Genomic DNA, 56820 nt, shown 5'->3' with positions numbered 1-56820 from the left:
TTCGGCGGCATCTCGTCCATGCGCTTCCTGACCCCCGGCCGCGATTTCGTCGCCGTCTCGGATGTCGGCGTCTGGCTGTTCGGGCGGATCGCGCGCGACGATGCTGGCCGGCCTGCGGGCATCGAGCGGATGCGCCTGCAGCAGATGGTCGATGCGACGGGCAACGCTGTCGTCGACAAGTGGGAAGTCGATGCCGAAGGGCTTTCGGTGAAGAATGGCGAGGTTTTTGTCGGCTTCGAGCGGCGGCACCGCATCAGCCGTTTTCGCCTCGATCCGGAGGGCATGAAGGCGGCCATCGGCAATGTCGATTTTCTCGTACCGGCCCATGAGCTGCGTCAGAACCGCGGCTTCGAGACCGTTGCCCATGCGCCGGAGGACGGGCCGCTCGCAGGGGCGCTGGTGGCGGTCACCGAAAAGAGCATCGACCGTCAGGGCAACGTCTTTGCCGCGGTGACCGAAGGGCCACGCAAAGGCATTTTCACCGTGCGCCGTTATGACGGTTTCGACATCACCGATGGCGCTTTCCTGCCCGGCGGCGATCTGCTGTTGCTGGAGCGCAGCTACACGCTCATGGGCGGAGTGCGCATGCGGCTGCGCCGCATTGCCGGCGACAGCATCGGCAAGGGCGCGCTGGTCGACGGGCCGGTGCTGCTGCAGGCCGACATGACCTTTCAGATCGACAATATGGAAGCGCTCGATGTGTGGCGGCGCGAAGACGGCGCCACCATGATCTCGATGATGTCGGACGACAATTACTCAATCCTGCAGCGCAATCTCTATCTCGAATTCGTGCTGCACGATGACTGACGTACAGATCCGTCAGATCACGTTGAGCTCGCGGAACACGCGGCCTTCCACGATCCGCTCATAGGAAAACGCCCGGCAGTCGATGGTGCGGTATGCGCCATGCACGATCAGTTCCGCCAGCGCCTTGCCGGCGGCAGGCGCCTGCTGCAACCCATGCCCGGAAAAACCGTTGGCGAAGATGAAGTTCGCCACCTGCGGGTGCGGGCCGATCACCGCGTTCTGGTCGAGCACGTTGTAGTCGTAGTGGCCGACCCAGGCGCGCGTCATCCTGATCGCCTCGAAGGCGGGAATGCGGGTGGCCAGCACCGGCCAGATCTCGTTCTCGAACAGGCTCCAGTCCGGCTCGAAATCGGTCGGGTCGGCCGCCTGTTCGCCCGCCTCGTCCTCGGCCCCGCCGGTGATGTAGACCGAGCCTTCCGGGCGCACATAGATGCCGGAGGGGTCGACCAGAAGCGGCATGTCCTCATAGCGCTCGCGCGCCTCGAACACGAAAACGTTGCGCTTGCGCGGCTCTACCGGCAGTTCGATGCCGGCGAGAGCGGCGACCTTCCCGGCGTTCGGACCTGCCGCGTTGACCACCAGTCCAGCCTCCAGCGTCTCGCCAGTGTCGAGCGTGACCGAGGCGACCCTGTCGCCCTGCCGGGCGATGGCCGTGACCGAGGCGGTGACGAGATCGACCTTCATGCTGCGCAGCGCCTTGCGGAAGAGGTGCAGATAGGCATGCGCGTCGAACCAGCCCTCGCCGCTCACGCCATAGGCGCCGGCGGCCACCCCCTCGCCCGACAGCCAGGGAAAGCGCTTCACCAGCGTGGCGGCGTCCTCCAGAACGATGTCGGCCCCTTCGGCGAGCTGCACGCCGTGATTGGCTTGCAAGACCGGCAGCCCCTCTTCCGTGGCCAGAATGAGATAGCCGCCTTCGCGAAAGCCGATGTCGGCCTCGTCGCCGAACTCCTGCTTCAGCCGGCGGAACAGGTCGAGGGTAAAGCGCGACAAGCGGATGTTTTCAGGTTGCGAAAACTGCTGGCGAATGGAGGCTGCCGAAAGCGTCGTGGCCGAATGGGTGAAATTCGGATCACGCTCGATCACGGCGAGCGATCCCGAAAAGCCTTCCTTGCGCAGATAGTAGGCGAGCGACGCACCCATGATTGCGCCGCCGATGATGACGATGTCGTATTTCGTCATGATGCGATTCCCGATTTTCCTGTTCCGGTCATGATGGCTGTCGCCATCCTGCGCGCATTGCCCGAACAATGCGTTTCTGAATCTGATAACCGGGCGATGCCGGATGCGTTTTGTCTGGCCGAAAAAAGGTCTTGCCGCAAGCTCTTGCAAGGGCCAGCCTGCCGGGTCACAAAGGCCAGATGACCGATATGCAGAACCGCCCCCGTCGCTCCGTGCTTTATGTCCCTGCCGTCAACGACAAGGCGCTGGCCAAAATCGGGCAGTTGCCCTGCGATGCGATCGTGGTGGATCTGGAAGATTCGGTTTCGCCGGACCAGAAGGCGGCGGCGCGGCGGAAGCTGGCCGGCATTTTCGCCGCCCGTCCGCAGCGCGCGCAGATGGTGGTGCGCATCAATGCGCTGTCCAGCGAATGGGGCGAGGATGATCTCGCGGCGGTCGTTGCCTGTAAACCGGATGCCATCCTGCTGCCCAAGGTCGATACGGCGCGCGACGTGCTGGAAGCCAATGACCGTCTGGACGAGCTCGATGAGGATTCTTCCATCGCCCTGTGGGCGATGATCGAGACGCCCCGGGGGCTGATGAACAGCGGCGCCATCGCCGAGCTTGGGCGCGATCCCGCCTCGCGGCTTTCCTGCTTCGTGATCGGAACCAACGACATCGCCAAGGAAACCGGCGTCTCGCTTAAGCCCGACCGGCGTTATGTGATTCCGTGGCTAATGCAGATATTGCTCGCCGCGCGCGCAGGCGGGCTCGATATGCTCGATGGCGTCTACAATGATTTCCGCGATGCCGAAGGATTTCTCCGGGAATGCGCGGAAGGGGCCAGTATGGGCTTCGACGGCAAGACGCTGATCCATCCATCGCAGATCGAGGCCGCCAACTCTGCCTTTTCGCCGGAGCCTGCCGCGCTTGCCGCGGCACAGGCCATCGTCGATGCCTTTGCGCATCCCGAAAACCGGGACAAGGGCGTGATCGCTCTCGACGGGCGCATGGTCGAGCGCCTGCATCTGGCGCAGGCCGAAAAACTGCTGGCGAAAGCGGCCGCCATCGCTGCATGATGGCGCCTCCGTTTCTCACAGGAAGATCCGATGCGACTCTACCGTTTTCTGACCGCCGTCGATGACGCCACCTTCTGCCACAAGGTGACGGCTGCCCTGAACAAGGGCTGGCATCTCTACGGCTCGCCCACCTATGCCTATGACAAAAAGGAAAAGGTCATGCGCTGCGGGCAGGCGGTGGTGAAGGATGTCGAGGGGCAGGAGTACGAGCCCGGCGAAACGAAGCTCAGCGACTGGTAGGCGCCGGGCTCCTGCCCCGCGTTTCTGGATCGAGCATCGGAATCCCCGAAAACCGGATTCCACTTTTCGGCCCGATGCTCTATTCCGCCGACGTCTCGATGCGCTCCATGTCGTCGTCGGAAAGGCCGAAATGGTGGCCGATCTCGTGGATAAGCACATGGGTGACGATGTCGCTCAGCGTTTCCTCGTTCTCGGCCCAGTAATCGAGGATGGCGCGCCGGTAGAGGGTGACGCGGTTCGGCCCCTCGCCCGTGGCCGGGTTCCAGCGTTCGGCGATGCCGCGCCCCTCGAACAGGCCGAGCAGATCGAAAGGCGTTTCCAGCGCCAGATCGTCCATGATCTCGTCGGTCGGGAATTCCGCCACCTGGATGATGATCTCGCCGGTCAGCGTGCGGAATTCCTCGGGCAGATGCGCATAGGCCTCCAGCGCCAGCATCTCCATTTCCTCCAGCGAGGGGGAGAGTTCTCCGTGCCAGGTGCGTGTCTTGTAGATGCGGGCCATGCTTCGTCCTTCTTTCCCGCGGCATATAGGCTTTTGCGGGCTGCTGGGCAAACGCTGATGCACAGGCAGGGTTTTCCGAAGGAATAAATTCTTATCCTGTCTGCTTGACTCCTGAGTTCGGCTCTGGAATCCTATAAGAACATAACAGGAACAAACAAGAGAGATCGACCGCCATGGCGAATCGCGCCGTGGCGCGGGACGCCGTTTTTGCCCTGCGCCGGGAAATTGCGAGAATTGAAGGCGCGCTGCCGCAGCGCCTTGAAGTGCCTGCGGGAGCGGAAGGCGAAGGGGAGGCCCCGCGCCTGCCCATCGGCGTCGGCAGTCTCGACAGGCTGCTCGGCGGCGGGCTCATGCGGGCGGCGCTGACCGAGATCCATGGTCGTGAAACGCGCGATGCCGGCGCGGTCGCCGGTTTTGCGCTGGCTCTGGCCGGTCTTCTGCTGCGGCAGGCGAAGGAACCGGGTCTCGTGCTGTGGGTCGGCATGTCCGGGGTGCTGCAGGAGGCCGGCTTTCCCCATGCCGTTGGCGCGCAGGCGCTGTCAGGTCTTGCGCCGGAGCGGCTTCTGCTGGCGCAGGCACCGAAGCTTGCCGATGCGCTGTGGGTGGCGGAGGAGGCCATTCCGCTGCAGAAGCTGGCCGCCGTGGTGGTGGAAGTGCACGGCAACCCCGAAAAGCTCGACCTGACCGCCACGCGCCGCCTGCATCGCCGTGCGCAGGCAGCCGGCCGGCCGGTGCTGCTCCTGCGCCAGGCGGCACGGCCTGAAGCCACCGCAGCTCCTGTGCGCCTTGTCGTCGCGCCGGCATCGTCCGGCACACGCAGCACCCTTGCCGGCCTGCTCGCAGGCTCCATTGGCCTGCCTGCCTTCACCGTCTCGCTCGACAAATCCCCTGCCGCCCTGCCCGGCCTGTTCACACTGGAGTGGAATTCCGATGATTGCCTGTTCACCGAAAGAGCAAATCCGCAAATCGGGACAGCGGATCCTGTCGCTGTGGTTTCCCTATCTGGCCGCGGAACGGGTGCTGCGCCGGCGTCTGGGCAGGTCGTGGCGTTCCGCAGGAAAGGTGCATCCGCCGCTGGTGCTGAGCCTGCAGCGCCACAACACGGTGCAGGTCGCGGCCCTCGACGCACGGGCTGAGGCGCTGGGCCTGAAGCGCGGCATGGGCCTTGCCGATGCGCGGGCCATGCATCCGGCCCTCGATGTGGTCGAAGCCGACCCGGCCGGCGAGCGCCGCCTGCTGGAAGCGCTTGCCGACTGGTGCGACCGCTACACGCCGCTGGTGGCGCTGGACGGCGAGAACGGGCTCTTTCTCGACGTTACCGGCTGCACTTCGCTGTTCGGCGGCGAGAAGCCGATGCTGGAGATGGTGCTGGCGCAATTCTTCGATCAGGGTTTTGACGTGCGCGCCGGCCTTGCCTCGACATCCGGGGCCGCATGGGCGGCGGCGCGGTTTCAGGGAAGGCTGGTGGTCGCACCCGGCGGTGAGGCAGACCTGCTGGCACGGCTGCCGCCGCAGGCGCTGCGCCTTGACGCGCAGCTCTGCACGGGGCTCGACAGTGTCGGCCTGCGCAGCATTGGCGAGATCATGGCCGCACCGCGCGCGCCGCTTGCCCGTCGCTTCGGCCGGCACCTGATGCTGCGTCTCGACCAGGCGCTTGGCCGTATCGACGAGGCGGTGTCGCCGCGCCTGCCGGTGCCGGCGCTGGTCGTGGAGCGGCAGCTGGCCGAGCCGGTCGTGCTCACCGAGGACATCGAACGGCTGGTGCAGATGCTGGCCCTGTCGCTGAAAGGCGATCTGGAGCGGCGCGGCGAGGGCGCAAGGCAGCTTGGCCTGTCGCTGTTCAGGGTCGATGGCGCGGTCAGCCGCATCGCCGTCTCCGCCTCGCTGCCGCTGCGCGATCCGGGCAGGATCCACAAGCTGTTTCGCGAAAGGCTTGCCGCTGCCGCCGGCGATTTCGATGCCGGCTACGGATTCGATCTCGTGCGCCTTGCCGCCTTTTCGACCGCGCCCTTCGACATGCGCCAGACGGACCTTTCCGGCGTAGCCGACAGGGGGGATGAGGATCTCGCCCTGTTCGCGGACCGCGTGCGGGCAAGGCTGGGACGCGGGGCCGTGATGCAGCCGGTGGCGGTCGAGAGCCATGTTCCCGAACGGGCCGTCGCCCTGCAACCCTTTGCCGGGAAGCTTCCCGAGGCCGGCTCCGCAGGCGTGCCTCAGCCCGCGCTGCCGGAGCGGCCGGTGCGCCTGTTCGGCCGGCCCGAGCCGGTCGAGGTGCCGGCCACCGAATTGCCGGAAGGCCCGCCGATGCGGTTTCGCTGGCGGCGTGCCCTGCACAGCGTGGTGCGCGCCGAAGGGCCGGAACGCATCGCCCCCGAATGGTGGCGCAATGGCGAAGATGTGCCGGAGCGCGACTATTACCGGGTCGAGGACAGTGAAGGCCGCCGCTACTGGCTCTATCGGCTCGGTCATCATGAAACCGGCCAACCGCCGCCGCGCTGGTTCATGCACGGGCTGTTCGCATGAACGCTTCTGCTGCCGGAAGCGGCGCCCCCGCCTATATCGAGTTCGGCGTGCAGTCGAATTTTTCGCTGCTGCGCGGGGCCTCGCGGCCGGAAGAGCTCGTGGTGACGGCCTGCGCGCTGGGCCATGCCGGCATCGGGCTGGCGGATCGCAACACGGTGTCGGGCGTGGTGCGGGCGTGGAGCCAGTCGAAGGCGATCCGGTTCTCGGAAAAAGGCGAAGCGCATGTGCTGCCCTATCATCCCGGCTGCCGGCTGGCCTTCGCCGATGACACGCCCGACGTGCTCGCCTATCCGCAAAATCGCAGGGGCTGGGGGCATCTGTGCCGGCTGCTGACGACGGGGAATCTGCGCGAGGGGAGCGAAAAGGGAGTTTCGCTGCTTTATCTCGACGATCTGCTGGACTGGGGCGACCACATTTCGTTGGCCATCCTGCCCGATCCGCTGGGGCCGGCCGCCGAAACCCTTGCCCTGCTTGTCCGGCTGAAAGACCGTTTCGGCAGCAACCTTTGGCTGGCCGCCGCGCCCCATTACTGCGGCAATGACCGCTTGCGTATGGCGCAGGCCGAGGCCCTTGCAGATCAGGCCGGCCTGTCGCTGATGGCGACCAATGACGTGCTCTATCATGCTGCCGAACGGCGGCCCCTGCAGGACGTGCTCACCGCCATCCGGCTCAGGACAACTGTGGCTGAGGCCGGCTTCGCGCTTGGCGCCAATGCCGAGCGCCACCTCAAGGAGCCGGCCGAGATGGCGCGGCTGTTCAGGTCTCATCCGCAGGCGCTGGGCGAGACACAGCGCTTCGCCGCGACGCTGTCCTTTTCCCTGTCCGAATTGCAGCACAACTATCCCGACGAGCCGACGCGCGACGGCGCCACCCCGCAGCAGGAGCTGGAGCGGCTGACATGGGAAGGTGCTGCCCGTTTCTACCCCGAGGGCGTGCCGGCGCATCTGGCAGCGCGGATCGGCAAGGAACTGGCGCTGATCGAAAGGATGAATTACGCGCGCTATTTCCTCACCGTGCAGGACATCGTCCAGTTCGCACGCAGCAGGGACATATTGTGCCAGGGGCGCGGTTCGGCCGCCAATTCGGTGGTCTGCTATCTGCTGGGCATCACCGCCGTCGCGCCGGACCAGATCGATTCTTTGTTCGAGCGCTTCATTTCTGAAAAACGCAACGAGCCGCCCGACATCGACGTCGACTTCGAGCACCAGCGGCGCGAGGAGGTCATGGCCTATATCTATGAGAAATATCAGGAAAAGCACACGGCTCTGGCCTGTGCGGTGATCAGCTACCGGGGCCGCTCGGCGCTGCGCGAGGTGGCGAAGGCCATGGGCCTGTCGCAGGATGTGCAGGGCGCCTTGTCCGGCTCGATCTGGGGCTGGTGGACCTCCTCCATAGGCTCCGAGCAGGCGAAGGCCGGCGGGCTCGACACGTCCGATCCGGTGACGCGCCATGTGCTGGCCCGCGCCGGCGAGCTGGTGGCGGCCGAATGTCCGCGCCATCTGTCGCAGCATGTCGGCGGCTTCGTCATCACCCGCGACCGGCTGGACGAGATCGTGCCCATCGTCAGAACGGGCATGGAAAGCCGCAAAATGGTGGAGTGGAACAAGGACGATCTCGACGCCGTCGGCATCCTGAAGGTCGATGTGCTGGCGCTCGGCATGCTGAGCTGCATGAAGCGCGCCTTCACCTTGCTGGAGGACCACTACCGGGTGCGCGATGCGCATGGCAGGCCGATCACGCTGGCCACCATGCCGAAGGAAGACCGGATCGTCTACGACATGATCTGCCGGGCCGACACGCTGGGCGTCTTTCAGGTCGAATCGCGCGCCCAGATGTCGATGCTGCCGCGCCTGAAGCCGCGCTCATTCTACGATCTCGTTATCGAAGTGGCGATCGTGCGCCCCGGCCCGATACAGGGCGACATGGTTCACCCCTATCTGCGTCGGCGCGAGGGCAAGGAAAAGGTCGAGTATTACAAACCCGAGCTGGAGGAAATTCTCGGCAAGACGCTGGGCGTTCCCCTGTTTCAGGAACAGGCGATGAAGATCGCCATCAGGGCGGGTGGTTTCTCGCCGGACGAGGCGGACCTGCTGCGCCGCGCCATGGCGACTTTCCGGCGCACCGGTAAGGTCAGCCTCTATCAGGATCGCATGGTCAGCGGCATGGTCGTCAAAGGTTATCCGAAGGAATTCGCCGAGCGCTGCTTCAGGCAGATCGAGGGCTTCGGCGAATATGGCTTTCCCGAAAGTCACGCCGCCTCCTTCGCCCTGCTGGTCTATGCCTCCTGCTGGTTCAAGGCCTTCTACCCGGACGTTTTCTGCGCGGCGATCCTCAATTCGCAACCCATGGGTTTCTACAAGCCCGCCCAGCTCATACGCGATGCGGCCGAGCATGGCGTCGAGATCCGGCCCGTCGACATCAACGCTTCCCGCTGGGAGTGCACACTGGAAAAGGCGGCTTTCGATCCGGCCCGCGTCTCGGAGCGCCATGTCGATATGCGTCGCACCATCCGCACCATGCATGCGATGCGGATGGGCTTCAACCAGATCAGGGGGCTTGCAGAAAAACGCATGCAGACTTTCGTCGCCCGCCGTGGTGACGGCTATGTCTCGGTGCGCGACGTGTGGCTGCGTTCCGGGCTGGATACGGGCGAAATCGGCAGGCTTGCCGATGCCGACGCCTTCCGTTCGATCGGGCTCGACCGGCGCGAGGCGCTCTGGGCCGTGCGCGCGCTCGATGCGAAAAGTGCGGTCGAATCGCTGCCGCTGTGCGACAGGCCGGAACTGGACCTGCCGGATCCGGAGCCCGTCACCCATCTTCCCGTCATGCAGCCGGGCGAGCATGTCGTTCACGACTATCGCAGCCTTGGCCTGTCGCTGAAGGCGCATCCGGTCGGCTTCCTGCGCGCCCGGCTCGATCGGGCGGGGGTGACGCCCAATGTGCGGCTTGGCGCGCTGGCCGATGGCGCGCGCGTCACCGTGGCCGGGCTGGTTCTGGTGCGGCAGCGGCCGGGCAAGGGCAAGGCCGTTTTCCTGACGCTGGAGGATGAGGGGGCGATCGCCAACATCATCTTCTGGCTGGGCACGTTCAACCGCTACCGGCCTGCAATCATGGGCGGGCGCTTCGTGCGCGTTACCGGCAGGCTGCAATCCCAGTCGGGCGTCCTTCATATCGTCGCCGAACAGATAGAGGATCTTTCCTCATGGCTGGGCGATTTGCTCGATGCGCCTCGGAAGCCGGCGCCGGAAGACGGCGCGCCGGGAACCCTTGCGGAAAACAGCCAGCACATGCTTGCCCGGAGCGCGCGTTCGGTCATGCCGAAGGGCCGGAATTTTCATTAGGGTCGAGACTCAATTTGGCGTCCACCAAGTGATTGCGGCAGCGAGGCAGATGGCCGACAGGAATGTATCGGCGCGTTTATCGTAGCGTGTTGCGATGCGTCGGAAGTCTTTAAGGCGACAGAACATGCGCTCGATGAGGTTTCGGCCGCGATAGGCGTCGCGGTCGTAGGCGTGTGGGTTCTTGCGCGTTGGATTGGGCGGGATGACGGGTTCTGTTCCTCGCTCGGCAAGCCATTCGCGCAGACTTGCTGCATCATAGGCGCGGTCGACCAGCAACTTGCGGCTGGGACACCGGACGGCCAGCAGCGCCTTGGCACCGGCGAGGTCATGGGCATTTCCGGGCGTCAGGGCGAAAGCGACGGGCCGGCCGCAATCATCGCTCAACGCATGGATTTTCGTCGTTCGCCCGCCACGCGAGGTGCCAATGGCGTGATGACAAGCCCCCCTTTTGCGCCCGACGCCGAGCGGTGGACCTTGATGTGGGTGGAATCCACCGAACCGGTGAACACGCCGCTCGACCCGGTCAGGGCGTAGAAAATCCGTTCCCACACACCCTGCCGGCTCCACCGGTTCCAGCGATTGTAGATCGTGGTGTAAGGCCCATAGACCGCCGGGCAGTCTTTCCAGCGTCCACCCGAACGCAGCATGTGCATGATGCCCGAGATCACCCGCCGGTCATCCACCCGCCGCGGTCCACGCCGACCAATGGGAAGGTGAGGCTGGATCGCCTCCCACTCCGCGTCCGACAGCCAATAAACGTCCCGCTTCCTCGCCATCCGAAAACCTCCGGATCACAGGGAATCAGACACTCACAAAATCAGCAACCCAAATTGAGTTTCGAGCCTAGAGCAGTCTGCAGCCGAATGGAGACATTCGGCATCGCATGAATGATGTAAAAACAATCAGGCAGAGCATTTTCAGCGGATCGCAGAAACGTGCCATCCGTATGTTTTTGCGCAGCTGCACCCGCAAAACCGCGTCGCAATTTGCCGGAATCGCTGCAGCGCTTCTGACCGGAAAGCGGGCCCAGATTCCGCTCATCCGATGATGACTTAAAGTTCGGTATTCGTCGTGATGCGCCTGAAAAGATGCGATGCAGAGAAAACCGCAGACCGGAGGCCATCGAGCCGGGCGGCTTCAGCCTTCTTCGGCGCCCAGCGCACGCGCTTCCGAAGGCAGCATGATGGGAATGCCGCCGCGCACCGGGTAGGCGAGCTTCGCCAGCCGCGAGACCAGTTCGCCGCGCTCCGGGTCCCAGCTCAGCGGCGCCTTCGTCAGCGGGCAGGCGAGAAGCTCCAGAAGCTTCGGATCGACCTGAGGTTCGTTCTTGCCGCGCTCGTTCGCCATCTGGCCGCTTTCCCCCGTCATCGGAGTGCCCTGTTTCCCGATCTACTGGAGACTGGTGCCGAAATCGTCATTATCGCGCGCCAGCGCCATTTCGGTAATGGCGATCAGCGTCTCGGCGCGGGTGCGCAGGTCCGGCGCTTCCAGCAAAGCCTGTTTTTCCGCCGGGCCGTAAGGCGCCATCATCGACAGGGCGTTGACGAGCATGGCGTCGTCGGCGCGGCTGACACCTTCCCAGTCGGCCTGCAACTCATTGGCCTGCAGATAGGCGCGGAACACTTTCAGCAGGGCCGGCCGGTCGATGGCGCCGGCATCGTTGCCGCTGTCGTCGAGATCGGCGAGAAAGGGCATGATCCTTGCCTGCCGGAACGGCGTCTTCACGGTCAGCTCCTCGCCAAGGCGGAAGCGGCAAACGCCTTGCAGCGCGATCAGATAGCGTCCGTCCCCGGTCTCGGTCATCGATGTAATGCGGCCGAAGCAGCCGACCTCGCACAGTCCGGGCTCCCCGTCGGCGCGCGTGGCGCCGTCGAGGCTCGGCTGGATGAGCCCGATCAGCCTGTTTGATGCGATGGCGTGGTCCACCATCTGCAGGTAGCGCGGCTCGAAAATGTTGAGCGGAAGACGGCTGCCCGGCAAAAGCAGGGCCCCCTCCAGAGGAAACAGGGCAACAGTGTGCGGTAGATCCGACTCCTGCCGATAATGAGCGTTTCCTGCCTGCATTTCCTTATTCCGTGCCCTTGTTCCCTGCGCCCGTTGCCGGGGGCCTATGCCGCCTCCTCATGAAAACAGCAGCGAGGAAAGCTTGCGCCGGGCCATGAGCGTGGCCTCGTCGGTCATGCCCCATGCCTCGAAGAACTGCAGCAATTGCGTGCGCGCCGCCTCGTCGTTCCAGCCCCGCTCGGCTTTGATGATGGCGAGCAGATTGTCGGCGGCCTCCGTCCGTTCGCCGCGGGCATTCTGGATCATGGCGAGGTCGAAGCGCGCCTGATGGTCGGCCGGATTCTGCACCAGCCGCTTTTCCAGCTCGCCCGCATCGCCGAGTTCTGCGGCCTGCGCGGCCAGCGACAATCTGGTGCGCACGGCGGCGATCGCCGCATGGTCGCGCTTGTCCTCGGGAACACCGTCAAGGATCGCACCGGCGCCCTCATGGTCGCCCGCCTCGAACAAAAGGTCGGCCAGTCCCGCCGCGGCTTCGGCCGAATCGGGCGCCTGCTGGAGAATGGCGCCGTAAATGTCGGCCGCCGTCTGCGCATCGCCGTGCGTGCGTGCATCGGCAGCCGCGGCGAGGGCCTCTTCAATGGCTGCCTTGCCGTCGTCCTTGCCGCCCAGCCTGGCGATGAATTCGCTGATCTGGCTCTCGGGCACGGCGCCCATGAAGCCGTCCACCGGCTGGCCGTCGCGGAAGGCAATGACGGCCGGAATGGACTGAATTCCGAGTTGGCCGGCGATGGCCGGATGCTCGTCGATGTTCATCTTGACCATCTTCACCCGTCCGCCGGCGGCCATGACCGCCTTTTCCAGCATCGGGCCGAGCTGCCGGCAGGGACCGCACCACGGCGCCCAGAAATCCACCAGAACCGGCTGGTTGCGCGATTCCTGTATCACGTCGGCGGTGAAGCTGGCCGTCGTCGTGTCCTTGATGACATCGGCCGGCGCGGGTGCCGTCGCATCGGCGCCATTGCCGAACTGGACGGTGGTTGCATACTGGCTGCCCGAGCCGAACGGATTGCTGTCACTCATTGTCTTGGTCCCAGATGTTGGAGTGCGGGGGCGAGCTGCGTGGATTTCCCGCAAGGTCTTCCCGCGTGGTCTTCAATGTGGCGATCAGGCCGTGACTTTCAAGATAACAGGATCATGGCCCGTTGCCTTGATGAATCTGACGAGATCGGATGAACGGATCGAGGTTGTGGCCTCATTGGTCAGCGGATGCGCGTTGATGATGTCGTTATCCATCAGGCGCTCATCGAGAACGACCTTCACCCTGGCACCAGTGTCGTTGATCAGGCCAAACACGGTGACCGCGCCCGGAATGACGCCGAGCAGCTCCATCAGCATCTCCGGCCTGCCGAACGACACCCGGCTGGCGGCGCCGATGAGATGGTGAACCTGCTTCAGGTCCACCTCCGCGTCTTCATCCACGGTGACCAGAAAGAAATTGTCCTTCTTGTCTTTCAGGAAGAGGTTCTTGGTATGCGCACCGGCAATGTTGCCGCGCAGGGCCTGCGAATCGGCAACGGTGAACAGGGGCGGGTGGCGTGCGGTCGTGGCATCGATGCCCGTGTCGGCGAGAAATGCCTGCAGATCGGTCTCGGTTTTCGGCATGTCCCCACCCGGTTCTTTCCGTTGTGGTATGGTTTAGGACCATTGGCGCGGCCAGCACAAGGGCCGCACGGCCGCGGGCAAGCCATTTCGGCTTCGCATCGGCCACGCCATCGAAGCGCCGGCGATGCTGCACATGCCTGCCTGTCGCGGGCGGCGAAAGGCTCCGGAAGCAGGTATTTCCGGCAGATATGCAAAGCGCAAAAAAAGACGCGATTTCCCTGTTGCATTCGCCTCGGTCTTCGGCCATATAGGCGCGGCTGCGGCGAGAGCCGCGCAGAGCGGGTGTAGCTCAGGGGTAGAGCACAACCTTGCCAAGGTTGGGGTCGGGCGTTCGAATCGCCTCACCCGCTCCAAGATATCCCCACCGAAAAGCCGCGGGAAACCGCGGCTTTCGTGTTTTCCGGGTGGGTGGAACCGCAAAGTGCGAACGCGACCAAAAGGCCCTCGGTTACACGCGGGGTACCAGTTTGCGGAATCAAGACGCCGCTGAAGGGTTCAAGGCTCTGTCCGATTTCGATCTGTCGCTAAGCCCATTCGCGATTGGTGCGGGGAATCCTTTTTGACAACTGCATCTCTTCCAAACATCCGCGCATCCGCCGCGATTGCCGCATATTGTTCGGAATTGACGAAGTGTTCAAAGTTATCATCTACGTGTTTTTCTATTTTGGCCCGTTGAATCGGACTCATGGCATCTATTGCATCTGCAGAAATTGCAGCCTTCTCTCGAAATAGAGTAATAAGTTCAGCCGGAACCGTAAATGTTCCCGGTTGCAATATTCCATTCTTCACGCGAATCTTGGTCCCTTCCCACCGGTGAGAGCCCTTCTGGATCATCCCAAAGATCATGAAGCGGCCAAGCTTGGCAAAAGTCATCAATGAGCTTTCTGATCCGACGATATCTAAGGTTATAGCTCCCATCAGAAATCGATTTATGTTGTTGGGCAGATCACCAATGTTCGTATTTTCGATAAGGTCGAATATAAGAAGGTGTTGTTCAAATTCTCCGGGGTGTGGAGCTTCGTCGTTAATGAAGGCTCGCCAACTCTGGTCGGCACGATCCATCAGATGGTTCTGTTGTTGTGTATAGACTGCGTGCTTGTTTCGCCCTCTGGCGAAACGCAGCACACGCCAAGACACCGATACGCAGAATTTAAGGAGCCAGTCGCCATAGGCGATTCGAGTGTTGCCTTCCTGCCAAGGGTAAAAGACCTTGGTGGCGAAGGCTGTTTCGAAACGACTGAATAGCCCTTCGCATGCATCGCATAACCAAGGGAGCTTCAAGCCATCCTGAACTCTGCGATTGGGATTTTCAGTCTGGCGAATATGTCCCGTCCCGGAGCGTCCGCGAAGCCAGCGAAAAACGAATGCAGGCAACACATGACTTTCCCGCAGTAGTGTTTTGTGGCCGCAGAATGCGCAGGTTCCTATTGGATTGGTATTAGGCGGACGCATATCCCGCTCTCAGGTTTGGTGGCTGATTCATGAAACGTTCCTACAATAACCTGATTCTGTTTACGGCAGCCGGCATTCATGATGACGATACAACAATAATCTGTCAGTTATCTTTGCTATAGGGAAAGGCAGGTGTCAGTGCCTGTTCATTCTCCCAGCGAGCCCTCGAGGGTTCCTCATCCGGAAAACCGCGACGCATGCCCGCCGTTCACTTTCCCTCAATCTTCTACTTGCAATTCATTCTCAAATGCAGAATAAGGGAAAAAGTGCGTTCGGCTGACTTTTTGCAACTCATTTGCAATTGCAATGTTGCGGAAGGCATTCACGGGCGGCAATCGGGACAGAATCGCAAAAAGGGAATTCGCATGTTCGACAAACTCAGGCGCTCGGTTCTTGCCGGAATGGCAGGCGGTGCGCTCGCCGCACTGATGATGGCCATGCCGGCTCAGGCGGCGGAAAAATTCAAGGCGGTGACCACCTTCACCGTGATCGCCGACATGGCCAAAAATGTCGCCGGCGATGCGGCGATCGTGGAATCCATCACCAAGCCGGGCGCCGAGATTCATGAATATCAGCCGACGCCGGGCGACATTCAGCGCGCACAGGGCGCAGACCTGATCCTGTGGAACGGCCTCAACCTCGAACTGTGGTTCGAGAAATTCTTCCAGAACCTGAAGGATGTGCCGGGCGTCGTGGTCTCCGACGGCGTCGAGCCGATGGGCATCACCGAGGGGCCCTACAGCGGCAAGCCGAACCCGCACGCCTGGATGTCGCCGACATCGGCGCTGATCTATGTCGATAATATCCGCGATGCCTTCGTGAAGCACGATCCCGACAATGCAGACATCTACAAGGCCAATGCTGAGGCTTACAAGGACAAGATCAAGGCCGTCATCGATCCGATCAAGGCCGAGCTCGACGCGGTTCCCGAAGACAAGCGCTGGCTGGTGACCAGCGAGGGCGCCTTCTCCTATCTGGCCCGCGATTTCGGCCTGAAGGAGCTTTATCTGTGGCCGATCAATGCCGACCAGCAGGGCACGCCCCAGCAGGTGCGCAAGGTCATCGACGCCGTGCGTGAGAACGGCATCACCGTGGTCTTCTCCGAAAGCACCATCTCCGACAAGCCTGCCAGGCAGGTGGCGCGCGAGACTGGCGCCCGTTATGGCGGCGTGCTCTATGTGGATTCTCTCACGGAAGCCGACGGTGAGGTTCCGACCTATATCGATCTGCTGCGGGTAACGTCCGACACCATCGCCAAGGGGCTCACTCAGGGCGACTGACCTCGAAGGAAATGAAGACGTGACCACCCACATGAAAGACCTGGCCCGCCGCCCCGCATCTTCGGATGCGGGGTCCGGTATTGTGGTCAGGGAAGCAACCGTCACCTATCGAAACGGACATACCGCGCTGCGAAACGCCAGTTTCGATATACCGACAGGCACCATCGCGGCGCTGGTCGGCGTGAACGGCTCCGGCAAGTCCACCTTGTTCAAGGCCATCATGGGCTTCGTGCGTCTGGCCAAAGGTGAGATCTCGGTGCTGGGCATGCCGGTGAAACAGGCGCTGCGCCGCAACCTCGTCGCCTATGTGCCGCAGGCCGAGGAGGTGGACTGGAACTTTCCGGTTCTGGTCGAGGACGTGGTGATGATGGGCCGTTACGGCCATATGGGCATGATGCGCATTCCGCGCCGCGCCGATCACGAGGCGGTGGCGGCCGCCCTTGCCCGCGTCAACATGGGCGACTTTCGCAAGCGCCAGATCGGCGAATTGTCCGGCGGTCAGAAGAAGCGCGTGTTCCTCGCCCGCGCGCTGGCGCAGGACAGCCGCGTTATCCTGCTCGACGAGCCCTTCACTGGTGTCGACGTGAAGACAGAGGACCAGATCATCGCGCTTTTGCGCGAGCTGCGCGACGAAGGGCGGGTGATGCTGGTTTCCACCCATAATCTCGGCTCGGTGCCGGAGTTCTGCGACCGCACCGTTCTCATCAAGGGCACGGTGCTGGACTACGGCCTGACCAGCGAGGTGTTCACGCAGGCCAATCTGGAGCGCGCCTTTGGTGGCGTTCTGCGCCACTTCGTGCTCGGTGGCGATCATCTGCACGAGGATGACGATTGCCGCCGGCTTTCCGTCTTCACCGACGACGAGCGGCCACTGGTGTTTTACGGCGAAAAGGACAGCATGGAGCACAAGCTCAGCGGGAGCCGCAAATGAGCCTGCTGCTCGAGCCTTTCTCCTATCACTACATGGTCAACGCCATGTGGGTGTCGGCGCTGGTCGGCGGCGTGTGCGCCTTCCTGTCGTGCTACCTGATGCTCAAGGGCTGGTCGCTGATCGGCGACGCGCTCTCGCATTCCATCGTGCCGGGCGTGGCGGGCGCCTACATGCTTGGCCTGCCCTTCTCCATCGGCGCCTTCTTCTCCGGCGGGCTCGCGGCGGCGGCCATGCTGTTCCTCAACCAGCGCACGAAGCTGAAGGAGGACGCCATCATCGGCCTCACCTTCTCGGCCTTTTTCGGGCTGGGGCTGTTCATGGTGTCGATCTCGCCGACCTCGGTGTCCATCCAGACCATCGTGCTCGGCAACATCCTCGCCATCACGCCGGAAGATACGCTGCAGCTCGCCATCATCGGCTTCGTGTCGCTGGCCGTGCTCATGGTGATCTGGAAGGACCTGATGGTCACCTTCTTCGACGAGAGCCATGCCCGCACCATCGGGCTCAACCCGACTTTGCTCAAGATCATTTTCTTCACGCTTCTGTCGGCCTCGACGGTCGCGGCCATGCAGACGGTCGGCGCTTTCCTCGTCATCTGCATGGTGGTGACACCGGGCGCCACGGCCTATCTGCTGACCGACCGCTTTCCGAGGCTTCTGGCGCTGGCCGTCGCCATCGGTGCGCTGACCAGCTTCATCGGCGCCTATGTGAGCTATTTCCTCGATGGCGCCACCGGCGGCATCATCGTGGTGTTGCAGACGGCGGTGTTCCTCGTCGTGTTCCTGTTTGCGCCCAAGCACGGCATGCTGGCGGCCCGCCGCAAGGCTGCGGCCGCCCTGCGGGAGGCCGCGCCATGACCATCATGGAAACGCTCGCCTCGCCCTTCCAGTTCGACTTCATGGTCAATGCCATGGTCATTTCGGTGCTGGTGGCGATCCCGATGGCGCTGCTGTCGTGCTTCCTCGTGCTGAAGGGGTGGTCGCTGATGGGCGATGCCATCAGCCATGCCGTGTTTCCGGGCGTGGTGATCGCCTACATCGTGGGCTTTCCCTATGCCATCGGCGCCTTTGCGGCCGGCATGTTTGCCGCCGTCGCCACCGGCTTCCTCAAGGACAACAGCCGCATCAAGCAGGATACGGTGATGGGCATAGTCTTTTCCGGCATGTTCGGGCTGGGGCTGGTGCTCTACGTCAAGATCCAGTCGGACGTGCATCTCGACCACATATTGTTCGGCGACATGCTGGGCGTCTCCTGGAACGACATCGCCATGTCGGCCATCATCGCCGCGGTCACGGCAGGCATCATTCTGGTGAAGTGGCGCGACTTCCTGCTGCATGCCTTCGATCCGGCGCAGGCGCAGGCGGTGGGGCTGCATGTCAGGCTGTTGCATTACGGGCTGCTGGCGCTGATTTCGCTGACCATCGTCGGCGCGCTGCAGGCGGTCGGCATCATCCTCGCCATCGCCATGCTGATCGCGCCCGGCGCCATCGCCTTCCTGCTGGCGCGCACTTTCTCAGGCATGCTGGCGGTGTCGGTGCTGGTGGCCGTGGCGTCGTCTTTCCTCGGCGTCTACGCGTCCTTTTTCATCGACAGCGCGCCGGCGCCGACCATCGTGCTTCTGATGTCAGCCACATTTCTTGCCGCCTTTGTTCTTGCCACACGCCGGGCCGCTCGTACGGAAGCCAGCGAGCAGGCCTGAGCGCGCACCGCCATGCGTCCCGCGTCGCATGGCGGTGCTTTCTTTCAGGGTATCGGCCTGAAACAAAAATCAGCGGCGGCGCGGAACCAGAAGCCACGCCAGCCCGCCGAGAATGACCGCAATTCCAAGCAGTGCCGTAACTGGGATGCCGAGCAGGGTAGGACCGAAATCCAGCAGGCGCGGTGCAAGCCCCAGCGCGAAGGCGGCGGTGACGATGGCGACCGCGATGCGGGTGGCGGCCCAGCGAATGTCGGCACCGATGCGGTCGAGCCCCTTCAGCTCAACCTCTGCGGCGATGCGGCCCTGCCGCAGGCGCAGCGCCAGCAGCCGCAGCAGCGAGGGCGCTTCCGCGGCCAGTCCGGCGAAATCAAGCGCCAGCGACTTCCCCTTGCCCATGAGGGCGCCCGGCCTGTAGCGACGGATCATCTCTTCCTGAACGATCGGGCCGGCAGCGGCCAGGGCGTCGAAATCGGGGTCGAGGCTACGCATGACGCCGTCGGCGGTGATCAGCGCCTTGAAAAGCAGGGCAAGGTCGGCGGGCAGGGCAAGGTCGTGCTCGCGCGCCAGCGCCATGAAGTCGGTGATGGCCTCGCCAAGCCGCAGCGGCGGCACGCCGTGGCGCGCGACGAAGGTGTCACAGGCGGCCTCCAGCCGCGGCAGGTCGATGTCGGCTGCCCCCGACCATTCCATGAGAAGGGCGGCCACGCGCTCGCCACTGGTTTCCACGATGGCAGCCACCAGCATCAGCAACTGTTCGCGACGGCGCGCGCCCAGCCGGCCGACCATGCCGAAATCTATGAAGGCGACGCGGTTGCCGGGCAGGGCGCGCAGATTGCCGGGGTGCGGATCAGCGTGGAACAGGCCGTCGACAAGCGCCATGCGCAGGAAGGCGGCGGTGCCGGTCCGGGCAAGCTCACGCCCGTCCAGCCCGGTGGCGTTCAGCGCGGCGTGGTCGTTGGGAACGATGCCGTCGATATACTCCTGAACCAGAAGCCGCTCGGAACTCCATTCGGAGAAGATGCGCGGAATCTTTATCCGCTCCATGGCCGCGAGATTTTGCGCCACGGCCTCGCAATTGCGGCCCTCGGCGGCAAGGTCGAGTTCCTCGCCCATCGCCGCGCCCAGGTGATTGAGGATTTCGCGCGGACGGTAGCGGGCGAATTCCGGCCATTGCGCCTCGACCAGCCCAGCCGCATGCGACAGCAATCTGAGATCGGCCTCGACCAGCGGCCTGAGGCCTGCCCGGCGCACCTTGACGACGACATCGGTGCCGTCGTGCAGCGTGGCGCGATGGACCTGCGCGATGGAGCCGGCGGCGAGCGCCGTGTGTGCGAAGCTGAGGAACACCGTATCGGGCGATGCGCCGAGGTCTTCCTCCACCTGCGCCCGGATCGCCTCCCACGGCTCGGGCGCGACATCGCTTTGCAACTTCTCCAGCTCGGTAATCCACTCCGGCGACAGGAGATCGGCGCGCGTCGACAGGATCTGGCCAAGCTTGATGAAGGTCGGCCCAAGCGATTCGATGGCAAGTCGCAGCCGTTCCGGCTGTGACAGGCTTTCGGCGTCCGCATGGAGCGCGCGCCCGCGTCGTTTCGGCAGGAGGCCGCCGAGGCCAAGCCGGATGGCGATGTCGTCGACGCCGAAGCGCACCAGCACAGCGGCGATCTCGGCGATGCGCTTGTGGTCGCGGGCTGCGGCGAAGGTGGTTTCGAGAACGGTCATCGCACTATCCCGCAAGCCAGCGATAGATGAGGTAGAGCAGAACCGCCCAGATGACGACTAGAATGCCCAGAATGACCGCCGCCGCCAGCAGCGGGCGCTTGAACCAGCGCGCGATCCAGCGGTCGGCCTTTTCGCCGGCCTCGAGATGGACCCCGGCCGGCAGCCGTTTCGCTATGAAGCCGACGGCCGCCGGCACGATGATCAGATCGTCGACGACGCCAAGCAGGGGAATGGTGAAGGGGATCAGGTCGATCGGGCTGAGCAGGTACAATCCCGTGGCAAGGCTGGCGAGCCGCAGCCAGCGCGGTGTACGCGGATCGCGAAACGCATACCACAGCACCACGGCCTCGCGCCGGAATGCAAGGAAACGCCGCTTGAGAATGCCGAAAACAGCCAATCAGAAATCCTCCAAGCCGAGACGGATAAGATAGGCGTCTTCACGCGATGCTCAAGGTTTTGCAGCGCGGTCTTGCCGGCGCAACGGGCAGCCCTATCTGGAAACGGAATCCCCGACATCGGCCCGGCCTGTTTTACGCAGCCAGCCTTGACGGGATCGATATGGAACATATAGTGAACAAAATCATGAAGAGAACGCTGCAGCAACGTCTCGCCATTCTTTCCGACGCCGCCAAATATGACGCCTCCTGCGCATCGTCCGGCGGTCAGCGCCGGGATTCGCGGGCCGGTGGACTGGGGTCTGCCGGCGGCTCGGGCATATGCCACGCCTATGCGCCGGACGGGCGCTGCATCTCGCTGCTCAAGATCCTGCTGACCAACTTCTGCATTTATGATTGTGCCTATTGCATCAACCGCTCGTCGAGCAATGTCGAGCGGGCCCGCTTCACGCCGCAGGAGGTGGTGTGGCTGACGCTGGAGTTCTACCGCCGCAACTATATCGAAGGCCTGTTCCTGTCTTCCGGCATTATTCGCTCTTCCGATTACACGATGGAGCAGATGGTGCGCGTGGCGCGCGACCTGCGCACGGTTCACAATTTCAACGGCTACATTCACCTCAAGACGATCCCCGAGGCGTCGCCGGCGCTTATCGAGGAGGCGGGGCTCTATGCCGACCGGCTTTCCATCAATATCGAGCTGCCGACGGAAACCGGCATGGCTGATCTCGCGCCCGAAAAGCAGACTCCCGTCATTCGTCGTGCCATGGCGGATGTGCGCCTTGGCATCGAAGATGCCGCAGACCGGACGCTGGGCGGCCGCCCGCGCCGGAAATTCGCGCCGGCGGGACAGTCGACGCAGATGATCGTCGGGGCCGATGGCGCCGACGATTCCACCATTCTCGCCAGCAGCGCCGGGCTCTACGGCAGCTACGGGCTGAAGCGGGTATATTATTCGGCGTTCAGCCCGATCCCGGACGCCTCGTCGCGCCTGCCGCCGCAGAAGCCGCCGTTGATGCGTGAGCACCGTCTCTATCAGGCCGACTGGCTCTATCGCTTCTACGGTTTCGAGGTGGCCGAGATCACGGCGGCCGGGACCGACGGCATGCTCGATCTCGACATCGATCCGAAGCTCGCCTGGGCGCTGGCGCACCGCGACCGCTTCCCGGTCGACGTCAACCGGGCGGGGCGGGAAATGCTGCTGAGGGTGCCGGGTTTCGGGGTGCGCACGGTGGATGCGCTGATCGCCGCGCGCCGTCATCGCCGCGTACGGATCGAGGATCTCGGCCGGCTGAAGGTGTCGCTGCGCAAGGTCAGGCCGTTCATCATTGCCGAAGGGTGGACGCCGCTACGGCTCATCGACCGGCAGGATCTGCGCGCGCTGTTCGAGCCGCCGCCCATGCAGATGTCGCTGCTGTGATGCCGGGCCTGTGATGCCGGGGTTGTGATGTACAGGATCTGTCTTTCCCGCAGGGGCGATTTCGGCGAATGGCGCGACAAGGCGCGCATGCTGCTGCAGACGGGCATCGCGCCTCACGAGGTGGACTGGTGCCTCGAAAGCGAGGGCGGGCTGTTCGCCGAGCCGGATCGGGCTTTGCCCGAGGCAAGGTCGGCCATGCCGCGGCCCGTGGTGCCCGCGTCCTTTCCGGAACTGGCCGAAGCCATCGTCTGCCACAGCGATCCCGGTCGTTTCGCGCTGCTTTATCGGCTGCTTTACAGGTTGCAAGGCGAGCGAAAGCTTTTGTCCGTGGCTTCCGATGCAGATGTGGCGCAGGCCGGAAGGCTGGCGAAATCCGTGCGGCGCGACTGCCACAAGATGACGGCCTTCGTGCGCTTCCGTGAACTCGCGCATCCGGGCGAGGGCTGCCGGCGGCGCTTTGCGGCCTGGTTCGAGCCGGATCATTTCATCGTCGCGCGCACCGCGCCCTTCTTCGCGGCGCGCTTTGCCGACATGGACTGGACGATCCTCACGCCGAAAGGGTCCGCGACCTTCGAGTCCGGAAAGTTGCGGGTCTCGCACGAGCCGGCGGCAAAGCCCGACCTTGCCGATCCGGCCGACGCGCTGTGGCTGACCTACTATGCCTCGATCTTCAATCCGGCGCGGGTGAAGGTGAAGGCGATGCAGGCCGAGATGCCGAAGAAATACTGGAAGAATCTGCCCGAAGCCGCCCTGATTCCGGAACTGGTTGCCAGCGCGCAGGCGCGCGTGGCGGACATGGCCCGGCAGGAGGCGCTTGCGCCGCCGGCCTTTCATGCCCGGGTTCAGTCCCTGCATGAAGCGCGGCAGGCCGCGCCGCCTGCCACGCCGCTGGCGGCCCTGCGCCAGCAGGCCAGCGCCTGCACCCGCTGTCCCCTGCATTGCCATGCCACGCAGACCGTGTTCGGCGAAGGGCCGGAAGCGGCCGACCTCATGTTCGTGGGCGAGCAGCCGGGCGACCGGGAGGACCTTGCCGGCCGGCCTTTCGTCGGTCCCGCAGGGCAACTGTTCGACAGGACGCTGGGGGAAGTGGGCATCGACCGGGGCAGGGCCTATGTCACCAACGCGGTGAAGCATTTCAAGTTCGAGCCGCGCGGCAAGCGTCGTATTCACCGCACGCCCAACGCGGGCGAAGTCGAGCGTTGTCGCTGGTGGCTGGAGCAGGAAATCGAGGCCGTGAAGCCTCGCCTCGTGGTTGCGATGGGGGCAACCGCGCTTGGCGCGCTGACCGGCCGCAAGCAGCGGCTGGGCGATGTGCGTGGCAGGTTGCTGCCGTTTGGTGGCGGGCGTTCCCTGTTCGTGACGGTCCACCCCTCCTATCTGCTGCGCATTCCGGATCCGGTTCGCGCCGCCGGGGAGATGACGCAATTTCGCAACGATCTGGCAACCATTGCTTCCAAAACCACTGGTTGAACCGTTACAAACTCCATTCCTGCTTGCACGCAGGTGGAGAAACTGTTTTCCTCGCGGATAAAGGCCCGGCTGAAACAAATAGTGACCAACGGGGTCTGAGCAGGCAATCGCAGGAGGCTCCCGATGCCGGCTTCGTTGACCACCTCTTTCGGCAAGCAATTGCCCGCGGGAATCGTTGCAAACCGGATGCTGGGCGAAGCCCTTGCTTTCGACTGGTCGAAGACAGCCGCCGGTGCCATGGATGACTGGCCCATGGCGTTGCGTGTCATGGCCCGCACGGTTCTGGGTGCATCGGCGCCGATGTCTATCCTGATCGGACGCGACGGGCTGGTTCTCTACAATGATACGGTCAGCGAGATTTTCGGCGATACTTATCTTGGGTCGATCGGCAGGCCGATTACGGAAGTGCTCAGTGAAGCCGCCGATTTCTACAGACGCACAATCGAAGATTGCTATTGCGGCAAGTCGCACAGTTACAAGGATCAGCCGCTGAAACTGCGGCGCAATGGCAATCTCGAAACCGCATGGTTCAATCTGGATTTCTCGCCGATCCGTGACGAATTCGGCATGCCTTGCGGTGTGTTGCTGCACTCCTTCGAAACCACGGAGCGGGTTACGGCCCTGCGGGCCAGACGCCGTGCCGACGAACGCCTGAGCATTGCGATATCGGCGTCCGGGCTGGTCGGCATCTGGGATCTCGATGTCGCGACCCTGTCGTGTACCGGAGATCAGGGATTTGCGCTCATCTACGGTGTGGAACCGGAAGTTGCCGCGGCGGGGGTCGGAAAGGAAAGGATGACATCGGCCATCCATGCCGAGGACAGGCGCACCGTTCTGGAGACGCTGTATGAGGCGATCGACCTGAAGCAGGAGTTCCGGTGCCAGTATCGCGTGGTGTCGCCTTGCGGCAAGGTGCGATGGGTGATGGCCTCGGGACGGCTGACGAAAGGAACATGCGGGCTCGAAACGCACATGATCGGCGTCGTGCTCGACGTCACGGAGCAGATGGAGACGGCTGCGGCCCTCGCCGACAGCGAGTTTCGTTTCGACACGCTGACCGACACGCTGCCGCAGATCATATGGAGCGGAACGGCGGACGGTGTGCTCGACTATGTCAGCCGACGCTGGTTCGAATTCATCGGGATCGCCGAAGACGAGGTTGAGGGCAGGCCGACCTGGGTGGAGCTTCTTCATCCCGAGGACAGGGAGCGGGTGGCCGCCTGCTGGAAGGAATCGCTGGCCACAGGCAAGACTTACGACGTCGATTACCGCATGCTGCACAGGTCTGGCGAATATCGCTGGCTGCGGGTGATGGCGCTGCCCCAGCGCGACAGCAATGGCCGGCTCAAACGCTGGTTCGGGACCGCCACGGATATTCATGAGTCGCGGCTTGCGGTGGAAGAGCGCGAGCTGGTCGCCCGCGAACTCAACCATCGCATCAAGAACATCTTTTCCATTGTCGGCGGCATGATCGGCCTGTCGATGCGCGAGCGGCCGGACATGAAGGAGTTCGCGGAGGAACTGCGCGGGCGGCTGCTGGCGCTCAACGATGCGCATGACTTCATCCGACCGGACGACCGCGCGCGCACGGCGCAGCGTGTTTCCCATTCCTTCCAGAAATTGCTGCAGCGGCTTTTGCAGCCCTACGATGACGAAAACGGCCAGCGCATCTCCATAGAAGGCCCGGATGCGCGCATCGATGCCGGGGCTGCGACGCCGCTCGCGTTGGTCTTTCACGAACTGGCGACCAATTCCGCCAAATATGGCGCGCTCTCAACCCCGGTGGGCAACATCCGCGTCCGGTTCAGCCGTACGCCGGAGAGTGTTTCCATCGAATGGGCGGAGCGCGGCGGCGTGGTGCGCGCGCAAGCGCCGGACCATGCCGGTTTTGGCACAAGGCTGCTGACATTGTCGGTCGAGGCACAGTTGCGCGGCAGCTTCCGCCGCCACTGGGAGCCGGACGGTGTTCGCGTCGAGATCGAGTTCCCGCTCCACATGCTGGACCGGACGGCGTAAGGAAAAGTGGCTTCTAGAGCGGTGCCTGTTTTGATGGAAACGTCAAAAACGCTCTAATCATTTGCTTTGTCGCATTCCCGGACGCAAAACCGCTTCGCACTTTTGCTGGAAATGCACTACTCCGCCGCCTCGACCTTCGGGCCGGGCATGTAGTTGAGAATGGGGCCGAGCCAGCGCTCGGTCTCGTCGACGCTCATGTCCTTGCGCTGTGCATAATCCTCGACCTGATCGCGCTCGACCTTGGCCACGCCGAAATAGAAGCTTTCCGGGTGCGAGAAATAGAGGCCGGAAACGGAAGAGCCCGGCCACATGGCCATGCCTTCGGTCAGGCTGACGCCGGCCTGCTTTTCCGCGTCGAGCAGCCGGAAAAGCGTTACCTTTTCCGTATGGTCGGGCTGGGCGGGATAGCCGGGTGCGGGACGGATGCCCTGATAGGGCTCGCCGATGAGGTCTTCGGGCGACAGGTTCTCGTCGGGAGCGTAGCCCCAGAACTCCTGACGCACCTTCTCATGCATGCGCTCGGCAAAGGCTTCGGCAAAGCGGTCGGCGAGCGCCTTGACGAGGATCGAGGAGTAGTCGTCATTGGCGCGCTCAAAGCGCTCGGCAATCGCCACCTCCTCGATGCCGGCTGTCACCACGAAGCCGCCCAGCCAGTCCGCCTTGCCGCTCTCCACAGGCGCTACGAAATCGGACAGGGCGAGGTTTGGCTTGCCGTCGCGTCTCGGCAATTGCTGGCGCAGCGTGAAGAAGGTGGCCAGTTCCTGGCTGCGGCTTTCGTCGGTGAAAAGACGAATGTCGTCGCCGACGGCATTGGCGGGCCAGAAACCGATGACGGCTTTCGGCGCAAACCATTTTTCGTCGATGATCTTCTTCAGCATGGCCTGCGCATCCTCGAACAGCTGGCGCGCGACGGCGCCCTGCTTTTCGTCTTCGAGGATTTTCGGGTAGCGGCCCTTCAGTTCCCATGTCTGGAAGAAAGGCGTCCAGTCGATGTAGCGCGCCAGTTCGGCCAGATCCCATGTCTCGAACACGCGGATGCCGGTGAAGGAAGGCTTCGGCGGATCATAGGCCGCCCAGTCGATGCGGTGGAGATTGGCGCGCGCCTTTGCCAGCGGCAGGCGCTGCTTCTCGCGCTCGGAGCGTTCATGGGCATCGGTGACCTTGCGGTATTCGGCGCGCAGGGCATCGACATAGCCGGGCTTGAGGTCCTGCGACAACAGGCTGGAGACGACACCGACCGCACGGCTGGCATCCGTGACATAGACGGCCTGTCCGCGTTCGTAGCGGGGGTGGATCTTCACCGCCGTGTGCACGCGGCTGGTGGTAGCCCCGCCGATCAGCAGCGGGATGTCGAACCCCTCGCGCTCCATCTCGGAGGCGACATGCACCATCTCGTCGAGCGAGGGGGTGATGAGGCCCGACAGGCCGATGATGTCGACCTTCTGCTCGCGCGCGGTTTCGAGGATCTTCGCCGCCGGCACCATGACGCCGAGGTCGATGATCTCGTAATTGTTGCAGGCAAGGACCACGCCGACAATGTTCTTGCCGATGTCGTGAACGTCGCCCTTGACGGTCGCCATCAGGATCTTGCCGGCACTTTCGCGTTCGCCGCCGTCAATCCCGTTCTCGGCATTGGCGAGCTTCTCGGCTTCCATGTAAGGCAGCAGGACAGCCACCGCCTGCTTCATGACGCGCGCAGACTTGACCACCTGCGGCAGGAACATCTTGCCCGCGCCGAACAGGTCGCCGACCACGTTCATGCCGGCCATCAGCGGGCCTTCGATGACATGCAGCGGACGTTCCGCGGCGAGCCGCGCCTCTTCCGTGTCGGCCTCGACGAATTCGGTGATGCCGTTCACCAGCGCATGTTCAAGCCGCTTTTCGACCGACCATTCGCGCCATTTCAGGTCGCGTTCCTTGGCCTCCCTGCCGCCGGTGCCCTTGAAGCGCTCGGCAAGCTCCAGCAGGCGCTCCGTGGCCGAACCGCCCGCCTGCGGCTGGCGGTTGAGCACCACGTCCTCGCAGGCTTCGCGCAGTTCCGGGTCGATCGTGTCATAGACGGCAAGCTGCCCGGCATTGACGATGCCCATGTCCATGCCCGCCTGAATGGCGTGGTAGAGGAACACCGCATGCATCGCCTCGCGCACCGGCTCGTTGCCGCGGAAGGAGAAGGACAGGTTGGAGACGCCGCCGGATATATGAACATGCGGCAGGGTGGATGTGATCTGGCGTGTCGCCTCGATGAAGTCGACGCCATAATTGTCGTGCTCCTCGATGCCGGTGGCTACGGCGAACACGTTGGGATCGAAGATGATATCCTCGGGCGCGAGCCCGGCCTTTTCGGTCAGCAGCTTGTAGGCGCGGGTGCAGATCTCGACCTTGCGCGCCTGCGTGTCGGCCTGACCCACCTCGTCGAAAGCCATGACGACGACGGCCGCGCCATACATGCGGCACAGATTCGCGTGATGCAGGAACGCCTCTTCGCCTTCCTTCATGGAAATCGAGTTGACGATCGGCTTGCCCTGCACGCATTTCAGCCCGGCCTCGATCACCTCCCATTTGGAAGAATCGATCATCACCGGCACGCGGGCGATGTCAGGCTCGGCGGCGATCAGGTTGAGATACTCGACCATCGCCTTCTTCGAATCGATCAGGCCTTCGTCCATGTTGATGTCGATGACCTGCGCGCCATTGGCGACCTGATCGCGAGCGACGTCGAGGGCAGCGGCATAGTCGCCGGAGGTGATCAGCTTGCGGAAGCGGGCCGAGCCGGTGATGTTGGTGCGCTCGCCGACATTGACGAAGGGAATGTCCTTGGTGAGCGTAAAGGGTTCGAGGCCCGACAGCCGCATCAGCGGCTTCACCTTCGCAACGGTGCGCGGCTTGTGCCGTGAAACCGCCTCGGCGATCGCGGCAATGTGCTCGGGCGTCGAGCCGCAGCAGCCGCCCACCACATTGACCAGCCCCTCGCGTGCGAAGTCCTCGACCTGCTTCGCCATGAATTCCGGCGATTCGTCATACTGGCCGAAAGCGTTGGGCAGGCCCGCATTCGGGTAGGCGCAGGTGAAGGTGTCGGCGACGCCGGACAGTTCGGCCAGATGCGGACGCATGGCGGCAGCGCCCAGCGCGCAGTTGAGGCCCACGGTGAACGGTTTGGCGTGGCGTATGGAGTGCCAGAAGGCTGTCGGCGTCTGGCCGGAAAGGGTGCGGCCCGACAGGTCGGTGATGGTGCCGGAAATCATCACCGGCAGGTGAATGCCCTTCTCGGCGAAGATTTCCTCGGCAGCGAAGATCGCCGCCTTGGCGTTCAGCGTGTCGAAGATCGTCTCGATCAGGACAATGTCAATGCCGCCGTCGATCAGGCCACGCAACTGCTCGCCATAGGCGATGCGCAGATCGTCGAAGGTGACGGCGCGGTAGCCGGGATTGTTGACATCGGGCGAGAGCGACGCGGTGCGGTTGGTCGGGCCAAGCGCGCCGGCGACGAAGCGGCGGCGGCCATCTTCCTGTTCGGCGCGGATCATGGCGCGCCGGGCAAGGCGGGCGCCGTCGCGGTTCAGCTCATAGACCATCTCCTCCATGCCGTAGTCGGCCTGCGCGATCGAGGTGGAGGAGAAGGTGTTGGTCTCGACGATGTCGGCGCCTGCTCTGGCGTAGGCGTAATGGATATCTTCGATGGCCATCGGCTGGGAAAGGATCAGCAGGTCGTTGTTGCCCTGCTGGTGACAGGCACAGCCGGTGAAGCGGTCGCCGCGGAAATGATCCTCATCGAAGCCGAGGCCCTGAATCTGGGTGCCCATGGCGCCGTCGAGAACGAGAATGCGCTCACGCGCCGCGGCCTTCAGCGCGGCAAGGATTTCCGATCCGTCAGCCTTGCGGCCGACAGGCCCGAACAGGCCGTCCAGCGTTTGCGAATTCTGCGACATATCCCGGTCCCGATGTGAAACATGCGAAATCGCATAAAGATATCTTTATGTCAACATATACAATTGCGAGCACCCTGCTGTTCGGGAAATGAAAAACCCATCCCGCCACGCCTGGTGACGGGATGGGTGGCACGGTGCCCGAGGGGCAGGAGGAGGCAGGGGAGCGACACCTGCCCGGGCCGAAGCGCTGGCCGCCCCGGGTGCAATGACGGGGAAAGGGCGCAGGCTTTGGCGCGAGGCTCCGTGCTTCAGGGTCAGGAGCGACCCTGAATATGTGCGGCCACGAGCACGCCGATCGCGGGCGCCAGTGCGAACAGGGCGCAGACCCAGAAGGCTGCGGCCGCTGCTCCCTCGACGCCGCCCGGCGTGCCGATGCCGGCGGTGTTGGAGATCATGCCGGCGAGCGCCGTGCCCATGGCGATGGCGAATAGCTGCACCGTGGTCATGCCGCCGGTCGCCAGATCCTGCTCGTCGGCCGGTGCGCTGCGATAGACCTCGGTGACGAGGTTCGGCCAGGCGATGCCGATGCCGAGGCCCACCAGAACCAGCGCAAGACAGATGGGCCCAAGCCACATCCAGGAGCCGTTGCCCTGCACCGGCAGGCAGATGGCAAGAATAACCAGTCCGATGAAGGTGAGGGCGGGGCCGATCGTCAGCATGCCCTTGCCGCCGGACTGGCGGCGGGAGGAGAGCAGAGAGCCCAGCGTCCAGCCCATCGACATCATGGCGGCCAGATAGCCGGCCCACAGCGGCGTCTGCCCGTGGAGCTGCTGGAGCATGTAGGGCACGTAGATTTCCGGCTGCATGGACAGCATCAGCAGCGCCACGCTGAGATAGAGCGGCGCGAGTGCGGAGGAGAAGCGGAACGAGCGGCGCGGCAGAAGGCGGGCGCTGGCGATCGCGTCGGTGCGCGCGATCAGCACGATCAGCACCAGCGCGCCGATCAGGCCCGCCGCGGCCCATTGCGTTTCGCTCGAGAGGCCGCCTGCCGAAACCGCCAGAACCGCCAGCGTCAGCAGGATGAGCTGGAGCACCGGCACGGGCGCGCGCTCGTTCCTGTCGCTGCTCCGGCGCGGGAAGGCGAACAGCGCCAGCAGCGCGAAGCCGATGGCGAAGGGCATCAGCGACCAAAAGGCGGTGCGCCACGATCCGCCATCGGCAAAGATGCCGCCGATGGCCGGACCGATCAGCGTGGCGATGCCGAACACGGCCGAGATGAGCCCGATCGCCCGGCCCCAGACCCGCTCCGGCAGCACGATGCGGGTGAGCGCATAGGCCAGCGCATAGAGGAAGCCGCCGCCGAGGCCCTGAAGCGTCCGGCCGATGAGCATGACAGACATGGTCGGCGCCATGGCGCAGGTAAGAGTGCCGGCTGCGAACAGCACGGCGGCGATGAAATAAGCGCCGCGCGGTCCCCACTGGCGCATCAGATTGGCCGCGAGTGCTGCCCCCAGAATGGAGCCGACCACGAACAGCGTCATGGTCCAGGCGTAGAAGTCGAGCCCGCCGATCTCCCTTACCACTGAAGGCATAACGGTGATGGCGATGTACATATTGACGGAATAGAGCGTCACGCCGCCCGCCAGAACCAGCATCGGCATGGCGTTGCCGCCGGAAAACAGATCACCCCAGCCGGCCGGCGCCGGGGGCGAAAGGGCGGTGTCTATTGAATCCTGCATTGTCGACTCCTGTTTTGGTCGACAAGCCTTGTAGGACCTCAACCTTGGTTGAGGTCAAGCGCCTTTATCGCAGCTTCAGCCGCCGGGGTCCGGCCCCTTCTTCGCCCATCACGTCATCAGGGTTGCGCAGCGGGCACTCCTCCAGAGACAGGCAGCCGCAGCCGATGCAACTGGCGATCTGATCGCGAAGCTGGAGCAGGCGCGTGATGCGGTCGTCGAGCATGCCGCGCCACTCGTCGGTGAACTTCTGCCAGTCGCGGGCATTCGGCACATGGTCATGCGGCAGATCGGTCAGCGCCTCACGGATGCGCGCCAGCGGAATGCCGGCGCGCTGCGCGATGCGGATGATGGCGATGCGGCGCAGCACCGCGCGGTGATAGCGGCGCTGGTTGCCCTGCGTGCGCCAGCCCTCGATCAGACCCTTAGCTTCGTAAAAATGCACGGTCGAGACGGCTATGCCGGAGCGCCGCGCCACCTCGCCCACCGTGAGAACGGCGGCCGGCTTTTTGGGCATGGTCAAACCTCAACTATTGATGAGGTAATCATGGTGTGCCGTAACGCTCAATGCAAGCCGCACTCCATGCGGCGACATGCGCGGGCGAAAGCCCTTTCCATGGGCGGGGTGCATCGTCTAGAGCAGCCGGGTGCGTGCGTCAGCTCTCTCCCGAGCCGATGCGTCGCCTTCGATTTCGCAATTCCTCGACACCGGCTATGGAACGGGATGGCATGATGTATCCGCAGACAGAACTCTTCATCGATGGCGCGTGGAGCGCGGCTTCGGACGGCAGGACGATGGACGTACTCAACCCGGCGACGGGTGAGGTGATCGGCACGGTGGCCTGTGCCACGCCGGCGGATCTCGACCGGGCACTTGCGGCTGCCGAGCGTGGTTTCCGCACATGGCGCAAGGTTTCGCCTTTCGAGCGCAGTAAGGTGCTACGCGAGGCCGCCCGCCTGATGCGCGAGCGCGCGCCGCGCATTGCCGGGCTTCTGACGATGGAGCAGGGCAAGCCGCTGGCAGAGGCGCTCATCGAGATTCACGGCTCCGCCGACATCATCGACTGGTGCGCCGAGGAAGGCCGCCGCACCTATGGCCGGGTGGTGCCGGCCCGCGCCGAAGGCATCTATCAGCTCGTGGTGAAGGAGCCGGTCGGCCCGGTTGCCGCCTTCACGCCGTGGAACTTCCCGGTCTCGCAGGCGGTGCGCAAGATTGCCGCAGCACTGGCCACCGGCTGCTCCATCATCGTCAAGCCGCCGGAGGAAACGCCGGCCTCGCCGGCCGCCCTGGCCGATATCTTCAGGGATGCCGGCCTGCCGGACGGCGTGCTCAACCTCGTCTACGGCAACCCGCCCGACATATCGGGCTATCTGGTTCCGCATCCGGTCATCCGCAAGGTCTCGTTCACCGGCTCGGTGCCTGTGGGCAAGCATCTGGCCGCACTCGCCGGCCAGCACATGAAGCGGGCGACGATGGAGCTCGGCGGCCACGCGCCGGCGATCGTGTTCGACGACGCCGATCTCGACAAGGCGGCCGAGCTGCTGGCGGCATCGAAGTTCCGCAATGCCGGGCAGGTGTGCGTGTCGCCCACGCGCTTCCTCATTCAGGAGCAGGCCTACCAGCCATTTCTGGAAAAGTTCGTTGGCCGCGTGAAATCCATCAAGGTCGGCGATGGTCTGGCCGAGGGCACGAAAATGGGCCCGCTGGTCAATGAGCGCCGGGTGCAGGCGGTCGACACGCTGATCTCCGAAGCGGTCAGCCAGGGCGCGAAGCTGGAAACCGGCGGCAAGCGCATCGGCAACAAGGGCAGCTTCTACGAGCCGACCGTGCTGTCGGGCGTGACCGGCGACATGCGCATCATGAACGAGGAGCCGTTCGGGCCGGTGGCGCTGGTCGCGCCGTTCAGCGGTTTCGATGACGTCATCGCCGAGGCCAACCGCCTGCCTTACGGGCTTGCCGCCTATGCCTTCACCTCCTCGGCAAAGACGGCAACCGCGCTCGGGCAGGAACTGGAAACCGGCATGCTGACCCTCAATCATCTGGGTCTGGCGCTGCCGGAAGTGCCCTTCGGCGGCATCAAGGACAGCGGCTATGGTTCGGAAGGCGGCACCGAAGCGCTCGAAGCCTATCTGGTGACCAAATTCGTCAGCCAGTCCGGCGTTTAGGACTTTTTATCATGCATCGAAGGCCGGGTTCGTCCCGGCCTTTTCTGTTATGAAGCCGGGGATGTCGGTCCCCCGCGTGGACCAATGCACTGACATTGACAATGCATCTGCCCGAAAACATGATGCATCAAATACCATAATGGCAGCGCGCTTTTCCCTGCCTGCCTGAACCCGAATGCAAGGAGCCGTCATGACAGCCCAGCCGAACTCAGTCGAAGCCCGCGATATAAGCTACCACATGCATTCCTACACCAATGCCCGCAGGCATGAGGAAATCGGGCCGCTGGTCATCGAAAAGGGCGACGGCATCTATGTCGAGGATGCATCGGGCAAGCGTTACATCGAAGCGATGGCGGGGCTGTGGAGCGTGGCGGTCGGCTTCTCAGAGCAGCGTCTCGTCGATGCCGCCACGCGGCAGATGAAACAGCTGCCTTTCTATCATAATTTCACGCACAAAAGTCATGCGCCGGTGATCGATCTGGCCGAGAAGTTGGTGTCGATCGCGCCCGTGCCAATGAGCAAGGTGTTCTTCACCAATTCCGGCTCGGAAGCCAATGACACGGCCATGAAGATGATCTGGTATCGCTCCAATGCGCTGGGCCAGCCGCAGAAGAAGAAGATCATCTCCCGCAAGCGCGGCTATCACGGCGTCACCATTGCCTCGGCCAGCCTGACCGGCCTGCCCAACAACCACATTTCCTTCGACCTGCCGATCGCCAATGTGATCCACACCGGCACGCCGCATCACTATCGCGATGCGCAGCCCGGCGAGAGCGAGGAGGCTTTCGCCACGCGCCTCGCCGATGAACTCGAGCAGCTCATCCTCGCGGAAGGTCCGGATACGATTGCCGCTTTCATCGGCGAGCCGGTGATGGGCGCCGGCGGCGTCGTCGTTCCGCCGGCCACCTACTGGGAGAAGATCCAGGCGGTTCTGGCGAAATACGACATTCTGCTGGTCGCCGACGAGGTCATCTGCGGTTTCGGCCGCACCGGCAGCATGTTCGGCTGCGAGACCTTCGGCATCAGGCCCGACATCCTCGTGATGTCGAAGCAGCTGTCCTCGTCCTATCTGCCGATCTCTGCGCTGCTCATCAACGATCGCGTCTACCAGCCGCTGGCCGACGAGAGCAACCGCATCGGGACGTTCGGCCATGGCTATACCGCCGGTGGCCATCCGGTTCCGGCGGCTGTCGCGCTCGAAAACCTCAGAATCATCGAGGAGAACGATCTGGTCGGCAATGCAAAGCGGGTCGGCGCCCACATGCAGAAGCGCCTGCGCGAGCTGGCGGATCATGAACTGGTTGGCGAAGTGCGCGGCGTCGGCCTGATCGCCGGCGTCGAGCTGGTGGCCGACAAGGCCACCAGGGCACCGTGGAAGAATGCCGGCGCGCTCGGCCTGCTGGTCAATGGCCATCTGCAGGAAAACGGCGTCATCTCGCGCAACATGGGCGATACGCTGGGCTTCTGCCCGCCGCTGATCATCACCGAGAGCCAGGTCGACGACATGGTCGCGGCGGTGAAAAAAGCTCTCGACGCCTCGCTGCCTGAAGTAAAGGGCTGATCCCCTTCATTACGGGCCTTGCCCGCCGTGCGACTTATGGAAGCCGGCCGCCTCGAAAAGAGGGCGGCCGGTTTGCCTTTTCAGGATCGTGCAGCGACCGGCAGGTTGCCTGCTTTTTCCATGCGCACGCCGATGCCCGCGCCATCTGTGTCGAACAGCAGCTCGACGCCGCAGCGCGTGAATGCCCTGATGACCAGCTCTTCGGAGCCGCGCTGAAGCGCGTGGCGGTGGCATTCAAAATCCTTGATCGTGCTGCGCGAAACGCCGGCAGCGCTGGCGAGCCGGTCCTGTGTCCAGTTCAGAAGGCCACGCGCGGCCCGACACTGTTCGGGAAATATTTGCATCGATCAGCCCTTGCAGTACGGCGGTAGATTCAACCATAATGGATGAAATCAGGCAATATCGTCTCGACTCTATCCAAGGATCACCGCATGCTGGGCGGCGCGTCTCTCATCTGGATGATTGTGCTGCCGTTCGTGGCGAGCGCTGTCGCCGCGCTGCTGCCGTCCAATGCACGCAATGCCGAAGCATGGCTGGCCGGCGGCGTGATGCTCGTCATTTTCATCGTGGTGATGATGTCTTATCCGGACATCGCCGCGGGCAATGCGGTTCGTCAGGAAATCAGCTGGGTGCCGGAGCTCGGACTGGAGCTGGTCTTCCGTCTCGACGGCTTTGCCTGGATGTTCGCCATGCTGATTTCCGGTATCGGCTTCCTGGTGGTGATCTACACGCGCTACTACATGTCGCCGGAAGATCCCATTCCGCGCTTCTACATGTTTTTCCTCGCCTTTGCGGGATCGATGCTGGGCGTCGTTCTGTCCGGCAACCTCATCCAGCTGGTGATTTTCTGGGAGATGACGAGCGTCTTCTCCTTCCTGCTGATCGGCTACTGGCATCACAATCCGGCGGCGCGCGATGGGGCGCGCATGTCGCTGACCGTCACCGGCATCGGCGGGCTTGCGCTGCTGGCCGGCATGCTGCTGATCGGGCATGTGGTCGGCAGCTATGATCTGGACGAGGTGCTGGCCTCCGGAAATCTGCTGCGCGAGCATGATCTCTACACGCCGATCCTGATCCTCGTGCTGCTCGGCGCCTTCACCAAGAGCGCGCAGTTTCCGTTCCAGTTCTGGCTGCCGAACGCCATGGCCGCACCGACGCCGGTTTCGGCCTTTCTGCACTCGGCCACGATGGTCAAGGCCGGCGTCTTCCTGATGACACGGATGTGGCCGGTGCTGGCAGGCACCTATGAGTGGTTCTTCATCGTCGGTCTGGCCGGTATGATCACGCTGGTTCTGGGAGCCTTCTTCTCGATCTTCCAGCAGGACATCAAGGGCCTGCTCGCCTATTCGACGATCAGCCATCTCGGCCTCATCACCATGCTGCTCAGCCTGGGAAGTCCGCTGGGCGCGGTCGCCGCCATCTTCCACATGATGAACCATGCCACCTTCAAGGCGTCGCTGTTCATGGCCGCCGGCATCATCGATCATGAAACGGGAACGCGCGACATGCGCCGCCTCGGCGGGCTGCTCAGCGCCATGCCGATCACGGCGACGCTCGCCATGGTGGCGAGCGCGGCCATGGCGGGCGTGCCGCTGCTCAACGGCTTCCTGTCCAAGGAGATGTTCTTCGCCGAGGCGATCGAGCACCATGCCGATTCGTGGCTGGATACCATCGCGCCCTATGCCGCCGTCATCGCCAGCACCTTCGCCGTCACCTATTCGATCCGCTTCATTCACAGCGTCTTCTTCGGCAAGGCGCCCGAACCCCTGCCGCATGAGCCGCACGAACCGCCCTTCTTCATGCGCCTGCCGGTGCTCCTGCTGGTACTGATATGCCTCATCGTCGGCATCGTTCCGGGGCGCACCATCGGCCCCTACCTGCACAGCGCGGTGGTTTCGGTGCTCGGCGATTCCACGCCCTATTACAGCCTGTCCGTGTGGCACGGCTTCAACCTGCCGCTGATGATGAGCATCGTGGCGCTGGTCGCCGGCGTTCTGATGTTCCTCGTCATCCGCACCTATCTGGCGACGAGCGAGGAGGGGCCGCCCTTCTTCCGGCGGATCAACGGACAGCGCATCTTCGAGCAGGTCATGGTCACCGTGTCATGGCGCTGGGCGCGTTTCCTCGAAGGGTGGCTCGGAACCCGCCGTCTGCAGCCCCAGTTGCGCCTGCTGGTCGCCATCGCCTTCATTGCCGGCATCCTGTCGCTGTGGCGGGGGCCGATGCTGCCGGATGTCAAGTTGCCGGCCAGCAGCGATCTGGTCTTCTCCGCGCTGTGGCTGCTTGGGATGGCCTGCGCCATCGGGGCCGCCTATCAGGCGAAGTTCCACCGTCTGGTCGCTCTCATGCTGCTGAGCGGCGCGGGGCTGATCACCTGCATCACCTTCGTGTGGCTTTCCGCGCCCGATCTGGCGCTGACCCAGCTTCTGGTGGAAGTCGTCACCACGGTGCTGATCCTGCTTGGCCTGCGCTGGCTGCCGCAGCGGTTCCAGGAGGTCGAGACGCCTGTGCAGGCGTTCTGGGCGCAACTGCGCCGCTACCGCGACTTTGCGATGGCGATTGCCTGCGGGCTCGGCATGGCGATCATCTCCTACGCGGTGATGGCGCGCCGGCCGCCGCAGACCATTGCCGATTACTTCGTGGAGAACGCCTACCCGCTGGGCGGCGGCACCAATGTCGTCAACGTGATCCTCGTCGATTTCCGCGGCTTCGACACGTTCGGCGAGATTACCGTTCTCGGCATCGTCGCCATCACCGTCTTCGTGCTGCTGCGCCGCTTCCGCCCCGCACCGGAGAGTGTCGGCTCGACCGACCAGCAGCGCCGACAGTCGGCGGATGATCCTGCCGCCAAGCCGGGCGCCGGCACCATTGCCAGCGACTATCTGTATGTGCCTTCCGTCATCATGCAGTGGATGTTCCCGGTCATCATCGTTCTGTCGGCCTATCTGTTCCTGCGCGGACATGATCTGCCGGGTGGTGGTTTCGTGGCGGGCATTGCGCTGGCCTCGGCGTTCATCCTGCAATATCTGGCTGCCGGAACGCGCTGGGTGGAGGAGCGGCTCAGGGTGCTGCCGGTCAAATGGATCGGCTGGGGGCTGCTGATCGCTGCCGCCACCGGCATGGGCTCCTGGGCACTGGGCTATCCCTTCCTGACGTCGCACGCGCAATATGTGGACCTGCCCGTGGTGGGCAAGGTGCCGGCGGCGACGGCCCTGTTCTTCGATCTCGGCGTCTTCGCACTGGTTCTCGGCGCCACGGTGCTGATGCTGATCGCGCTGGCACACCAGTCCATCCGCAAGCTCAGGGTGGCGAAGACGGCGGCCCTTGCCGAGCAGGAGGTGCAATGACCGAACTGACCCTCTCGCTCGCCATCGGCGTTCTGGTCGGCTCCGGCGTCTGGCTGCTTCTGCGGCCGCGCACCTATCAGGTGATCGTCGGTCTGTCGCTGATCGCCTATGGCGTCAATCTCTTCATCTTTTCCATGGGGCGGCTGCGCAGCGGCGTGCCCCCGGTGCTGGATACGGGCGGCGCGGTTGACCCGACAGCCTATACCGACCCGGTACCGCAGGCGCTGGTGCTGACCGCCATCGTCATTGGCTTCGCCACCACAGCCCTGTTTCTGGTGGTGATGCTCGTGGCCCGCGGTCTGACCGGAAGCGACCATGTCGACGGCAGGGAGCCGTGATGCAGCTGGCCAATCACCTCGATATAGCGCCCATCATCCTGCCGCTGGTCACAGGCGCATTCCTGCTCCTGTTCGACGAAAGACGGCATACTTTCAAGTCGCTGGTCAATATCGCGGCCACGCTCGGCCTGCTTCTTATTGCCGGCACGCTGGTGGCTCAGGCCGATGTCGAAGGTTCGGTGGCCAGCGTCTATCTGCTGGGCAACTGGGCCGCACCTTACGGCATCGTGCTGGTCGTCGACCGGCTTTCGGCCATGATGCTGTTGCTGACCGCCCTGCTGGCAACTGCGGCGCTGGTGTTCTCGCTCGCGCGCTGGCACAAGGCCGGCCCGCATTTCCATTCGCTGTTCCAGTTCCTGCTCATGGGCCTGAACGGCGCTTTCCTCACCGGCGATCTGTTCAATCTGTTCGTCTTCTTCGAGGTTCTGCTGGCCGCCTCCTACGGGCTGATGCTGCATGGGCTGGGTGTGACGCGGGTGCGCTTCGGCATGCATTACATCGCCGTCAATCTCGCCGCCTCGATGCTGTTCCTGATCGGCGTCAGCCTCATCTATGGCGTCACCGGAACGCTCAACATGGCAGACCTTGCCGTGCGCATTCCGGCCGTCCCGGCGCAGGACAGGGCGCTTCTGGAGGCCGGAACCGCCATTCTGGGCATCGCCTTCCTCACCAAGGCCGGCATCTGGCCGCTGTGCTTCTGGCTGCCGGGCGCCTATTCGGCGGCGGCGGCACCCGTTGCCGCGATCTTCTCGATCATGACCAAGGTCGGCGTTTATGCGGTGCTGCGCCTGTCGCCGCTGCTGCTCGGCGCGCGCGCCGGCGATTCCGCCAGCTTCGGCGACGTCGGCCTGCTGGTCGCCGGTCTGGTGACGATGGCCTTCGGCACCATCGGCGTTCTGGCCTCGCAGGCCATGGCGCGCCTCGTTTCCTACAGCGTTCTGGTTTCCTCGGGCACGCTGCTGGCCGCGGTGGGCATGGCCGATGCCGGCGTCACCACCGGCGCGCTGTTCTACATGGTCTCCTCCACGCTCACCATCGGCGCGCTGTTCCTGCTGGTTGAACTGGTCGACCGCTCGCAGGACCCCGCCGCCAACGTTCTTGCGGTGACGATGGAGGCCTATGGCGACGATCCGGAAGAAGAGGAGATCGACGAGGAGGTCGGCGTGACCCTGCCGGCAACGCTGGCCATTCTCGGCATCTGCTTCGTGCTGTGCGGGCTGCTCCTGTCCGGGCTGCCGCCGCTGTCGGGCTTCCTCGGCAAGTTCGCGCTGCTGTCGGCGGCGCTGTCGGCCGGCGATGATGGCGCGATTTCCGGCATGGCCTGGGCCTTCTTCGCCGTACTCATCATCTCGGGCCTGTTTGCCATGGTGGCCATGCTGCGCGTCGGTATCCGCACCTTCTGGGCGCCGCCCATCGAGGGCGTGGTGCCGCGCGTGCTGGTGGTGGAGTTTGCGCCGGTGGCGCTGCTGCTGGCGCTGTGTGTGGTGATGACCGTCAAGGCCGGGCCGGTGATGGCCTATGTCGATGCCACCTCGCAATCGCTGCACTCGCCGGATGCCTATATCGAAGGCGTGCTGTCGGCCCGTCAGGTGCCGTCGCCGAAGATGGAGGCCGGCCGATGACACGCTTGCTTCCCTATCCGCTGCTGGCCGTCTCGCTGCTGTTCATGTGGCTGCTGCTCAACGGTTTCACGGCCGGACATTTCCTGCTGGGAGCCGTCATTGCGCTGGTCGCGGCATCGACCATGTCGGCCCTGCAGCCGTCCAAGCCGCGCATCCGCCGCTGGAGCCGGATCGCCACGCTGATGGGCATCGTCTTCGTCGACATCCTGCGTTCCAACATCGCGGTGGCGCGCATCAACCTCGGTGGCAGGAAGCTGGAGGTCGTGTCCGGCTTCGTGGCTATACCGCTGGAAATGCGCGATCCGACCGGCCTTGCCTTCCTCGCCTGCATCATCACCAGCACGCCCGGCACCGCCTGGGTGGAATACAGGTCGACTGAAGATCTTCTGCTGATCCATGTGCTGGATCTGGTCAGCGAGGAATCGTGGAGCGAACTGATTAAGGGCCGCTACGAGGCGCTGCTGATGGAGATTTTCGAATGAGCGTCACCATTCTGTTCTGGTCCATCACGCTGGCGCAGCTCTTCCTGGCGGCAGCCGCCCTTTGCTGCGGCGTCAGGCTGTTCAAGGGGCCGCGCGCGCAGGACAGGGTGCTGGCCCTCGATGCGCTCTATGTCTGCGCCATGCTGTTGCTGATCACTTTCGGCATCCGCACCGGCTCGACGCTCTATTTCGAGGGGGCTCTGGTGATCTCCCTGCTCGGCTTCGTCTCGACCTCGGCGCTGGCGAAGTTCCTCATGCGCGGGGAGGTGATCGAATGAGCCACGCCGCCGAACTTCCGCTGTGGGCGGCGCTCATCGTCGCTTTCCTGCTGCTTCTGGGGTCGGGCCTGACGCTGCTGGGCACGATCGGGCTGGTGCGTCTCGACAGCTTCTACAAGCGCGTCCATTCGCCGACGCTCGGCACCACATGGGGCACGGGCGGCATATTGCTGGCTTCGATGCTGTTCTTTTCGGTGATCGAAAGCCGCCCGGTGCTGCATGAGCTGCTGATCGCCGTGTTCGTCACCGTGACGACGCCGGTGACGCTGATGCTGCTGGCGCGCGCGGCGCTGTTCCGCGACCGCACCGAGAAGAATCCCGAGGTTCCGACCTTTACTGCCGTTGCGGAGCGCTCGTCGGAAGTGGTGGCGCGCGGCGTCAACAATGGCGGGGCGGCAGAGGACTGATCGCGCGGCGGGTTCCCTGCTCAAACGGCTCCTGACGCGTGCCGCGATCTTTCAGGTTCGCTCCTCACGCTTTAAGTCCCTGTTTTCGCGCATGTCGTTATCCCAAGGCCGGTTCCCGCTTTCGGGTGACATGCGTTAGCGTTCGATGCGCGTCGACAGGATGATGGAGGACAGGGTTCTCTCAACCCCCTCCATCGCGCCGATCTCGTCCAGAAGCGTGTCGAGATCGCTGATCGAGGGCGACTCGACCACCACGATCATGTCGAAACTGCCGCTCACCGAATGCAGCGCGCGCACCGCCGGCTTTGCCCTCAGGTCCCGGACCACCTTGTCGGAGAGTTTCGGGGTGACGGTCAAAAGCACATGAGCGCGCACCAGGCCCTTCTCGTAGTCCGGCGACAGCCTCACCCCGTAGCCGGTGATGACGCCGCGCGCCTCCAGCCTTTCGATGCGGCTTTGCACGGTGGTGCGCGAAACACCGAGCCTGCGGGCCAGTTCCGCCGTCGGCGCACGCGCATTCTCGCGCAGCAGGGCGATGAGCTCCTGATCGGTATTTTTCGGCATATCGTCAAACTCACATATCAGACTGCTGAAAATATAGCATCGATCTGCCTGAATGCATCCTTTCTTTCGACGGGGAAGTTGCGATGATTCCTCCCTGATTTCACCAACAGAGGGATTGGCCATGAAGGAAATCGTCGTCATCGGCGCGGGCAAGATCGGCTCCACCATTGCAGGCATGCTGGCGGGGACCGGCGACTACCGGGTCACCATCGTCGACCGTTCCGCAGACCAGCTTGAAAGGCTGGACCGGGTGGAGGGCGTGTCGGGTCTGGAGCTGGATATCGCCGCGCCCGGCGAGCTGGAAAAGGCGCTGGCCGGCAAGTTCGCCGTGCTGAGCGCCGCGCCCTTCAGCCTCACCACGCGCATCGCCGAGGCGGCCGCTTCCGCCGGCGTCCACTATCTCGACCTCACCGAGGACGTCGCTTCGACCCGCCGCGTGAAGGAACTGGCGAAGACGGCGAAAAGCACCTTCATTCCCCAGTGCGGGCTGGCCCCGGGCTTCATCTCCATCGTCGCCGCCGACCTTGCCAGCCGCTTCGACACGCTGGACAGCGTGCGCATGCGCGTCGGCGCCCTGCCGCAATATCCGTCCAATGCGCTGAACTACAACCTGACCTGGAGCACTGACGGCGTCATCAACGAGTATTGCGAGCCGTGCGAGGCGATCGTCGAGGGCGAACTGGTCGAGGTGCCGCCGCTGGAGGAGCGCGAGGAATTCTCGCTCGACGGCGTGACCTATGAGGCCTTCAACACCTCTGGCGGCCTCGGCACTTTGTGCGAGACGCTGAAGGGCAGGGTGCGCACGCTGAACTACCGCACCATCCGCTATCCCGGCCATGCCGCGATCATGAAGGCGCTGCTCAACGATCTCGGCCTGCGCCACCGCCGCGAGGTGCTGAAGGATATTTTTGAAAGCGCCCTGCCGGCCACCACGCAGGACGTGGTCATCGTCTTCGTGACGGTTTCCGGCCGCAAGGATGGCCGTCTGCTGCAGGAAACATATGCCAACAAGGTCTACAGCCGCCGCATCAACGGCAAGGTGCTGAGCGCCATCCAGATCACCACGGCCTCCGGCATCTGCGCCGTGCTCGACATGCTGGCCTCCGGCGACCTGCCGCAGCAGGGCTTCGTGCGGCAGGAAGACATCGCGCTCGACACCTTCCTCGCCAACCGTTTCGGCCGCGCCTACGCCCAGCCGGAGAACCATGGTGCGGAAAACCTGACGGGCAAGGCGGCGTAATCGCCACAGACTGCAGGGAAAACCGCGCGCCCCCGCTCCGAATCGGATGCGGGGGCGTATATGCATCAGCGTTTATGTTGCATTGCACAAAACGCAACGCAGCCATGCAAAATTGAGCCTTTCGCCGAAAGGGGGCTGCCTGTATCTATTGATCATCGAATTCCGCCGGGCCTACCTCCTCCCAGACCCAGCGGATATAGGCCAGCCATTATCCTCCTCCCGATAGCTGGCCTTCTCATACGACACCCGCCGGACCTCCTCCCCCGGCGGGTGTTGTTATTTCAGCTCCTGTTTTCTCCTTTATCACTGTTTCGGTGGGCCTTGATCCTGCGAAGCCGGTCTGCGCGGAAACGCCGGACCGCCGGCGGGTGGCCGCAGCGCATGCACAGGCCGGGCGGACTTTTTTGCGCACCCCTGACAGTTCCAGCAGAAGTGCGAAGCGGCTTTGCGGTCGCAACTGCGCGAAAACAACGAACTGAAGCGTTTTCTGCGGGTGGCGGAAAACGGGAATGCTCCGGGGACGCCATGTGGTGGCGGATTTCCTGCTCTTTCCTAACGGGATGCACGAATCGGTGAGCGCTTCCGATCCCCGTTGAAATCGATTTCATTTGTCTCTAAGCTCATCCGCGAAACTGAGCTCCAGGGAGGATTTCACATGAAGAAGTCGCACATACTTTCCGCCGTTGCGGGCGTTGCACTCGCATTTTCGGCGGTCTCCGCATTCGCGCAGGATTTCAAGATCGGCCTTTCCAACGGCTGGGTCGGCTCCGAGTGGCGCACGCAGATGATCGACGAGGCCAAGGCCGCTGCCGAGGCTTGGAAGGAAAAGGGCGTCAACGTCACCGTCGAGGTGCAGAGCGCCAATGTCGACGTTCCCGGCCAGATCGCCCATGTGCGCAATTTCATCAGCGCCGGCGTTGATGCCATCATCATCAATCCGAACAGCCCGACCGCATTCGATCCGGTCTTCGCGCAGGCCAAGGAAGCCGGCATCCTCGTCATCGCCACCGATGCCGAAGTCTCTTCGCCGGATGCCCTCTATGTCGGCATCGACCAGAAGGCATGGGGCGCTGCGGGCGCCGAGTGGCTGGCCAGGACGCTCGACGGCAAGGGCAATGTCGTCGCCATCAACGGCGTCGCCGGCCATCCGGCCAACGAGATGCGCGTCGCAGGCTACAAGGAAGTGTTCGCCAGGCATCCCGACATCAAGGTCGTCAACGAAGTGAACGCCAACTGGGATCAGGCGCAGGGCCAGCAGGCCATGCAGAACCTGCTCGCCACCTATCCCGACATCAACGGCGTGTGGGTGCAGGACGGCATGGCCGCCGGCGCCTGGAAGTCGATCATGGATGCGGGCAAGGCTGGTTCCATCGCCGCCACCGGCGAGATCCGCAAGGACTTCATCGACCTGTGGACCAAGGACAAGCTGAACTCCGGCGCCTCCGTGAACCCTCCGGGCGTCATGGCTTCGGCGCTGAACGTTGCCGTGCTGATGCTGCAGGGCAAGGAGCTGAAGGAGCCGGCGGAAGCGGGCCAGTACAAGAACGCGATGTACCTGCCGATCCCGTTCATCGACAGCTCCAATCTGGAGGAAGCAGCCAGGCAGGTCGAAGGCAAGCCCGGCTATTATTCCTACACCAGCGCGCTGTCGATCTCCGACGCCGAGGCGCTGTTCAAGTAACAGAGCGAGCATAGCAATCCCGGCAAAACAGCTTTGCGCTTTTGCCGGGATTGCACAGAACAGAAGGTGAGGGCGCTTCCGTCTTTCGAGGCAAGGCGGAAACGTTCCGGAAATGGCAGGCGGGGCTTGTCCCCCCGCCGCCGGATGATGACGGCAGGACCATGAGCAGGCTGCAACTCAAGGGCGTCGCCAAGAGCTATGGCGCGACGAAGGCGCTTCGCCATGCCGATCTCGACATCGGGGCCGGCGAGGTGCATGTGCTGATGGGCTCCAACGGCTCGGGCAAGAGCACGCTGTCCAAGATCGTCGCCGGCTCCGTGCGGCCCGATACGGGCGAGATCGTTCTCGACGGAAAGCCGGTTACCATCAGCGGGCCGCAGGCGGCGCGGGCACTCGGCATCGCCATCTTCTATCAGGAGCTGTCGCTGGCCGCGCACCGCACGGTGGCTGAAAACATCTGCCTTGCCGACCTGCCGTCGCGCGGAGCCTTCGTGGACCGCAAGGCGCTGGAAGCACGGGCTGCGAAATATGCCGCGCTGTTCGAGGGTGTGACCGGCGAGGGCTTTTCACTGGATGCGGTCGTGCAGGATCTGCGCGCCGATCAGCGCCAGCTCGTCGAGATCATGAAGACGCTGGCCGGCGAGGCGTCGGTGCTCATCTTCGACGAGGCGACCTCGGCGCTCGACCGGGCGCAGGTCGAACGCTTCTTCGAGATCCTGCGCGACCTGAAGCGCGAAGGCCGCTCCATCATCTTCATCTCGCACCGCATGGACGAGATTTTTGCGATCGGCGACCGGGCCACCGTCATCCGCGACGGCGAGATCGTCGGCACCCGTCAGATCGCGGACACCACGCCGGCCGAGATCATTTCGCTGATGGTGGGCGCGCAGGAGGAAGCGGCAGCGCCTGCCGACGCCGCCCCCGCCCGGGCCGGCGCGGCTTCGGTGCTGTTAGTGAGAAATCTCTCCGGTGCCGGCTTCTCGGACGTCAGCTTCGAGGTGCGTGCCGGCGAAATCCTCGGTTTTGGCGGCCTGCACGGGCAGGGCCAGTCGGCGGTGCTGCGGGCGCTGTTCGGCGCGAATCCGCCTGCCTCGGGCCATGTCGAACTCGGCGGCAAGCCGCTCCGTCCGAACAACCCGCGCGAGACCATCCAGCAGAGGGTCGCCTATGTATCGGGCGACCGCTCGCGCGACGGCGTGGTCACCGGCCGTCCGATCCTCGAAAACGTCATGCCGATCCATTATTTGCGCGAGCGCATGGTGCTGGCCAATCCTTCCGCGCTGGCGGCGAAGGCATTGCCCGCCTTGCAGGCGCTCAGGACCAAATTCGCGGGCCTTGGCCATCCGATCTCGTCGCTTTCCGGTGGCAACCAGCAGAAGGTGGTGATCGCGCGCTGGCTGATCGACCGCCCGGCCGTGCTTCTCCTCGACGATCCCACCAAGGGCATCGATCTCTCCGCCAAGACGGACCTGTTCACGCTGATCCGCAAGCTGGCCGCGGAAGGCATGGGCATCGTGCTCTATGCATCCGAGGACGCCGAGCTGCTCGACAATGCCGACCGCATCCTTGTGTTCAACGGAGGCTCGGTCCGGCGCGAGCTGACCGGCGCGGAGCGCACCCGCTTCAACCTCTACCAGGCCGCATACGAGGCTGCATGATGGCAAGCATCGAGGCACCCGCCCGTTCCCGCAGCAGCAGCGCCGTCAAGCGAGCGTTTGAGCGCTATCCGTTCCTGCCCGCCCTGATCATCCTCGTGGTTCTGATTGCGCTGAACGGCTGGTTCCAGCCGCGCAGCGTGTCGCTGGTGGGCATGACCGGGCAGATCAAAACCTATCTCGCGCTGATGCTTCTGGCCGTCGCCCAGACCTATGTTATCTATGCTGGCGACATCGATCTTTCGGCAGGCGCGATCGTGTCGCTGGTCAATGTCGTCATCGTGGGCGTCATGGGGCAATGGGGCGGGGATGGTGTCACCATCTTCGTAGCATTGGCCATCGGGCTGGCGACCGGGCTCGTCTGCGGCATCGTCAACGGCCTCGTGGTGGCCGCACTTCGCTTGCAGGCCATCGTCGCCACCTTCGCCACGTCGATCTTCTTCACCGGGCTGGCGCTCTACATCCAGCCGGTGGCGGGAACGCCGGCACCCACCGCCTTCTGGCGCACCTATGGCGGGCGCATCTTCGAAATTCCCTTCGTCTTCTACATGGCGGTTCTGTTCGCGATCCTGCTTGTGGTGCTGGTGCGTACGCGCCTGTCGCTGCGCCTGCTTGCGGTCGGCGACGGCCAGCAGGAAGCGTTCCAGAGCGGCCTGCCGGTCACCCGCATCCGCATGGGCGGCTACGCGCTGTGTGGCGTGTTCGCCGCCCTTGCCGCCTTCTGCATCACCGGCGATACGGCAAGCGGCGATCCGCTGGTCGGCGGCAAGATGACGCTGTTCTCCATCGCAGCCGTCGTGCTCGGCGGCAGCGCTCTGGCCGGCGGCTACGGCACGGTGGTCGGCTCGGTCATCGGCGCGCTGATCATCGGCTTCATCAACTCGCTGGTGTTCTTCGTCGGCACGCCGTCGGAATGGCAGAACCTCGTGCAGGGTGCCGCCATCCTGCTGGCGCTGATGACCGGCGTGCTGGTTGGGCGGAGGGCGCGGGCATGAGCACGGTGACCACCTTCCTCAGGCAGCCGCTGGTGGTGGCCCTGATCCTGATCGCAGCCCTTCTGTGGCTGGGCGAGACGCTGTCGCCGGGCTTCGCCTCCGGCCAGCAGATATTGCGCCTGCTGATCGTGGCCGCACTTCTCGGCATCGTCGCAGCCGGCCAGAACCTCGTCATCCTCGGCGGGCGCGAGGGCATCGACCTGTCGGTCGGCGGTGTGGTTTCGCTCAGCGCCATCATCGCCGGAAATCTGATGGCGGGCGAAAATGGCGGCATTTCGCTGGCCATCCTCGCCTGCATCTTGACCGGCGCTTTCTTCGGCCTGATCAACGGCATCGGCGTGACTTTGCTGCGCATCCCGCCGCTGGTCATGACGCTCGGCATGCTCGGCGTTCTGCAGGGCCTGCTGGTGGTTGTGCGGCAGGGCATCCCCTCGGGGCGCGCGGCACCTGCGCTGGCCGATTTCGTGTCGCGCGATTTCCTGCTCGGCCTGCCAGGCATATTGTGGCTGTGGGTGGCCATCGGCCTCGTCATGGCCTTCCTGCTCAGCCGCACCGTGTTCGGCCACCGCATCTACGCCATCGGCTCCAACGAACAGGCGGCGTTCATGGCCGGCGTGCCGGTGAAGGTGATCCGCATCGCGTTGTTCGTGCTGTCGGGCGTGTTCGCGGCGATCGCCGGCATCTGCCTGCTCGGCTATTCGGGCTCGTCCTTCGCCAATGTCGGCGAGCAATATATGCTGGCCTCGATCATCGCCGTGGTGTTCGGCGGCACGCCGCTGTCGGGCGGCAAGGGCGGCTATACCGGCACCATGGCGGGCGCGTTCCTGCTGGTCATCCTGCAAAGCATCCTCACCACCGTCAACATCGACGAATCCGGCCGCCAGATGGTGTTCGGCGCCACGCTTCTGGTGCTGATGCTGTTCTACGGCCGCGGCCGCTCGATGCGCGCGTGATGGGGCGGGCGTGACGAAACCCATGACAAGGCGCCCGAAGATCAAGGACATTGCCGAGCGGCTCGGCGTCTCGCCGGCCACCGTTTCGCGGGCGCTGGCCGATACCGGGCTGGTGGCGGAGCCGACGCTGACGCGCATCCGCGAGGCGGCGAGCGCGCTCGACTACCGGCCCAATGTCAGCGCCCGCAATCTGCGCACCCGCCGCTCCATGGCGGTGCTTCTGGTGGTGCGCGACATCGGCAACCCGTTCTATCTCGACGTGGTCAAGGGCGTGGAGGCGGCGGCGCGCGCCGCCGGCTATGCCGTTCTGATGGGCAACGCCGAGAACGATCCCGGGCGCGAGAGCGAATATTTCGACATGCTGCGCGACGGTCATGCAGACGGCATGATCCTGATGACCGGCTCGCTGCCCTCGACGCCGGAATTTCGCCGGCGCCTGTCGCCGAACCTGCCGGTCGTCGTGGCGCTGGAAATGATCGAGGACGTGGATTTTCCGCATGTGCAGATCGACAATGCCGCTGCCGCCCGGCAGGCGATCGCGCATCTTGTCGGGCTGGGCCATGCCCGTATCGCCCATGTCTCCGGGCCCGTCCCGGAGGTGATGAGCATCCGCCGGCGCGACGGCTACCGCGCTGCGATGCATGAAGCTGGCCTGCCGATCCCGGAAGGTTATGAGCAGCGTGGCGATTACCTGCTGCAATCCGGCCGCGATGCCTGCCGCCGGCTGATGGCGTTGCCTGTGCCGCCGACCGCGATTTTTCTGGCCAATGACGAGATGGCCTTCGGCGCCATCCACGAGTTGCGCCGCATGGGGCGCGACGTGCCGGGCGACGTTTCCGTGGTCGGCTTCGACGATCTCTATCTGAGCGAAGCCTTCTCCCCGCCGCTGACCACGGTGGCGCAGCCGCGCGCCGAGATCGGCCGGCGGGCGATGGGCATGCTGCTCGACATGTTCGGCGGCGGGTCTGCGCCCAAAGAGCCGGTGATCCTGCCCACCACGCTGAAAGTGCGCGGCACCACCGCCGCGCCCAAAATGACCTGAACAACGCATTTCCTGAAAGGAGCGACCATGACGGAGTTTCCGAAAGCCACGCTGCGGGTCGGTTTCGTCGGCAGCGGCTTCATTGCCCATTTCCACCTGAAGTCGATGCTGGGCGTGCGCAATGTCGAGGTGACGGGCGTTTACAGCCGCAGCGCCGACAACCGCCAGCGCTTCGTCGATCAGGTCGCGGAACTGGGGCTGGGCGCCTGCACCAGCCATGACAGCCTTGAATCGATGCTGCGCGCCGGCGATGTCGACGCCATCTGGATCCTGTCGCCCAACCACACCCGCCTCGACATCATGCGCACCATCCATGCCGAGGTGAAGGCGGGCCGCAGCGATGTGTTCGCCGTGGCCTGCGAGAAGCCGCTGGCGCGCACGGTGCGCGAGGCGCGCGAAATGCTGTCGCTGGCAAAAGATGCCGGCCTCAATCACGGCTATCTGGAAAATCAGGTGTTTTCGACGCCGGTGCTGCGCGGCAAGGAGATCATCTGGCGGCGCGCCGCTTCCACCACCGGGCGGCCCTATCTGGCCCGCGCGGCGGAGGAGCATGCCGGCCCGCACGAGCCCTGGTTCTGGCAGGGCGACAAGCAGGGCGGCGGCGTGCTCTCCGACATGATGTGCCATTCGGTCGAGGTCGCGCGCCATCTGCTGACTGCACCCGGCGCGCCGCGCAGCTCGCTCACCATCAAATCGGTCAACGGCACGGTTGCCAATCTGAAATGGACCCGGCCGCACTATGCCGACCAGCTGCGCACCCGCTTCGGCGCCGAGGTCGACTACCGCAACCGGCCCTCGGAGGATTTCGCGCGCGGCACCATCACGCTGGAGGACGAGGACGGCAACGAGCTGGTGATCGAGGCGACCACCTCATGGGCCTATGTGGGGGCCGGTCTGCGCATCCAGCTCGAACTGCTGGGGCCGGAATACGCCATGGAGTTCAACTCGCTTTCGACCGGGCTGAAGGTGTTCATGTCGCGCGAGGTGAAGGGCTCGGAAGGCGAGGACCTCGTCGAGAAGCAGAATGCCGAGCAGGGGCTGATGCCGGTGCTGGAAGACGAGCCGGGTGTCTATGGTTACACGGACGAGAACCGCCACATGGTGGAATGCTTCCGCAAGGGCGAGACGCCGCTGGAAACTTTTGAGGACGGGCTGGGCGTGGTCGAAATGCTGATGGGGCTCTACCGCTCGGCCGAAACAGGCGAAACGGTGCGCTTCCCTGCTCCCGAGCTGGAAGACTACGTGCCGGTCGTGGCGCGGCGGGGCGCGTAGAACCCGGGGAAAAAAGCTTCAGGCCGAACCGGCAATGCGCATGGTGCGCAGGTCCGCCACCGGCCTGAAGCGGATCGCCGCCATCAGCGCCGTGCACAGCATGTCGGTGTCGGCACGCTCATCCGGCCGCCAGTTGCAGGGGCAGGCGTTCGGCCCGGAATGGCTGTCGGCGACCTCGCGGTAAACGTCGCCAACGGCGCGCGCGGCAAGACGCATGACGGCCATCGGCGGCAGGCCGCTGCGGCCCATGATCCGACAGAATTCGTTCATGAGCGTCATGCGCAGGTGCTCCTGTGCTTCATCCTGACGCCGCTCGATTTCCGCCATGTTGGTCAAGACACGCAACTCCGCTTTTATCCGATCCCGGCAGCCTTCATATTAAAGTGGATAAAAACAATCAAGATTATATTTGATCCGGAAGCGTCGGGATCAGCAAAACAGGGCCCGTTCGCGTTCCACGACGCGCGTGATGAAACTTGCCGCCGCCTGCACGCGGCGCAACGGCCGCACCGTTTCGTGATAGACCAGCCAGTAAGAACGGCGAATGGGAGGGATCGCCTCGACCGGCACCAGTTCCGGCATGGAGCGGGCGATGAATGTGTGCAGGATGCCGATGCCGGCGCCAGCGCGCACCGCTTCCGCCTGGCCGAGCGCGGAGGAAATGGCGAAGGCTGAGCGCCAGTCAGGGCTGAACTCGGCCTCATAGTCGAGCGAGGGGCTGACGATCAGGTCCCGCACATAGCCGATCAGCGCATGCTGCGGCAGTTCGGAGGGATTTTGCGGCAATCCGTGTTCGCGGACATAGTCGCGCGAGGCGAAGAGACCCAGCGTGTAATCGACCAGCTTTCCCGCCACCAGCCGGCCTTCCTGCGGCCGCTCGACGGTGATGGCGATGTCGGCCTCGCGCCGCGACAGCGAGAAGGAGCGCGGCACCGGCACGAGCTGGATGGTCAGGTCGCGGTGCTGGCGCGTCAGTTCGCCAAGATGTCTGGCGAGGAAAGCGACGCCAAAGCCATCTGGCGCGCCGATGCGGACCGAGCCGGAAATGTCTTCGTCCTCATCAGCGACGGCTGAACGCGCGGCGATCACGTCGGCTTCCATGCGTTCGGCGATTTCGAGAAACCGCTCGCCGGCGGGCGTCAGCTCGCTGCCCGTGGTGAGGCGGCGAAACAGCTTGGCGCGCAACGCCTCCTCAAGCGCACCGATGCGGCGCGAGACCGTTGCGTGGTTCAGCTCCAGCCGCCGCGCTGCACCGAGAATCTGTCCCGAACGCGCCACGGCCAGAAAGATGCGTACGTCGTCCCAGTTCATATGGCTCTCCTCCCGCTGGACCAGTGGCAAGCCTTACTATGCACCAAATGAAGCGCGATGCGAATTCGTTCTCGTAAATTTGCACAACGGATGCGTTTCCGCTCGCATTGCCAAGCTTGTCGGGACGGTGAACAATCAGGTCCACTGCAAATTCTGGCATCCATCAGGGAGAGAGACGATGATTGAATATGGTCATTTCATCGACGGCAAGCATGTAAAGGGCGCTTCCGGCCGAACGGCCGACGTGTTCCAGCCGCTCGACGGTTCGGTGCGTGCGAAGGTGGCGCTGGCCACCAAGGGCGAACTCGATGCAGCCGTTGCTTCGGCAAAGGCGGCGCAGCCGGCCTGGGCCGCCACCAACCCGCAGCGCCGCGCCCGCGTGCTGTCGAAGTTCCTCGAACTCGTCGCCCGCGACAATGACGAGCTGGCCGAGCTGCTGGCCCGCGAGCACGGCAAGACCCTTCCCGACGCCAAGGGCGACATCCAGCGCGGTGTCGAGGTGATCGAGTTCATGCTGGGCGTGCCGCATCTGATGAAGGGCGAATACACGGAAGGTGCCGGTCCGGGCATCGACCTCTATTCCATGCGCCAGCCGCTCGGCGTGGTCGCCGGCATCACCCCGTTCAACTTCCCGGCCATGATCCCGATGTGGAAGTTCGGCCCGGCCATCGCCTGCGGCAACGCCTTCATCCTCAAGCCCTCGGAGCGCGATCCGGGCGTGCCGATGCGCCTTGCCGAACTGATGATCGAGGCGGGCCTGCCTGCCGGCATCCTCAACGTCGTCAACGGCGACAAGGAGTCGGTCGACGCCATTCTCGATCATGACGACATTTCGGCCATCGGCTTCGTCGGCTCGTCGTCGATCGCGCAGTACATCTATTCTCGTGGCTGCGCCAACGGCAAGCGCGTGCAGTGCTTCGGCGGCGCCAAGAACCACATGATCATCATGCCCGACGCCGACATGGACCAGACGGTCGATGCGCTGGTGGGCGCCGGCTACGGTGCGGCGGGCGAGCGCTGCATGGCCGTTTCGGTGGCTGTTCCGGTTGGCGAGGCAACCGCCAACAAGCTGATGGAGAAGCTGATCCCGCGCGTGGAAAGCCTCAAGATCGGTCCCTCGACCGATCCGAGCGCCGATTTCGGCCCGCTGGTGACGAAGCAGGCGCTGGAGCGCGTGCGCGGCTATGTCGACCTCGGCGTCGAGGAAGGCGCCAAGCTGGTGGTCGATGGCCGTGGTTTCAAGATGCAGGGCTATGAGGACGGCTTCTATCTCGGCGGCTGCCTGTTCGACAACGTCACGCCCGACATGCGCATCTACAAGGAAGAAATCTTCGGGCCGGTGCTGTCGGTGGTGCGCGCGCACGATTTCGAAGAAGCGGTGCGCCTGCCTTCCGAGCATGAATATGGCAACGGCGTCGCCATCTTCACCCGCGACGGCGATGCGGCCCGCGAATTCGCGTCCCGTGTCAATGTCGGCATGGTCGGCATCAACGTGCCGATCCCGGTGCCGGTATCCTACTACACCTTCGGCGGCTGGAAGAAGTCCGGCTTCGGCGACCTCAACCAGTACGGCCCGGACGCGGTGCGCTTCTACACCAAGACCAAGACCGTCACCTCGCGCTGGCCGTCCGGCGTCAAGGAGGGTGCCGAGTTCTCGATGCCCCTGATGAAGTAGCGCTTCGTTTCTGCCACAAAAAAAGCCGCCGGATCATCCGGCGGCTTTTTTTGTTCGGGGCTGATCTCAGCTCAGGCAGCGGACAAGGAAATCGCCGGCCCGCTGAATGTGCCCGCGCAGCAATTCTGCGGCATGGCCGGCATCGCGCCTCGCATAGGCGTCGAACATCTGCCGGTGATCTGTGAGCCATTCATCTCTGGCCCCCGGCAGCTGATCGTAGAGGGCGTTGCAGCGTTCGACCTCGGTGCGCAGCGACATGGCGAGCCGGATCTGGCGCGGTGCGGCGGCCGGCTTGTAAAGCTGCATGTGAAAGGCGCGGTCGGTCCTGATCCACTCCGGGGCGGCGGCGGTGCGCTCGGCAAGCTCAAGCGCTTCGCCAAGGGCTTCCATGTCGCTTTGGTCATGAAGGCTTGCCGCACGTTCGATCAGATCGCACTCCACCAGAATGCGCATGTGAGTAATCTCGCGGATATCCTGCGCCGTCACCTCGATGACGAAGGCACCGCGATTGGGAAAGACGGCAACCAGCCCGTCGCGCTCCAGACGGCGCAAAGCTTCGCGCACGGGGATGCGGCTGACGCCAAAGCGCGTGGCAAGATCCTCCTGCCGCAACGGTGCGCCGGGCCTGATGTCTCCGCGCATGATCTCCGCGTTCAGCTGGTCGGCGATGAGGTCGGCGGTCGTGTTCGATCTGAGCATGGTTGCCACATATCACAGGCGCTGATACATGAACACATGTAAACATGTATCCAATTTGGAGATTGATCGTGGACGGGAAGCTGCACAGTTACGAAGTCAAAGTGACATGGACGGGAAATGAGGGAACGGGAACCGGCTCGTATCGCGGTTACAGCCGCAATCATGAAGTAACTGCGGGTGGAAAGCCGGTAATCGCGGGGTCGTCAGATCCGGCTTTCCGGGGAGATCCTGCCCGGTGGAACCCTGAGGATCTTCTCGTGGCCTCGCTCTCTGCCTGCCACAAGCTCTGGTATCTCGGGCTTTGCGCGCAGGCAGGCGTAACCGTGCTCTCCTATGAGGACAATGCGCTGGGCGAGATGGAGGAGGAGGCCGGTGGCGCCGGTCAGTTCACGTCGGTGACGCTGCGTCCGAAGATCGTGATCGATGCTCAGTCCGACCCGGATGTTGCCGCGGCCCTGCACAATAAGGCGCACGCCATGTGCTTCATTGCCCGATCGGTCAGTTTCCCGGTGGGGAACGAGCCCGAGATCACGGTTCAGGCATAGGTTCCGAGCGTCCGTGGCTGATGGATGATGACAGGGCGCAGACGAGACTTCCGCTCAGCGACTTCCGGTCAACCGGCGTACAGGCAGGCTGCTCTCTCCGTCCTGCTTTCTGGGAGGCTTACCGGGTGGCGGCGTCCTCGGCCATGCCGCGCAGAAAATCCATCAGCTTGTCGGCATTGACGGCGGCGTCGTTCTCGTCACCCTCAAGCACCGACTGGATCAGCGCGACATGCAGTGCGGCGCAGTCGGCCATTCCCAGATGCGCGCGAAAGCGGAACCAGCAGCGGCGGCTGTGGGATTGCAGGGCTGCCGCTGCACGGGATGCGAACATGTTGTCGGCTGCGGTTGCGAGCGCTTCGTTGATCGCCTTGTCTGCTGCGAGGAAGGCAACGACATCGGTGGCCAGCACGGCCTGCTGGATGGCAAGGGCAGCCTCATGGAACCTGCCGGCGATTTCGCGGGTGACGAAGCGTGCCGCCGAGCGGGCGAGCAGTTTTTCGATGCCGCGCCGCGCGTCGATGATGCGCAGCCAGTCGCTGCCATAAAGTGGTGTGACCGTGATGCCGGCGCGGGGCCTGATCTCCAGAAGCCCATTCCACGCCAGCCGCTGAACGGCTTCGCGAACGGGCGTGCGGCCGAGGCCGATTTTCTGGATCAGCGTGCTTTCGGTGACGAAGCTTCCCGGCGCCAGTTCGAGGGTGACGACCATCCGCTCCAGCGCGTTGAAGGCTCTGGTGGTGGCGGGAACTGAGCTGTCGAAAGGTTCGGATATCACGCGCATCTCCATGCTGCGCGAAATCATATATCACCAGTTCATTCTGCAGACCGCTGGCGTCGTCCACAGATATATCTGTCGTATCTCACTGGAAGAACAAGAGGATGCATGGTTTTTCAGAGATCGCGCGCAGGTGAGAACGGCGATGTAATCCGGCAGGGCCGGAGCGTCGTTCTGTTCCACCCAGTTTGCCGAAAGTTGGAAAGTTCGTGCGGGGCAGGCCGGGACGGGGTTGCTGGGTACGAGGGCAAAAGGCGGCTGCGGAAGGCCTGTCATCCCGGTCCGCGCCGCCTCCAAGTATCGGTGCTGGTCCGGACAAGAAAAATGACGTCAATTCTTCCGTAGCGGAATTGTGATCAGCTCTGTGTGATGGTGCCGGCCGGCATTTATGGATAGGACTGACGCTTCTGAGATTTGCAAGAATCACCGGTTATTTACTATCCTTATGCGGATTCTTTTCCCATAAAGCTGAAAGTACGCCCAAAACGTCAATGACATTGCGTTGGTCCGATGATAGGTTCCGCCCTGACCTGCCAACAGGATGCACCTCCCGCGATAAAGGGCCGATCTCATCCCAAAGTCGCGTAAAAGAACAAAATTTGGAGTTGCAATCCGGACTTGAAACCGTACCACTAGGGGAACTACGAAAAGGAATGCGCCCGAGCCGGCGACATTCCAGGGGAGCGGCATAATATGCAATATTTCATCCAGCAGCTTATCAACGGGCTGACGCTGGGATCGATTTATGGCCTCATCGCCATCGGCTACACGATGGTCTATGGCATCATCGGCATGATCAACTTCGCACATGGCGATATCTTCATGGTCGGTGCTTTCACGGCTCTGATCGTGTTCCTGATCCTTGGCGCCATGTTCTATTCGGTGCCGGTTGTTGCCGCGCTTCTGATC

50 protein-coding genes and 1 tRNA gene (2 of these 51 running past the window's edge) are annotated in these 56820 nt (G+C 63.8%); 32 read left to right on the top strand and 19 right to left on the bottom strand.

Features of this window, described 5'->3' with window-relative positions; translation table 11 throughout:
- Positions 1-807, top strand: partial view of an esterase-like activity of phytase family protein gene (locus HNR59_RS02760; protein ID WP_183825643.1) — the 3' portion only. The gene continues 195 nt to the left of window position 1, outside the view; 807 of the gene's 1002 nt are visible here — the last part of the coding sequence; its start codon lies off the left edge, out of view; the stop codon is at positions 805-807.
- A gap of 12 nt (positions 808-819) precedes the next feature.
- Here HNR59_RS02760 and HNR59_RS02755 read toward each other — a convergent pair whose 3' ends face one another.
- Positions 820-1989, bottom strand: coding sequence for an NAD(P)/FAD-dependent oxidoreductase (locus HNR59_RS02755; RefSeq protein WP_183825640.1), 1170 nt, complete (start codon positions 1987-1989; stop codon positions 820-822).
- Between the two features lie 188 nt (positions 1990-2177).
- On the opposite strand from HNR59_RS02755, the gene HNR59_RS02750 reads away from it, so the two are divergent.
- Complete coding sequence (locus tag HNR59_RS02750) at positions 2178-3047, top strand: HpcH/HpaI aldolase/citrate lyase family protein (protein WP_425488653.1); 870 nt, start codon at positions 2178-2180, stop codon at positions 3045-3047.
- Positions 3048-3077: 30 nt separating this feature from the next.
- Positions 3078-3287, top strand: coding sequence for a DUF1737 domain-containing protein (locus tag HNR59_RS02745; RefSeq protein ID WP_183825634.1), 210 nt, complete (start codon positions 3078-3080; stop codon positions 3285-3287).
- Between the two features lie 79 nt (positions 3288-3366).
- Here the strand turns inward: HNR59_RS02745 and HNR59_RS02740 are convergent, their stop codons facing one another.
- Positions 3367-3789, bottom strand: a complete 423-nt coding sequence (locus tag HNR59_RS02740) for a metallopeptidase family protein (protein WP_183825631.1) — start codon at positions 3787-3789, stop codon at positions 3367-3369.
- A gap of 173 nt (positions 3790-3962) precedes the next feature.
- On the opposite strand from HNR59_RS02740, the gene HNR59_RS20690 reads away from it, so the two are divergent.
- The 3 genes from HNR59_RS20690 to HNR59_RS02730 are packed head-to-tail and all read left to right on the top strand — an operon-like array spanning position 3963 to position 9653.
- Entirely contained in the window at positions 3963-4925 is a 963-nt protein-coding gene (locus HNR59_RS20690) for an ImuA family protein (protein WP_246374467.1), read from the top strand.
- Positions 4867-6312, top strand: a complete 1446-nt coding sequence (locus HNR59_RS02735; RefSeq protein ID WP_343060827.1) for a Y-family DNA polymerase — start codon at positions 4867-4869, stop codon at positions 6310-6312. Before HNR59_RS20690 ends, HNR59_RS02735 begins: the two co-directional genes overlap by 59 nt.
- Complete coding sequence (locus HNR59_RS02730; protein WP_183825626.1) at positions 6309-9653, top strand: error-prone DNA polymerase; 3345 nt, start codon at positions 6309-6311, stop codon at positions 9651-9653. Before HNR59_RS02735 ends, HNR59_RS02730 begins: the two co-directional genes overlap by 4 nt.
- Positions 9654-9662: 9 nt before the next feature.
- On the opposite strand, the gene HNR59_RS02725 is transcribed toward HNR59_RS02730, so the two are convergent.
- The 5 genes from HNR59_RS02725 to HNR59_RS02705 form a co-directional block, all read right to left on the bottom strand.
- A protein-coding gene (locus HNR59_RS02725) for an IS5 family transposase (RefSeq protein WP_183825623.1) occupies positions 9663-10429 on the bottom strand; the annotation gives its coding sequence in 2 pieces (ribosomal slippage) (positions 9663-10090 and positions 10090-10429; 768 coding nt in all).
- Between the two features lie 361 nt (positions 10430-10790).
- Positions 10791-11021, bottom strand: a complete 231-nt coding sequence (locus HNR59_RS02720; RefSeq protein ID WP_246374464.1) for a Trm112 family protein — start codon at positions 11019-11021, stop codon at positions 10791-10793.
- Positions 11022-11042: 21 nt separating this feature from the next.
- On the bottom strand, positions 11043-11717 hold the full coding sequence (locus tag HNR59_RS02715; RefSeq protein WP_183825620.1) for an LON peptidase substrate-binding domain-containing protein: 675 nt from the start codon (positions 11715-11717) through the stop codon (positions 11043-11045).
- A 57-nt stretch (positions 11718-11774) separates the two neighbouring features.
- Positions 11775-12737 carry a thioredoxin gene (trxA, locus tag HNR59_RS02710; RefSeq protein ID WP_183825617.1) on the bottom strand — a complete coding sequence of 321 codons (963 nt, stop codon included), beginning with the start codon at positions 12735-12737 and terminating at the stop codon, positions 11775-11777.
- Between the two features lie 84 nt (positions 12738-12821).
- On the bottom strand, positions 12822-13319 hold the full coding sequence (locus HNR59_RS02705; protein WP_183825614.1) for a prolyl-tRNA synthetase associated domain-containing protein: 498 nt from the start codon (positions 13317-13319) through the stop codon (positions 12822-12824).
- Between the two features lie 278 nt (positions 13320-13597).
- Here HNR59_RS02705 and HNR59_RS02700 point away from each other — a divergent pair.
- A tRNA-Gly gene (locus HNR59_RS02700) sits at positions 13598-13672 on the top strand.
- A gap of 142 nt (positions 13673-13814) precedes the next feature.
- Here HNR59_RS02700 and HNR59_RS02695 read toward each other — a convergent pair.
- Positions 13815-14693, bottom strand: a complete 879-nt coding sequence (locus HNR59_RS02695; RefSeq protein ID WP_183825611.1) for a hypothetical protein — start codon at positions 14691-14693, stop codon at positions 13815-13817.
- Positions 14694-15136: 443 nt separating this feature from the next.
- On the opposite strand from HNR59_RS02695, the gene HNR59_RS02690 reads away from it, so the two are divergent.
- From HNR59_RS02690 to HNR59_RS02675, 4 genes are read left to right on the top strand one after another with little or no spacing between them, the layout of a single operon-like run.
- The gene (locus tag HNR59_RS02690; RefSeq protein WP_183825608.1) at positions 15137-16051 is read left to right on the top strand and encodes a metal ABC transporter substrate-binding protein; all 915 of its coding nucleotides are present in this window, start codon (positions 15137-15139) and stop codon (positions 16049-16051) included.
- Positions 16052-16082: 31 nt separating this feature from the next.
- Positions 16083-16982 (top strand): manganese/iron ABC transporter ATP-binding protein, encoded by a 900-nt coding sequence (locus tag HNR59_RS02685; protein WP_183831274.1) that lies wholly within the window; start codon positions 16083-16085, stop codon positions 16980-16982.
- Complete coding sequence (locus tag HNR59_RS02680) at positions 16979-17839, top strand: metal ABC transporter permease (protein WP_183825605.1); 861 nt, start codon at positions 16979-16981, stop codon at positions 17837-17839. The genes HNR59_RS02685 and HNR59_RS02680 overlap by 4 nt, the downstream gene beginning before the upstream one ends.
- The gene (locus HNR59_RS02675; protein WP_183825602.1) at positions 17836-18681 is read left to right on the top strand and encodes a metal ABC transporter permease; all 846 of its coding nucleotides are present in this window, start codon (positions 17836-17838) and stop codon (positions 18679-18681) included. The genes HNR59_RS02680 and HNR59_RS02675 overlap by 4 nt, the downstream gene beginning before the upstream one ends.
- A 69-nt stretch (positions 18682-18750) precedes the next feature.
- Here HNR59_RS02675 and HNR59_RS02670 read toward each other — a convergent pair whose 3' ends face one another.
- The gene (locus tag HNR59_RS02670; protein ID WP_183825599.1) at positions 18751-20403 is read right to left on the bottom strand and encodes an ABC1 kinase family protein; all 1653 of its coding nucleotides are present in this window, start codon (positions 20401-20403) and stop codon (positions 18751-18753) included.
- Between the two features lie 4 nt (positions 20404-20407).
- Positions 20408-20800, bottom strand: a complete 393-nt coding sequence (locus HNR59_RS02665) for a YkvA family protein (protein ID WP_210307194.1) — start codon at positions 20798-20800, stop codon at positions 20408-20410.
- Positions 20801-20985: 185 nt separating this feature from the next.
- On the opposite strand from HNR59_RS02665, the gene HNR59_RS02660 reads away from it, so the two are divergent.
- The 3 genes from HNR59_RS02660 (at position 20986) to HNR59_RS02650 (ending at position 25701) form a co-directional block, all read left to right on the top strand.
- On the top strand, positions 20986-22215 hold the full coding sequence (locus HNR59_RS02660) for a putative DNA modification/repair radical SAM protein (protein WP_183825596.1): 1230 nt from the start codon (positions 20986-20988) through the stop codon (positions 22213-22215).
- 27 nt (positions 22216-22242) lie between these two features.
- Positions 22243-23685: a UdgX family uracil-DNA binding protein gene (locus HNR59_RS02655; RefSeq protein ID WP_183825593.1), complete on the top strand. Its 1443-nt coding sequence runs from the start codon at positions 22243-22245 to the stop codon at positions 23683-23685.
- A gap of 123 nt (positions 23686-23808) precedes the next feature.
- On the top strand, positions 23809-25701 hold the full coding sequence (locus HNR59_RS02650; RefSeq protein WP_183825590.1) for a PAS domain-containing protein: 1893 nt from the start codon (positions 23809-23811) through the stop codon (positions 25699-25701).
- Between the two features lie 116 nt (positions 25702-25817).
- On the opposite strand, the gene metH is transcribed toward HNR59_RS02650, so the two are convergent.
- The 3 genes from metH to soxR all read right to left on the bottom strand — a co-directional run bounded on the left by metH (position 25818) and on the right by soxR (position 31820).
- On the bottom strand, positions 25818-29627 hold the full coding sequence (gene metH / locus HNR59_RS02645) for a methionine synthase (protein ID WP_183825588.1): 3810 nt from the start codon (positions 29625-29627) through the stop codon (positions 25818-25820).
- A 254-nt stretch (positions 29628-29881) separates the two neighbouring features.
- A complete protein-coding gene (locus tag HNR59_RS02640; RefSeq protein WP_183825585.1) occupies positions 29882-31306 on the bottom strand; it encodes an MFS transporter in 1425 nt (474 codons plus the stop codon).
- Positions 31307-31370: 64 nt separating this feature from the next.
- Entirely contained in the window at positions 31371-31820 is a 450-nt protein-coding gene (gene soxR / locus HNR59_RS02635; RefSeq protein ID WP_183825582.1) for a redox-sensitive transcriptional activator SoxR, read from the bottom strand.
- 212 nt (positions 31821-32032) lie between these two features.
- Between soxR and HNR59_RS02630 the strand changes: the two genes are divergently transcribed.
- Positions 32033-33469, top strand: coding sequence for an NAD-dependent succinate-semialdehyde dehydrogenase (locus HNR59_RS02630; protein WP_210307193.1), 1437 nt, complete (start codon positions 32033-32035; stop codon positions 33467-33469).
- Between the two features lie 190 nt (positions 33470-33659).
- Positions 33660-35030, top strand: coding sequence for an aspartate aminotransferase family protein (locus HNR59_RS02625; protein ID WP_183825579.1), 1371 nt, complete (start codon positions 33660-33662; stop codon positions 35028-35030).
- A gap of 80 nt (positions 35031-35110) precedes the next feature.
- Here the strand turns inward: HNR59_RS02625 and HNR59_RS02620 are convergent, their stop codons facing one another.
- Complete coding sequence (locus tag HNR59_RS02620) at positions 35111-35374, bottom strand: helix-turn-helix domain-containing protein (protein WP_183825576.1); 264 nt, start codon at positions 35372-35374, stop codon at positions 35111-35113.
- 87 nt (positions 35375-35461) lie between these two features.
- Between HNR59_RS02620 and HNR59_RS02615 the strand changes: the two genes are divergently transcribed.
- From HNR59_RS02615 to mnhG, 6 genes are read left to right on the top strand one after another with little or no spacing between them, the layout of a single operon-like run.
- Positions 35462-38377 carry a monovalent cation/H+ antiporter subunit A gene (locus HNR59_RS02615; RefSeq protein ID WP_183825573.1) on the top strand — a complete coding sequence of 972 codons (2916 nt, stop codon included), beginning with the start codon at positions 35462-35464 and terminating at the stop codon, positions 38375-38377.
- Positions 38374-38715 (top strand): Na+/H+ antiporter subunit C, encoded by a 342-nt coding sequence (locus HNR59_RS02610; protein WP_183825570.1) that lies wholly within the window; start codon positions 38374-38376, stop codon positions 38713-38715. Before HNR59_RS02615 ends, HNR59_RS02610 begins: the two co-directional genes overlap by 4 nt.
- A complete protein-coding gene (locus HNR59_RS02605) occupies positions 38715-40337 on the top strand; it encodes a monovalent cation/H+ antiporter subunit D (protein WP_183825567.1) in 1623 nt (540 codons plus the stop codon). Before HNR59_RS02610 ends, HNR59_RS02605 begins: the two co-directional genes overlap by 1 nt.
- Positions 40334-40819: a Na+/H+ antiporter subunit E gene (locus HNR59_RS02600; RefSeq protein ID WP_183825564.1), complete on the top strand. Its 486-nt coding sequence runs from the start codon at positions 40334-40336 to the stop codon at positions 40817-40819. Before HNR59_RS02605 ends, HNR59_RS02600 begins: the two co-directional genes overlap by 4 nt.
- A complete protein-coding gene (locus HNR59_RS02595; protein ID WP_183825561.1) occupies positions 40816-41097 on the top strand; it encodes a K+/H+ antiporter subunit F in 282 nt (93 codons plus the stop codon). Before HNR59_RS02600 ends, HNR59_RS02595 begins: the two co-directional genes overlap by 4 nt.
- Positions 41094-41504, top strand: a complete 411-nt coding sequence (gene mnhG / locus HNR59_RS02590) for a monovalent cation/H(+) antiporter subunit G (protein ID WP_183825558.1) — start codon at positions 41094-41096, stop codon at positions 41502-41504. Before HNR59_RS02595 ends, mnhG begins: the two co-directional genes overlap by 4 nt.
- 135 nt (positions 41505-41639) lie before the next feature.
- Here the strand turns inward: mnhG and HNR59_RS02585 are convergent, their stop codons facing one another.
- A complete protein-coding gene (locus HNR59_RS02585) occupies positions 41640-42068 on the bottom strand; it encodes an Lrp/AsnC family transcriptional regulator (RefSeq protein WP_183825555.1) in 429 nt (142 codons plus the stop codon).
- A 121-nt stretch (positions 42069-42189) separates the two neighbouring features.
- On the opposite strand from HNR59_RS02585, the gene HNR59_RS02580 reads away from it, so the two are divergent.
- From HNR59_RS02580 to HNR59_RS02550, 7 genes are all read left to right on the top strand, one after another.
- On the top strand, positions 42190-43308 hold the full coding sequence (locus HNR59_RS02580) for a saccharopine dehydrogenase family protein (RefSeq protein WP_183825553.1): 1119 nt from the start codon (positions 42190-42192) through the stop codon (positions 43306-43308).
- A 655-nt stretch (positions 43309-43963) separates the two neighbouring features.
- Entirely contained in the window at positions 43964-44989 is a 1026-nt protein-coding gene (locus HNR59_RS02575; RefSeq protein WP_183825550.1) for an ABC transporter substrate-binding protein, read from the top strand.
- 161 nt (positions 44990-45150) lie between these two features.
- Positions 45151-46647, top strand: a complete 1497-nt coding sequence (locus HNR59_RS02570) for a sugar ABC transporter ATP-binding protein (RefSeq protein ID WP_183825547.1) — start codon at positions 45151-45153, stop codon at positions 46645-46647.
- Positions 46647-47639: an ABC transporter permease gene (locus tag HNR59_RS02565; protein WP_183831268.1), complete on the top strand. Its 993-nt coding sequence runs from the start codon at positions 46647-46649 to the stop codon at positions 47637-47639. Before HNR59_RS02570 ends, HNR59_RS02565 begins: the two co-directional genes overlap by 1 nt.
- Positions 47636-48592 carry an ABC transporter permease gene (locus tag HNR59_RS02560; RefSeq protein ID WP_183825544.1) on the top strand — a complete coding sequence of 319 codons (957 nt, stop codon included), beginning with the start codon at positions 47636-47638 and terminating at the stop codon, positions 48590-48592. The genes HNR59_RS02565 and HNR59_RS02560 overlap by 4 nt, the downstream gene beginning before the upstream one ends.
- Before the next feature lie 22 nt (positions 48593-48614).
- Positions 48615-49634 carry a LacI family DNA-binding transcriptional regulator gene (locus HNR59_RS02555; protein WP_183825541.1) on the top strand — a complete coding sequence of 340 codons (1020 nt, stop codon included), beginning with the start codon at positions 48615-48617 and terminating at the stop codon, positions 49632-49634.
- A 27-nt stretch (positions 49635-49661) separates the two neighbouring features.
- Positions 49662-50906, top strand: a complete 1245-nt coding sequence (locus tag HNR59_RS02550; RefSeq protein WP_183825538.1) for a Gfo/Idh/MocA family protein — start codon at positions 49662-49664, stop codon at positions 50904-50906.
- 18 nt (positions 50907-50924) lie between these two features.
- Here the strand turns inward: HNR59_RS02550 and HNR59_RS02545 are convergent, their stop codons facing one another.
- Positions 50925-51233, bottom strand: coding sequence for a hypothetical protein (locus HNR59_RS02545; RefSeq protein ID WP_239801094.1), 309 nt, complete (start codon positions 51231-51233; stop codon positions 50925-50927).
- 102 nt (positions 51234-51335) lie between these two features.
- Positions 51336-52217: a LysR family transcriptional regulator gene (locus HNR59_RS02540; RefSeq protein ID WP_183825533.1), complete on the bottom strand. Its 882-nt coding sequence runs from the start codon at positions 52215-52217 to the stop codon at positions 51336-51338.
- A gap of 178 nt (positions 52218-52395) precedes the next feature.
- On the opposite strand from HNR59_RS02540, the gene HNR59_RS02535 reads away from it, so the two are divergent.
- Positions 52396-53892 (top strand): CoA-acylating methylmalonate-semialdehyde dehydrogenase, encoded by a 1497-nt coding sequence (locus HNR59_RS02535; RefSeq protein ID WP_183825530.1) that lies wholly within the window; start codon positions 52396-52398, stop codon positions 53890-53892.
- A 66-nt stretch (positions 53893-53958) separates the two neighbouring features.
- Here the strand turns inward: HNR59_RS02535 and HNR59_RS02530 are convergent, their stop codons facing one another.
- Entirely contained in the window at positions 53959-54591 is a 633-nt protein-coding gene (locus tag HNR59_RS02530; protein WP_183825527.1) for a GntR family transcriptional regulator, read from the bottom strand.
- Between the two features lie 68 nt (positions 54592-54659).
- On the opposite strand from HNR59_RS02530, the gene HNR59_RS02525 reads away from it, so the two are divergent.
- Positions 54660-55136: an OsmC family protein gene (locus tag HNR59_RS02525; RefSeq protein WP_183825525.1), complete on the top strand. Its 477-nt coding sequence runs from the start codon at positions 54660-54662 to the stop codon at positions 55134-55136.
- Between the two features lie 118 nt (positions 55137-55254).
- Here the strand turns inward: HNR59_RS02525 and HNR59_RS02520 are convergent, their stop codons facing one another.
- On the bottom strand, positions 55255-55917 hold the full coding sequence (locus tag HNR59_RS02520; protein ID WP_425488616.1) for a GntR family transcriptional regulator: 663 nt from the start codon (positions 55915-55917) through the stop codon (positions 55255-55257).
- Positions 55918-56604: 687 nt separating this feature from the next.
- On the opposite strand from HNR59_RS02520, the gene HNR59_RS02515 reads away from it, so the two are divergent.
- Positions 56605-56820: the start of a branched-chain amino acid ABC transporter permease gene (locus tag HNR59_RS02515; RefSeq protein ID WP_183825519.1), read on the top strand. It continues 687 nt past the right edge of the window; only the first 216 of its 903 coding nucleotides appear in the window; its start codon is at positions 56605-56607; its stop codon lies beyond the right edge, outside the window.

It is taken from the genome of Aquamicrobium lusatiense, assembly GCF_014201615.1.
GTDB lineage: Bacteria > Pseudomonadota > Alphaproteobacteria > Rhizobiales > Rhizobiaceae > Mesorhizobium > Mesorhizobium lusatiense.
This window is presented reverse-complemented; position numbering and strand designations above follow the sequence as displayed.

Coding starts and splice junctions, on each gene's coding strand:
- HNR59_RS02755 (WP_183825640.1), bottom strand. CDS start 1,989: ATGACGAAATACGACATCGTCATCATCGGCGGCGCAATCATGGGTGCG.
- HNR59_RS02750 (WP_425488653.1), top strand. CDS start 2,178: ATGCAGAACCGCCCCCGTCGCTCCGTGCTTTATGTCCCTGCCGTCAAC.
- HNR59_RS02745 (WP_183825634.1), top strand. CDS start 3,078: ATGCGACTCTACCGTTTTCTGACCGCCGTCGATGACGCCACCTTCTGC.
- HNR59_RS02740 (WP_183825631.1), bottom strand. CDS start 3,789: ATGGCCCGCATCTACAAGACACGCACCTGGCACGGAGAACTCTCCCCC.
- HNR59_RS20690 (WP_246374467.1), top strand. CDS start 3,963: ATGGCGAATCGCGCCGTGGCGCGGGACGCCGTTTTTGCCCTGCGCCGG.
- HNR59_RS02730 (WP_183825626.1), top strand. CDS start 6,309: ATGAACGCTTCTGCTGCCGGAAGCGGCGCCCCCGCCTATATCGAGTTC.
- HNR59_RS02720 (WP_246374464.1), bottom strand. CDS start 11,021: ATGACGGGGGAAAGCGGCCAGATGGCGAACGAGCGCGGCAAGAACGAA.
- HNR59_RS02715 (WP_183825620.1), bottom strand. CDS start 11,717: ATGCAGGCAGGAAACGCTCATTATCGGCAGGAGTCGGATCTACCGCAC.
- trxA (WP_183825617.1), bottom strand. CDS start 12,737: ATGAGTGACAGCAATCCGTTCGGCTCGGGCAGCCAGTATGCAACCACC.
- HNR59_RS02705 (WP_183825614.1), bottom strand. CDS start 13,319: ATGCCGAAAACCGAGACCGATCTGCAGGCATTTCTCGCCGACACGGGC.
- HNR59_RS02690 (WP_183825608.1), top strand. CDS start 15,137: ATGTTCGACAAACTCAGGCGCTCGGTTCTTGCCGGAATGGCAGGCGGT.
- HNR59_RS02685 (WP_183831274.1), top strand. CDS start 16,083: ATGAAAGACCTGGCCCGCCGCCCCGCATCTTCGGATGCGGGGTCCGGT.
- HNR59_RS02680 (WP_183825605.1), top strand. CDS start 16,979: ATGAGCCTGCTGCTCGAGCCTTTCTCCTATCACTACATGGTCAACGCC.
- HNR59_RS02675 (WP_183825602.1), top strand. CDS start 17,836: ATGACCATCATGGAAACGCTCGCCTCGCCCTTCCAGTTCGACTTCATG.
- HNR59_RS02670 (WP_183825599.1), bottom strand. CDS start 20,403: ATGACCGTTCTCGAAACCACCTTCGCCGCAGCCCGCGACCACAAGCGC.
- HNR59_RS02660 (WP_183825596.1), top strand. CDS start 20,986: ATGAAGAGAACGCTGCAGCAACGTCTCGCCATTCTTTCCGACGCCGCC.
- HNR59_RS02655 (WP_183825593.1), top strand. CDS start 22,243: ATGTACAGGATCTGTCTTTCCCGCAGGGGCGATTTCGGCGAATGGCGC.
- HNR59_RS02650 (WP_183825590.1), top strand. CDS start 23,809: ATGCCGGCTTCGTTGACCACCTCTTTCGGCAAGCAATTGCCCGCGGGA.
- metH (WP_183825588.1), bottom strand. CDS start 29,627: ATGTCGCAGAATTCGCAAACGCTGGACGGCCTGTTCGGGCCTGTCGGC.
- HNR59_RS02640 (WP_183825585.1), bottom strand. CDS start 31,306: ATGCAGGATTCAATAGACACCGCCCTTTCGCCCCCGGCGCCGGCCGGC.
- soxR (WP_183825582.1), bottom strand. CDS start 31,820: ATGCCCAAAAAGCCGGCCGCCGTTCTCACGGTGGGCGAGGTGGCGCGG.
- HNR59_RS02630 (WP_210307193.1), top strand. CDS start 32,033: ATGATGTATCCGCAGACAGAACTCTTCATCGATGGCGCGTGGAGCGCG.
- HNR59_RS02625 (WP_183825579.1), top strand. CDS start 33,660: ATGACAGCCCAGCCGAACTCAGTCGAAGCCCGCGATATAAGCTACCAC.
- HNR59_RS02620 (WP_183825576.1), bottom strand. CDS start 35,374: ATGCAAATATTTCCCGAACAGTGTCGGGCCGCGCGTGGCCTTCTGAAC.
- HNR59_RS02615 (WP_183825573.1), top strand. CDS start 35,462: ATGCTGGGCGGCGCGTCTCTCATCTGGATGATTGTGCTGCCGTTCGTG.
- HNR59_RS02610 (WP_183825570.1), top strand. CDS start 38,374: ATGACCGAACTGACCCTCTCGCTCGCCATCGGCGTTCTGGTCGGCTCC.
- HNR59_RS02605 (WP_183825567.1), top strand. CDS start 38,715: ATGCAGCTGGCCAATCACCTCGATATAGCGCCCATCATCCTGCCGCTG.
- HNR59_RS02600 (WP_183825564.1), top strand. CDS start 40,334: ATGACACGCTTGCTTCCCTATCCGCTGCTGGCCGTCTCGCTGCTGTTC.
- HNR59_RS02595 (WP_183825561.1), top strand. CDS start 40,816: ATGAGCGTCACCATTCTGTTCTGGTCCATCACGCTGGCGCAGCTCTTC.
- mnhG (WP_183825558.1), top strand. CDS start 41,094: ATGAGCCACGCCGCCGAACTTCCGCTGTGGGCGGCGCTCATCGTCGCT.
- HNR59_RS02585 (WP_183825555.1), bottom strand. CDS start 42,068: ATGCCGAAAAATACCGATCAGGAGCTCATCGCCCTGCTGCGCGAGAAT.
- HNR59_RS02580 (WP_183825553.1), top strand. CDS start 42,190: ATGAAGGAAATCGTCGTCATCGGCGCGGGCAAGATCGGCTCCACCATT.
- HNR59_RS02575 (WP_183825550.1), top strand. CDS start 43,964: ATGAAGAAGTCGCACATACTTTCCGCCGTTGCGGGCGTTGCACTCGCA.
- HNR59_RS02570 (WP_183825547.1), top strand. CDS start 45,151: ATGAGCAGGCTGCAACTCAAGGGCGTCGCCAAGAGCTATGGCGCGACG.
- HNR59_RS02565 (WP_183831268.1), top strand. CDS start 46,647: ATGGCAAGCATCGAGGCACCCGCCCGTTCCCGCAGCAGCAGCGCCGTC.
- HNR59_RS02560 (WP_183825544.1), top strand. CDS start 47,636: ATGAGCACGGTGACCACCTTCCTCAGGCAGCCGCTGGTGGTGGCCCTG.
- HNR59_RS02555 (WP_183825541.1), top strand. CDS start 48,615: ATGACAAGGCGCCCGAAGATCAAGGACATTGCCGAGCGGCTCGGCGTC.
- HNR59_RS02550 (WP_183825538.1), top strand. CDS start 49,662: ATGACGGAGTTTCCGAAAGCCACGCTGCGGGTCGGTTTCGTCGGCAGC.
- HNR59_RS02545 (WP_239801094.1), bottom strand. CDS start 51,233: ATGGCGGAAATCGAGCGGCGTCAGGATGAAGCACAGGAGCACCTGCGC.
- HNR59_RS02540 (WP_183825533.1), bottom strand. CDS start 52,217: ATGAACTGGGACGACGTACGCATCTTTCTGGCCGTGGCGCGTTCGGGA.
- HNR59_RS02535 (WP_183825530.1), top strand. CDS start 52,396: ATGATTGAATATGGTCATTTCATCGACGGCAAGCATGTAAAGGGCGCT.
- HNR59_RS02530 (WP_183825527.1), bottom strand. CDS start 54,591: ATGCTCAGATCGAACACGACCGCCGACCTCATCGCCGACCAGCTGAAC.
- HNR59_RS02520 (WP_425488616.1), bottom strand. CDS start 55,917: ATGCGCGTGATATCCGAACCTTTCGACAGCTCAGTTCCCGCCACCACC.